Source organism: Nocardia sp. GP40, assembly GCF_050434125.1.
Taxonomy (GTDB): domain Bacteria; phylum Actinomycetota; class Actinomycetes; order Mycobacteriales; family Mycobacteriaceae; genus Nocardia; species Nocardia albiluteola.
In genome coordinates this window covers 1-55,393 of the sequence record NZ_JBNPVW010000007.1, presented here as the reverse complement: position 1 = coordinate 55,393, position 55,393 = coordinate 1, and the positions used below count along the sequence as shown (strand labels likewise).

Annotated in this window: 65 protein-coding genes and 2 pseudogenes (1 of these 67 cut by a window edge); 32 read left to right on the top strand and 35 right to left on the bottom strand. The window is 65.9% G+C overall.

Annotation, left to right across the window (positions count from 1 at the left end):
• From ABH933_RS21970 to ABH933_RS21910, 13 genes are all read left to right on the top strand, one after another.
• Positions 1–1,091 carry the 3' portion of a cytochrome P450 gene (locus tag ABH933_RS21970; protein ID WP_429428478.1) on the top strand. It extends 157 nt beyond the left edge of the window, so the window shows 1,091 of its 1,248 coding nt (coding positions 158–1,248); its start codon lies off the left edge, out of view; it ends in the stop codon at positions 1,089–1,091.
• A gap of 30 nt (positions 1,092–1,121) precedes the next feature.
• The gene (locus ABH933_RS21965) at positions 1,122–1,619 is read left to right on the top strand and encodes a hypothetical protein (protein ID WP_429428480.1); all 498 of its coding nucleotides are present in this window, start codon (positions 1,122–1,124) and stop codon (positions 1,617–1,619) included.
• Between the two features lie 452 nt (positions 1,620–2,071).
• Positions 2,072–3,886, top strand: a complete 1,815-nt coding sequence (locus tag ABH933_RS21960; protein WP_429428482.1) for an acyl-CoA dehydrogenase family protein — start codon at positions 2,072–2,074, stop codon at positions 3,884–3,886.
• A 706-nt stretch (positions 3,887–4,592) separates the two neighbouring features.
• Complete coding sequence (folP, locus tag ABH933_RS21955; RefSeq protein WP_429428484.1) at positions 4,593–5,432, top strand: dihydropteroate synthase; 840 nt, start codon at positions 4,593–4,595, stop codon at positions 5,430–5,432.
• A gap of 18 nt (positions 5,433–5,450) precedes the next feature.
• Complete coding sequence (locus tag ABH933_RS21950) at positions 5,451–6,413, top strand: NAD-dependent epimerase/dehydratase family protein (RefSeq protein ID WP_429428486.1); 963 nt, start codon at positions 5,451–5,453, stop codon at positions 6,411–6,413.
• A gap of 12 nt (positions 6,414–6,425) precedes the next feature.
• Complete coding sequence (locus tag ABH933_RS21945; RefSeq protein ID WP_429428488.1) at positions 6,426–7,214, top strand: hypothetical protein; 789 nt, start codon at positions 6,426–6,428, stop codon at positions 7,212–7,214.
• Entirely contained in the window at positions 7,211–8,347 is a 1,137-nt protein-coding gene (locus ABH933_RS21940) for a MazG nucleotide pyrophosphohydrolase domain-containing protein (protein ID WP_429428490.1), read from the top strand. The genes ABH933_RS21945 and ABH933_RS21940 overlap by 4 nt, the downstream gene beginning before the upstream one ends.
• Entirely contained in the window at positions 8,347–8,994 is a 648-nt protein-coding gene (gene hisG, locus ABH933_RS21935; RefSeq protein WP_429428492.1) for an ATP phosphoribosyltransferase, read from the top strand. Before ABH933_RS21940 ends, hisG begins: the two co-directional genes overlap by 1 nt.
• The gene (locus tag ABH933_RS21930; RefSeq protein ID WP_429428494.1) at positions 8,991–10,226 is read left to right on the top strand and encodes a fructose-bisphosphatase class II; all 1,236 of its coding nucleotides are present in this window, start codon (positions 8,991–8,993) and stop codon (positions 10,224–10,226) included. The genes hisG and ABH933_RS21930 overlap by 4 nt, the downstream gene beginning before the upstream one ends.
• Positions 10,223–11,425, top strand: coding sequence for a hypothetical protein (locus tag ABH933_RS21925; protein WP_429428496.1), 1,203 nt, complete (start codon positions 10,223–10,225; stop codon positions 11,423–11,425). The genes ABH933_RS21930 and ABH933_RS21925 overlap by 4 nt, the downstream gene beginning before the upstream one ends.
• On the top strand, positions 11,415–12,269 hold the full coding sequence (locus ABH933_RS21920) for a class II fructose-bisphosphate aldolase (protein WP_429428498.1): 855 nt from the start codon (positions 11,415–11,417) through the stop codon (positions 12,267–12,269). The genes ABH933_RS21925 and ABH933_RS21920 overlap by 11 nt, the downstream gene beginning before the upstream one ends.
• A 6-nt stretch (positions 12,270–12,275) precedes the next feature.
• The gene (locus ABH933_RS21915) at positions 12,276–12,881 is read left to right on the top strand and encodes a thioredoxin family protein (protein ID WP_429428500.1); all 606 of its coding nucleotides are present in this window, start codon (positions 12,276–12,278) and stop codon (positions 12,879–12,881) included.
• A 71-nt stretch (positions 12,882–12,952) separates the two neighbouring features.
• Positions 12,953–13,987, top strand: coding sequence for a hypothetical protein (locus tag ABH933_RS21910; RefSeq protein WP_429428502.1), 1,035 nt, complete (start codon positions 12,953–12,955; stop codon positions 13,985–13,987).
• A gap of 25 nt (positions 13,988–14,012) precedes the next feature.
• Here the strand turns inward: ABH933_RS21910 and purN are convergent, their stop codons facing one another.
• Both purN and ABH933_RS21900 read right to left on the bottom strand, forming a co-directional pair.
• A complete protein-coding gene (purN, locus tag ABH933_RS21905) occupies positions 14,013–14,627 on the bottom strand; it encodes a phosphoribosylglycinamide formyltransferase (protein ID WP_429428504.1) in 615 nt (204 codons plus the stop codon).
• Positions 14,628–14,682: 55 nt separating this feature from the next.
• Positions 14,683–15,726 (bottom strand): carbohydrate kinase family protein, encoded by a 1,044-nt coding sequence (locus ABH933_RS21900; protein WP_429428506.1) that lies wholly within the window; start codon positions 15,724–15,726, stop codon positions 14,683–14,685.
• Between the two features lie 412 nt (positions 15,727–16,138).
• Between ABH933_RS21900 and ABH933_RS21895 the strand changes: the two genes are divergently transcribed.
• Positions 16,139–16,723, top strand: a complete 585-nt coding sequence (locus tag ABH933_RS21895; RefSeq protein WP_429428508.1) for an NUDIX hydrolase — start codon at positions 16,139–16,141, stop codon at positions 16,721–16,723.
• 663 nt (positions 16,724–17,386) lie between these two features.
• Here ABH933_RS21895 and ABH933_RS21890 read toward each other — a convergent pair.
• Positions 17,387–17,740: a hypothetical protein gene (locus ABH933_RS21890; protein WP_429428510.1), complete on the bottom strand. Its 354-nt coding sequence runs from the start codon at positions 17,738–17,740 to the stop codon at positions 17,387–17,389.
• On the opposite strand from ABH933_RS21890, the gene ABH933_RS21885 reads away from it, so the two are divergent.
• Entirely contained in the window at positions 17,730–18,032 is a 303-nt protein-coding gene (locus ABH933_RS21885) for a glycosyltransferase (protein ID WP_429428512.1), read from the top strand. The genes ABH933_RS21890 and ABH933_RS21885 overlap by 11 nt on opposite strands.
• Before the next feature lie 193 nt (positions 18,033–18,225).
• On the opposite strand, the gene ABH933_RS21880 is transcribed toward ABH933_RS21885, so the two are convergent.
• Both ABH933_RS21880 and ABH933_RS21875 read right to left on the bottom strand, forming a co-directional pair.
• Complete coding sequence (locus ABH933_RS21880) at positions 18,226–18,573, bottom strand: class I SAM-dependent methyltransferase (RefSeq protein ID WP_429455091.1); 348 nt, start codon at positions 18,571–18,573, stop codon at positions 18,226–18,228.
• A gap of 117 nt (positions 18,574–18,690) precedes the next feature.
• Positions 18,691–19,650, bottom strand: a complete 960-nt coding sequence (locus ABH933_RS21875) for a phosphotransferase family protein (RefSeq protein ID WP_429428514.1) — start codon at positions 19,648–19,650, stop codon at positions 18,691–18,693.
• A 443-nt stretch (positions 19,651–20,093) separates the two neighbouring features.
• Here ABH933_RS21875 and ABH933_RS21870 point away from each other — a divergent pair, with 443 nt between their 5' ends.
• The 4 genes from ABH933_RS21870 (at position 20,094) to ABH933_RS21855 (ending at position 23,537) form a co-directional block, all read left to right on the top strand.
• Positions 20,094–20,696 (top strand): AAA family ATPase, encoded by a 603-nt coding sequence (locus ABH933_RS21870; protein WP_429428516.1) that lies wholly within the window; start codon positions 20,094–20,096, stop codon positions 20,694–20,696.
• Positions 20,697–20,783: 87 nt separating this feature from the next.
• Positions 20,784–21,551 (top strand): D-alanine--D-alanine ligase family protein, encoded by a 768-nt coding sequence (locus ABH933_RS21865; RefSeq protein ID WP_429428518.1) that lies wholly within the window; start codon positions 20,784–20,786, stop codon positions 21,549–21,551.
• A 60-nt stretch (positions 21,552–21,611) separates the two neighbouring features.
• Positions 21,612–22,139 (top strand): C39 family peptidase, encoded by a 528-nt coding sequence (locus ABH933_RS21860; protein WP_429428520.1) that lies wholly within the window; start codon positions 21,612–21,614, stop codon positions 22,137–22,139.
• A 123-nt stretch (positions 22,140–22,262) separates the two neighbouring features.
• Positions 22,263–23,537 (top strand): UDP-N-acetylmuramoyl-tripeptide--D-alanyl-D-alanine ligase, encoded by a 1,275-nt coding sequence (locus tag ABH933_RS21855; RefSeq protein ID WP_429428522.1) that lies wholly within the window; start codon positions 22,263–22,265, stop codon positions 23,535–23,537.
• 64 nt (positions 23,538–23,601) lie between these two features.
• Here the strand turns inward: ABH933_RS21855 and ABH933_RS21850 are convergent.
• The 3 genes and pseudogenes from ABH933_RS21850 to ABH933_RS21840 all read right to left on the bottom strand — a co-directional run.
• Positions 23,602–23,938: pseudogene (locus tag ABH933_RS21850) on the bottom strand (transposase); the annotation flags it as partial.
• Positions 23,939–23,968: 30 nt separating this feature from the next.
• Positions 23,969–24,796 (bottom strand): AAA family ATPase, encoded by an 828-nt coding sequence (locus ABH933_RS21845; protein ID WP_429428524.1) that lies wholly within the window; start codon positions 24,794–24,796, stop codon positions 23,969–23,971.
• Positions 24,783–25,205, bottom strand: a complete 423-nt coding sequence (locus ABH933_RS21840; protein WP_429428526.1) for a hypothetical protein — start codon at positions 25,203–25,205, stop codon at positions 24,783–24,785. Before ABH933_RS21840 ends, ABH933_RS21845 begins: the two co-directional genes overlap by 14 nt.
• A gap of 468 nt (positions 25,206–25,673) precedes the next feature.
• Here ABH933_RS21840 and ABH933_RS21835 point away from each other — a divergent pair, with 468 nt between their 5' ends.
• Complete coding sequence (locus tag ABH933_RS21835) at positions 25,674–25,886, top strand: hypothetical protein (protein ID WP_429428528.1); 213 nt, start codon at positions 25,674–25,676, stop codon at positions 25,884–25,886.
• A 41-nt stretch (positions 25,887–25,927) separates the two neighbouring features.
• Here ABH933_RS21835 and ABH933_RS21830 read toward each other — a convergent pair whose 3' ends face one another.
• Both ABH933_RS21830 and ABH933_RS21825 read right to left on the bottom strand, forming a co-directional pair.
• Positions 25,928–26,410: a UDP binding domain-containing protein gene (locus tag ABH933_RS21830; protein ID WP_429428530.1), complete on the bottom strand. Its 483-nt coding sequence runs from the start codon at positions 26,408–26,410 to the stop codon at positions 25,928–25,930.
• Between the two features lie 9 nt (positions 26,411–26,419).
• Positions 26,420–26,500, bottom strand: a pseudogene (locus ABH933_RS21825) (hypothetical protein); the annotation flags it as partial.
• On the opposite strand from ABH933_RS21825, the gene ABH933_RS21820 reads away from it, so the two are divergent.
• Positions 26,489–26,890, top strand: a complete 402-nt coding sequence (locus ABH933_RS21820) for a hypothetical protein (RefSeq protein ID WP_429428532.1) — start codon at positions 26,489–26,491, stop codon at positions 26,888–26,890. The pseudogene ABH933_RS21825 and the gene ABH933_RS21820 overlap by 12 nt on opposite strands.
• A 290-nt stretch (positions 26,891–27,180) precedes the next feature.
• On the opposite strand, the gene aspS is transcribed toward ABH933_RS21820, so the two are convergent.
• The 4 genes from aspS to ABH933_RS21800 all read right to left on the bottom strand — a co-directional run bounded on the left by aspS (position 27,181) and on the right by ABH933_RS21800 (position 30,585).
• Positions 27,181–28,470, bottom strand: a complete 1,290-nt coding sequence (gene aspS / locus ABH933_RS21815) for an aspartate--tRNA(Asn) ligase (protein ID WP_429428534.1) — start codon at positions 28,468–28,470, stop codon at positions 27,181–27,183.
• A gap of 316 nt (positions 28,471–28,786) precedes the next feature.
• The gene (locus ABH933_RS21810) at positions 28,787–29,164 is read right to left on the bottom strand and encodes a GFA family protein (RefSeq protein ID WP_429455090.1); all 378 of its coding nucleotides are present in this window, start codon (positions 29,162–29,164) and stop codon (positions 28,787–28,789) included.
• Between the two features lie 94 nt (positions 29,165–29,258).
• Positions 29,259–29,759, bottom strand: a complete 501-nt coding sequence (locus ABH933_RS21805; protein ID WP_429428538.1) for a hypothetical protein — start codon at positions 29,757–29,759, stop codon at positions 29,259–29,261.
• Positions 29,760–30,039: 280 nt separating this feature from the next.
• Positions 30,040–30,585 carry a hypothetical protein gene (locus ABH933_RS21800; protein WP_429428540.1) on the bottom strand — a complete coding sequence of 182 codons (546 nt, stop codon included), beginning with the start codon at positions 30,583–30,585 and terminating at the stop codon, positions 30,040–30,042.
• A 569-nt stretch (positions 30,586–31,154) separates the two neighbouring features.
• Here ABH933_RS21800 and ABH933_RS21795 point away from each other — a divergent pair.
• A complete protein-coding gene (locus tag ABH933_RS21795) occupies positions 31,155–31,469 on the top strand; it encodes a hypothetical protein (protein ID WP_429428542.1) in 315 nt (104 codons plus the stop codon).
• A 645-nt stretch (positions 31,470–32,114) separates the two neighbouring features.
• Positions 32,115–32,795 carry a cysteine hydrolase family protein gene (locus tag ABH933_RS21790; RefSeq protein ID WP_429428543.1) on the top strand — a complete coding sequence of 227 codons (681 nt, stop codon included), beginning with the start codon at positions 32,115–32,117 and terminating at the stop codon, positions 32,793–32,795.
• Between the two features lie 244 nt (positions 32,796–33,039).
• Here the strand turns inward: ABH933_RS21790 and ABH933_RS21785 are convergent, their stop codons facing one another.
• Together ABH933_RS21785 and ABH933_RS21780 are read right to left on the bottom strand one after the other, a co-directional pair.
• A complete protein-coding gene (locus tag ABH933_RS21785; RefSeq protein WP_429428545.1) occupies positions 33,040–34,122 on the bottom strand; it encodes a phosphotransferase enzyme family protein in 1,083 nt (360 codons plus the stop codon).
• 57 nt (positions 34,123–34,179) lie between these two features.
• Complete coding sequence (locus ABH933_RS21780; RefSeq protein WP_429428547.1) at positions 34,180–35,073, bottom strand: IS982 family transposase; 894 nt, start codon at positions 35,071–35,073, stop codon at positions 34,180–34,182.
• Positions 35,074–35,466: 393 nt separating this feature from the next.
• On the opposite strand from ABH933_RS21780, the gene ABH933_RS21775 reads away from it, so the two are divergent.
• Complete coding sequence (locus tag ABH933_RS21775) at positions 35,467–35,715, top strand: hypothetical protein (RefSeq protein WP_429428549.1); 249 nt, start codon at positions 35,467–35,469, stop codon at positions 35,713–35,715.
• Positions 35,716–35,760: 45 nt separating this feature from the next.
• Entirely contained in the window at positions 35,761–36,426 is a 666-nt protein-coding gene (locus ABH933_RS21770) for a GNAT family N-acetyltransferase (protein ID WP_429428551.1), read from the top strand.
• 297 nt (positions 36,427–36,723) lie between these two features.
• Here ABH933_RS21770 and ABH933_RS21765 read toward each other — a convergent pair whose 3' ends face one another.
• Entirely contained in the window at positions 36,724–36,915 is a 192-nt protein-coding gene (locus ABH933_RS21765; protein WP_429428553.1) for a hypothetical protein, read from the bottom strand.
• 317 nt (positions 36,916–37,232) lie between these two features.
• Here ABH933_RS21765 and ABH933_RS21760 point away from each other — a divergent pair, with 317 nt between their 5' ends.
• Entirely contained in the window at positions 37,233–37,775 is a 543-nt protein-coding gene (locus ABH933_RS21760) for an NUDIX domain-containing protein (RefSeq protein ID WP_429428555.1), read from the top strand.
• 239 nt (positions 37,776–38,014) lie between these two features.
• On the opposite strand, the gene ABH933_RS21755 is transcribed toward ABH933_RS21760, so the two are convergent.
• Complete coding sequence (locus ABH933_RS21755) at positions 38,015–38,863, bottom strand: hypothetical protein (RefSeq protein ID WP_429428557.1); 849 nt, start codon at positions 38,861–38,863, stop codon at positions 38,015–38,017.
• Positions 38,864–39,210: 347 nt separating this feature from the next.
• Entirely contained in the window at positions 39,211–40,050 is an 840-nt protein-coding gene (locus tag ABH933_RS21750) for an alpha/beta fold hydrolase (protein ID WP_429428559.1), read from the bottom strand.
• A 156-nt stretch (positions 40,051–40,206) separates the two neighbouring features.
• On the opposite strand from ABH933_RS21750, the gene ABH933_RS21745 reads away from it, so the two are divergent.
• On the top strand, positions 40,207–40,899 hold the full coding sequence (locus ABH933_RS21745; RefSeq protein WP_429428561.1) for a class I SAM-dependent methyltransferase: 693 nt from the start codon (positions 40,207–40,209) through the stop codon (positions 40,897–40,899).
• 116 nt (positions 40,900–41,015) lie between these two features.
• On the opposite strand, the gene ABH933_RS21740 is transcribed toward ABH933_RS21745, so the two are convergent.
• Positions 41,016–41,273 (bottom strand): hypothetical protein, encoded by a 258-nt coding sequence (locus tag ABH933_RS21740; RefSeq protein ID WP_429428563.1) that lies wholly within the window; start codon positions 41,271–41,273, stop codon positions 41,016–41,018.
• An 89-nt stretch (positions 41,274–41,362) separates the two neighbouring features.
• Between ABH933_RS21740 and ABH933_RS21735 the strand changes: the two genes are divergently transcribed.
• The gene (locus tag ABH933_RS21735) at positions 41,363–41,548 is read left to right on the top strand and encodes a hypothetical protein (RefSeq protein ID WP_429428565.1); all 186 of its coding nucleotides are present in this window, start codon (positions 41,363–41,365) and stop codon (positions 41,546–41,548) included.
• A gap of 169 nt (positions 41,549–41,717) precedes the next feature.
• Here ABH933_RS21735 and ABH933_RS21730 read toward each other — a convergent pair whose 3' ends face one another.
• The 3 genes from ABH933_RS21730 to ABH933_RS21720 form a co-directional block, all read right to left on the bottom strand.
• Positions 41,718–41,936 (bottom strand): hypothetical protein, encoded by a 219-nt coding sequence (locus ABH933_RS21730; RefSeq protein WP_429428567.1) that lies wholly within the window; start codon positions 41,934–41,936, stop codon positions 41,718–41,720.
• A 1,210-nt stretch (positions 41,937–43,146) separates the two neighbouring features.
• The gene (locus tag ABH933_RS21725) at positions 43,147–43,350 is read right to left on the bottom strand and encodes a GNAT family N-acetyltransferase (RefSeq protein ID WP_429428569.1); all 204 of its coding nucleotides are present in this window, start codon (positions 43,348–43,350) and stop codon (positions 43,147–43,149) included.
• Positions 43,351–43,371: 21 nt separating this feature from the next.
• Complete coding sequence (locus tag ABH933_RS21720) at positions 43,372–43,833, bottom strand: GNAT family N-acetyltransferase (protein WP_429428571.1); 462 nt, start codon at positions 43,831–43,833, stop codon at positions 43,372–43,374.
• 156 nt (positions 43,834–43,989) lie between these two features.
• Here ABH933_RS21720 and ABH933_RS21715 point away from each other — a divergent pair, with 156 nt between their 5' ends.
• A complete protein-coding gene (locus ABH933_RS21715; protein ID WP_429428573.1) occupies positions 43,990–44,415 on the top strand; it encodes an actin-binding ADF family protein in 426 nt (141 codons plus the stop codon).
• Between the two features lie 191 nt (positions 44,416–44,606).
• Here the strand turns inward: ABH933_RS21715 and ABH933_RS21710 are convergent, their stop codons facing one another.
• Positions 44,607–45,113, bottom strand: coding sequence for a hypothetical protein (locus tag ABH933_RS21710; protein ID WP_429428575.1), 507 nt, complete (start codon positions 45,111–45,113; stop codon positions 44,607–44,609).
• A gap of 393 nt (positions 45,114–45,506) precedes the next feature.
• Here ABH933_RS21710 and ABH933_RS21705 point away from each other — a divergent pair, with 393 nt between their 5' ends.
• Positions 45,507–45,824: an NUDIX hydrolase gene (locus ABH933_RS21705; protein WP_429455075.1), complete on the top strand. Its 318-nt coding sequence runs from the start codon at positions 45,507–45,509 to the stop codon at positions 45,822–45,824.
• Between the two features lie 206 nt (positions 45,825–46,030).
• Here the strand turns inward: ABH933_RS21705 and ABH933_RS21700 are convergent, their stop codons facing one another.
• On the bottom strand, positions 46,031–47,137 hold the full coding sequence (locus ABH933_RS21700; protein ID WP_429428579.1) for a phosphotransferase family protein: 1,107 nt from the start codon (positions 47,135–47,137) through the stop codon (positions 46,031–46,033).
• A gap of 231 nt (positions 47,138–47,368) precedes the next feature.
• On the opposite strand from ABH933_RS21700, the gene ABH933_RS21695 reads away from it, so the two are divergent.
• Entirely contained in the window at positions 47,369–47,701 is a 333-nt protein-coding gene (locus ABH933_RS21695; RefSeq protein ID WP_429428581.1) for a hypothetical protein, read from the top strand.
• 310 nt (positions 47,702–48,011) lie between these two features.
• On the opposite strand, the gene ABH933_RS21690 is transcribed toward ABH933_RS21695, so the two are convergent.
• The 10 genes from ABH933_RS21690 to ABH933_RS21645 form a co-directional block, all read right to left on the bottom strand.
• A complete protein-coding gene (locus ABH933_RS21690) occupies positions 48,012–48,572 on the bottom strand; it encodes a GNAT family N-acetyltransferase (RefSeq protein ID WP_429428583.1) in 561 nt (186 codons plus the stop codon).
• Between the two features lie 224 nt (positions 48,573–48,796).
• Entirely contained in the window at positions 48,797–49,522 is a 726-nt protein-coding gene (locus tag ABH933_RS21685; protein ID WP_429455089.1) for a phosphotransferase, read from the bottom strand.
• A 425-nt stretch (positions 49,523–49,947) separates the two neighbouring features.
• Positions 49,948–50,259, bottom strand: a complete 312-nt coding sequence (locus ABH933_RS21680) for a hypothetical protein (protein ID WP_429428587.1) — start codon at positions 50,257–50,259, stop codon at positions 49,948–49,950.
• 82 nt (positions 50,260–50,341) lie between these two features.
• On the bottom strand, positions 50,342–50,794 hold the full coding sequence (locus tag ABH933_RS21675; protein WP_429428589.1) for a YbaB/EbfC family nucleoid-associated protein: 453 nt from the start codon (positions 50,792–50,794) through the stop codon (positions 50,342–50,344).
• Positions 50,795–50,796: 2 nt separating this feature from the next.
• A complete protein-coding gene (locus ABH933_RS21670; RefSeq protein WP_429455074.1) occupies positions 50,797–51,279 on the bottom strand; it encodes an SMI1/KNR4 family protein in 483 nt (160 codons plus the stop codon).
• 31 nt (positions 51,280–51,310) lie between these two features.
• Positions 51,311–52,777 carry a deaminase domain-containing protein gene (locus tag ABH933_RS21665; RefSeq protein ID WP_429428593.1) on the bottom strand — a complete coding sequence of 489 codons (1,467 nt, stop codon included), beginning with the start codon at positions 52,775–52,777 and terminating at the stop codon, positions 51,311–51,313.
• Positions 52,774–53,067: a WXG100 family type VII secretion target gene (locus ABH933_RS21660; RefSeq protein ID WP_429428595.1), complete on the bottom strand. Its 294-nt coding sequence runs from the start codon at positions 53,065–53,067 to the stop codon at positions 52,774–52,776. Before ABH933_RS21660 ends, ABH933_RS21665 begins: the two co-directional genes overlap by 4 nt.
• Positions 53,064–53,405, bottom strand: a complete 342-nt coding sequence (locus tag ABH933_RS21655) for a WXG100 family type VII secretion target (RefSeq protein WP_429428597.1) — start codon at positions 53,403–53,405, stop codon at positions 53,064–53,066. The genes ABH933_RS21660 and ABH933_RS21655 overlap by 4 nt, the downstream gene beginning before the upstream one ends.
• A 164-nt stretch (positions 53,406–53,569) precedes the next feature.
• Positions 53,570–53,764 (bottom strand): hypothetical protein, encoded by a 195-nt coding sequence (locus tag ABH933_RS21650; protein WP_429428599.1) that lies wholly within the window; start codon positions 53,762–53,764, stop codon positions 53,570–53,572.
• 47 nt (positions 53,765–53,811) lie between these two features.
• Positions 53,812–53,979: a hypothetical protein gene (locus ABH933_RS21645; protein ID WP_429428600.1), complete on the bottom strand. Its 168-nt coding sequence runs from the start codon at positions 53,977–53,979 to the stop codon at positions 53,812–53,814.
• Between the two features lie 183 nt (positions 53,980–54,162).
• On the opposite strand from ABH933_RS21645, the gene ABH933_RS21640 reads away from it, so the two are divergent.
• A complete protein-coding gene (locus ABH933_RS21640; RefSeq protein ID WP_429429395.1) occupies positions 54,163–55,371 on the top strand; it encodes an IS5 family transposase in 1,209 nt (402 codons plus the stop codon).
• Positions 55,372–55,393 lie beyond the last annotated feature (22 nt).

Below are 55,393 nucleotides of genomic sequence, written 5' to 3'. Positions count from 1 at the left end.
TCGAACTCGCGCCGGGCGTGCCCGCGACGCTGGTGGTCAGATACCGTGCCGCGCTGCGCATCCTCAACGATCCTGAACGGTTTCCCGCCGACCCGCGTCGATGGCAACTCACCATGCCTTCCGGTTGCCCGATCGCGCCGATGGTCCAGTGGCGGCCGAACGCATTGCGCAGCGCCGGAGTCGCCCATGACCGGTATCGACGCGCCAACCTCGACAGCCTCGACGGCATCGATCTGCACCGCCTGCGCGAAACGGTGATCGACGCTGCCGAAGCGCGTCTGGATGCACTGTGCCGCCGACGAGACATCCAGGACGCCAACCGAATAGACGTCATCAGCGACTACGCGCGCCCCCTCGTATTCGGGGTACTCAACCAGCTACTGGGCTGCACCGACGAAGTCGGCGACGAGGTCGCCTGGGCTCTGGCCCGCATGTTCGAGTCGACCGAGCACACCGAACAGGTCAACATGGTGCTGGGCCGATCACTGGGCGGGCACATCGCCGCCAAGGAGGCCGTCCCCGGAAACGATGTCACCTCGCGCCTGATCGCACACGACACCGGCTTGGACGATGAGGAGCTGGTAAACCAGCTGGTGACCTTGTTCGGAGCCGGACTCGAACCGACAACCAATCTGCTCGCCAACACCCTGCTGCTGATATTCACCGACCCCCGATTCATGGCAAACGGGGACGGTTTCGGTGTGCCGATCCGCGAGGCGGTCACCGAGATCGAGATCACCGACCCGCCGATGGCGAACTACTGCCTGTCCTATCCACCGGCCGGGGTCGATGTCGACGGGATTTGGCTGCCCGCCCACCAGCCGGTGGTGATCAGCATGGCCTCCTGCAACAACGACCCCGCCATCGCCGGTGTTGACGGCAAATACCTCCAAGCCGGCTGGGGACTGGGCTATTCCGCCGGGCCGCACCAGTGCCCGAAAACAGCGCAGGCCGTCGCCCGCCTGATCGCGACCGAAGGGAACACGCGGTTCATCGACAGGCTGCCCGACGCCCGCCCGCTTGGGCGACCGGTCTGGCGGCCGGGACCGTTCCACCGGGCCCTGTCCAGATTCCCCGTCAGCCTGCACTGATCCGCGCCCGCTCACACGAGGACACCACCGATGACCACCGATTCCGCCCCCGTCGCGTTGGACTACAACGGTTCACCCGTCCCGCACACCTTCCTGGACACCTACCATCGCGAGTTCATCAACTACCACCGCTCCAACGGGCACCTGAGCTCCCAGCAGCTTGACGCGCTCGACCGGGACCCTCACTACTACCTCGAGTTCTTCGACCAGCAGTTGGCTGCCGCGCGCCAGGCCCTGACCCTCGAGCAGGCCCTGACCCTGGCCGACGAAATCAGCACGCCGACAGGCCAGTTCGATGACCGATGGTGGCCGCACCCGGGCCGCACTATGGCCGCGGCACTGCGAGCCGGCGCCAGCGTGCCGTTCCACAACGAGCGATGGCGCGCGGACTGGCCGGAACTGGCCACGGTGTGTGAAACATGGACACCCCCACAAGCGTTCGCCGTCCTCGGCGCGCTCACCCGCAGCCGCCACATCCGGTCGGACTGGGTCGGCATCCTTCAAGCCTCGGGCCTCTGGCTCGGCTGACCCTTCATCCGAATCGATACCGCGCGGACTCGGCGACACAGAAAGTGTCCGGCCCGCAGAGAACGACATGACACATCCCAATCTCGTTGTGTCGCACCGTGAGTCACCTCTGCAAGACCGGCTTCCAGTAACCAGAACCCATGAAGGAGGTGGTGCCGCGCCAGTATCGGCTTCGGTCCGAGAACGGCGAATGATCGAACTCTTGATCCAGCGCTGTATTGGTTACAGCGAGATAGGCACAGCAGTGCCCCGCAGGGAAAACGCAGGTCCACTCAGTGACGCCAGGATCTGTCGTGCACCTCTGCGGGGCCGGTACACCGGCACGCACGCTGCTATCCATCACAGCTCAACCTCGGCATGCCATCACGAAAGTGCGTGCAGCTCAAGTTATTCGGTGATCAAACCCGGCCAAATTCACCGGGCGCAACACCGGCACTCCCGAAGGGACAGTCATGACACTCCATGGCACGCTGGACAGTCCGCTCAACACCGATCTCGTCGACGCCCTGCACACGGTGCTGGTCGGCTCGGACGGCCCGATGCGCGCACGGGCCCGTGAAGCGGTGCTCGCCGTGCGGGACGTGCCGACGTCCGGGCTGACGTACGCCGAGCAGCACTCGCGCACACCGGATCTGCTGCGAGCACTCATCCGCGAAATGGGCGGCTCCGCACGCGATATCGCCGGTGACCCCCGCCTGCGCGGGGTCCTGTTCGAAGAGGCGGCCGTCGCCGCGCCCTCGGTGCTGACCCTGATGAGCGGGCACCTCAACCTGGCGCTGGGCGCCATCCTGTCCTCCGGCATCGAGACCGAGTACGTGCGACGCTGCGCCACCGACCTCGACACCGGCGCCGCGGTGGGGGTGCTGATGCTGACCGAATTGGCCGGAACGAACGGCCCCCACTGCCGCACGACCGCCACCTGGGATCCGGCGGTCGGAGGGGTCCGGCTCGCGACCCCGGCCATCGACGCGGCGAAGTTCATGGCGAACCTGGCAGGCTATGCGACCGGGAAGATTGCCGTGGTTACCGCGCGCCTGCAATTCGACGGCCGCGATGAAGGGGTGCTGCCGTTTCTGCTGCCCGTGCGCGACGCCGACGGGCAACTCGCTCCCGGGGTGCGGGTGACGGCGCTCGCGGAGAAGATCGGGTCGGCCTCGGCGATGGACCACGGGCTGATCGAGTTCGATCCGGCCGAGTGCGTGCTTCCCCGCGAGGCGCTGCTGGGCGGGGACTGGGCACGCATCACCGGCAGCGGCGAATTCGAGTGCACTGTCCCGTGGGAGCAGCGGTTCGCCCGCACGAGCGAACCGCTGGGTGGTGGTCGAGTGGATCTGCCGTGTGGTGCGATCGCCACCGCTCGCGCCGCGCTGGCGGGCCTGGTCGGTTACGCGGGGCAGCGCTGCCCTGGCCGGACGGTCATGATCGACCGCGGACCGGTGCAGCGCGACATCGTGACCGCGCTGGCGGCGGTCTGGGCCACCAGCATCCTCGGCCGTCGGATACGCGAACTCCGTGCGGCCGATGCATCACCGTGGTCGACGCTGGGGCCCATGGTGGCCAAGCCGCTACTATCGGGCACCGCCTACGACGTGCTGGCGATGTGCCGCCGCCGCGCCGGCGCGCAAGGCATTCTGCGCTCGAACTACATCCCGGACTGGATCGCCAATGCCGACGGCATCTCCACCGCCGAGGGCGACGACCAGATCATGCAGGTCGCGGCCGGACGACGCTACAACGACCTGCTCGAGCTGCACCTACCGGAAACCCCCAGCACTCTGCCGCCGTACCTCGATCTGCTGATCGAGCGCGAACACGCAATCGCGGGCGGGATGCACCGCGGCAATTACGGTGCGGCAGGCCCAGTTTGGGGTTCAGACACCGCGGCCGCAGAGCTGACCGCCGCGACCGGGGAACGCCTGGCCGCGACCGCACTGCACACCGCGGCGGCCACCGCACCCCATCCAGCCGCCGAACGCCTCTTGCACTCGGCGGCTGCCGCCTACGCGCTGGGCCGCATCTACGACCACGGCGGCTGGTACGCAGTTCACGGCCTGATAAACGGCGAGCAGGCCACCGGGATCCACACCGAACTGCTCAAGCACCGCGGCACGCTCGCCGACTCCATGGCCGAACTCGTGGCCGCCTTCGACATCCCCGCCCTGCTCGGTGCACCGCTGTTCGCGGCGGACTACCTCGACCCCTATCGGACACTGACCGGCTCAAATACCGACATGCTCCCTGTGGTCTCGGTCCGCCGGGCCAGCTGAGCGCCATCCCGCGATGTATCTCCCAATGCCGCACGCCCGTAGCCACATTCCCACATACAGGACTCAAATACATTCCACACCACAAGATTTCCGTTTGCACAGATCAGCGCGCCGGCCGGTGCGGATCACACGAGCGTTGGTGTCGCGCGCTACCGCAACGACTGCGATATCCCCCGATCTCGAACCAGGAGAGCAACAATGCCCCGGACCCCGCAAATCGGCCTCGACCACAACGCCGAAACCCCTGAGCCGCAGCGCTCGGCGCCGGTCCTGTCCTTCCCCTCATCGCCGGAGGACTACTACCACAATATTCCGTTCGTCGAGCCCGGGACGGTAACCCTGATGATGTGCGGGCCCAGGACCCCGACGGCTGGTCTCACCTGGACGTCTCGAACGGGAAGAAGCTACGAGATCAACCCGTCAAGGGATTCGACGCGATGCTCGCGGCGCTCAACCCTCATCGGCAAGGATAGCCGCGAATCTGCCAGGGCAAGAGCTCATTTCGCTGAGTCTGGCAGGTTCGGTCGAACGCGCCAGTCCGGCCCACACGCACCGTCGATGAACGACTCGCCACCGAAAAGATGATGCGCATCGAATAGGAAGCATTGCACGACCACATATTTCAATCATCCAGACTTCCGAGCGACCTCGAAGGACGGTAGATGTGAGTACATCAGATGCTGAAAAATTTTGCGGCCGTTGGCCATTGGCGCTTTCCGGTGAGGACGTCAAGATCGTAGGGGTCATCAATACCTCGCCGGATTCGTATTTCGCCGACTCGATCACTACAGACGTCGACACGGCATTATCGGCTGCGCGGACACATATCCAGCAGGGTGCGCACTACGTGGAAGTGGGCGGGCTCTCGGGAGGTTCGGCGGCGCGGCGGGTCGACGAGCAGGAGGAGATGGCGCGGACCCTGCCGGTGGTGGAGGCGATCGTGGCGGAATTCCCGCAGGTCGCGGTGACGGTCGACACGTTCCGGTCTGCAATCGCGAAGGCCGCCTTGGCTGCCGGCGCGTGCGCGATCAACGACGTCACCGCGATGACTTTCGACGACGCGATGATCGGTGTCGCGATCGAGCACGGTGCGCAGGTGTTCCTGATGCACCTGGAAGGCCCCGGCGGGCACAAGGGACGCAAGCTGAACCGCCCGTATTTCACCGATGTTGTCGGCCAGGTCAAGGAGTTCTTCGTCGAGCGGATTCAGACGTTGACCGAGGCCGGGATGAGTCGCGACAAGATTGTCATTGATGTCGGGCTGGGGGCAGGCAAGCGACCGTGGCACGACTATGCGCTGCTGGCTCGGTTGGGTGAGTTCAGCGAGCTGGGTGTGGCACAGATGTCGGCGTGCTCACGCAAGCAGTTCGTCGAGGCGGTCAGCCCGGTGCCGCCGAAGGACCGGCTGGGCGGGAGCATCGCGGGGTCGCTGTGGTCGGTGATGGCTGGTGGGTGCACGTATCTGCGTGTTCACGAGGTCCGCCCGTATGCGCAGATGCTTGATGTGTGGGCCGGGATCGAGTCCTACCGGTCCGCTGGTGCCTGAGTACGGGCGAGGCTGATCATGGGACTAGTTCTGATCACCGGCGCCGGAGGCTATCTGGGCGGGCTGCTCGCGCACGCCTACGCCCGAGAGCGGGGCGCCGATCAGGTGCGGTGTGTGGTGCGTCAGCGTCCGCACGCGGACCGGCTGGCCGCCGCGGGGTTCGAGGTCGTGTCCGGCGACCTGATGGAGGCAGCCGTACGGGCCCGCGCGACCGAGGGCACGAAGTTGGTGATCCATGCCGCAGCACGGCTCGGCACCGGGCTGCCCGCGGAGTTCAGCGAGGTCAACGCTGGGATGACCCGGTGGCTGAGCGAGGCTGCCCTCGCTGAGCGGGCGCGCATGGTCTATATCAGCACGATCGAAGCCTACGGCTGTTTCGCCGGGCGCACCCTGCGCGAGGACCAGCCCCATCTGCCCAATGGGCACCCGTACTCGGAGTCGAAATACGCTGGTGAGCAAGGAGTGTCGCGGACCTATCGGCTCGCTGGGTGCGCGGACTACTGCATTGTGCGGCCGGGGATGATCTACGGTCCGGCCTCGCCGTATTGGACGCAGCGCTATCTGCGGATGGCGGCGCAGGGCGGCATCGGCGTACTCGGGGACGGCGGACGCGTGTTTCCGGTGTTCGACGCTGATGTTGTGCGCGCGGTGATGACAGCCGCGACGGCCGACGCCGCCCGTGGGCAGATCTACAACCTCGTACACGACGAGGCCCTGTCGTGGTGGGACTGGGCCCACGCCCACCATCAGCTCGTCGGCCGCGGCGCACCACACCGCGAATCGGTGGCGATGCTGCGCGTGCGGTCTGCGGTGCGCCGGGCCTGGGGGTGGCCGACTTTTGACCGGCGCCTCGAGGTCGAGCTGCGCGAGGCGAGGATCCCGCACAAGAAGGCCCGCGTCGAACTCGGCTGGCATCCCGTGCGGTTCCGCGCGGGGATGGTGCGTTGCGCTCCCGCGCTCACAAGAGACGAAACACAGTGAAAGGCAGAAGCTTTGACTATCACCTCTCCGCTACTACGGGTGCTGACGCGCGGTCGTCGCGCGCCTGACGCCGGCCAGCGCACCACGCAGTTAGCTCGAAAGGTCCGCCCGGATCTGCGGCTGCCGTGGACGATGATCGAACCCAGCCGCACGCAGCGCGCGTTCGCGACGGGGTCGGTGGGCTGGTTCTCGCCCACGCACCAGTGGGCCGACCGGGTATCGGCCGTTGTGATCGACCACGCCCCGGAGCTGGAGGCGGCGGAGTTCCTCGACCGGCTCATCGACGAGTTCGCCACCGCGGCTGGTGAGGATCTGGACCTGTGCCCGGCGGTGGGGATCGCGATGCTTCTGGCGTTGTGGGACAGCGAGTTCCGAGCCAGCGGTCTGTATGGCGGGAACATCTATCTGGCCTCGGCCGGTTCGGTGGCCGCGCTGGGAGATGTCGCGGGCTGGAGTGCCCCGCTCCTGGTCGATGCCGGCGTCCTCGAGCGGGTGTTGCTTTCGATGGCCTCGGCAGAGTTGCTGTATCAGTTCCCCGTGGCGGCCAAGTTCCGCGGTGAATTCGGGCCCGACCGTCAGCTGCGGTTGAACTGCTGGGGCCGCCAGCTCGCCGAGCGGGTGATCCGCGGCGGCGCCGCCACGACCCGCATCACCGCAGCACGCGAGCGCATCCGCCACCATCTCGAAAACTATGACGGCCAATACCGCCGCCACATGGAGGTGCTCGCACACCTCGAGGACTACCAGCCCGGTCACGCGTGGGCCTGCGCGCGGTCCCTGCCCGTGGGAGTGCTCGTATGACCGGCGCGGACCGAGCCCCCGGCGCACAGGCACGAGTAACGGTGGTGTGGCAGCCGGACCCCGGTGCCAGTGCCGAAGACATCGCTGATGTCCGGGCCTTGCCCGACCGGAAGGTCCTGGATGTCGTTGTGGCTCTGAAGGTCTCGTCACAGTCACCAGCGCAGCCCTCGGACTCCGGGGCTGTGCGGATCTGCCAACGCTCGGCGTGCGAGTTCGCGGTGCATGTGCGTGGGCAGGACTGGGCCACCGCGCGCAAACAGTGTGCGGATATTGTGCTGGCGCTGATCGCGCATCTGCGCGGCATGGCGTACCTGCGCTGCACTGTCGCCTCCGCCGCGGTCGCGTGCACGAAATCGGTGCTGCTGGCCGAAGCTCCGACCGGTCCCGGCACCGGCCCGCTGCGGCTGCGGGGCTCACATGTGCTGGTCGACGCGAGTTCGAGCACCACGGTGACCGCGCATATCGTGGCCGCCGGAACCCTGCTGCGCGAAGCCACGGTCACGGTCGAGGCCGTACCGGTGGGGGCGGTCGTGCTCGTGCGCGCCGATCCCGACTCCTACATGAGTCCCAAGGCGATCCTGCCGCACCTACACGCGCGCCGGGGCACACCGACAGCCCAGCTCGACGCCGCGACGACCGGACCCGGCGGAGCCCGGCTGTGCGCGCTACTCGATTCCGCCACCGAAGCCCACCTGCGCAGTCTGTCGGTGGCGATCCTGTCGGCCTGCGTCGACGCGGCGCGACTGTTCGACTGGGCCCACAGCGGCAAGCTGATCGCGCTGATCGGACCCGCACCGGCGCAGTATCCGCCGGCGGCGCTGGCGCAGGTGCAGGTCATGCAGCACCTCGCCGCGCAGGTGTACGGGCGCCTGGACCCCGAGCACGCGATCGCGTGGACTACCGAGGAGCTCGGTGAAGCGGCACAGGCGATCCGGCGGCGCGAGAGCCCGGCACGGATCGCCGAAGAACTCGGCCAGCTGCATAACTGGGTCTTGTGCCTGGCGAACATCGCCGGCGTCGATCTGGCCGCCTGCACCGACAGCGCACTGCAGCACGAAGCACGCCGCCAGCTCAGCAAGCACGGCGGACTGCGCCCATACCGGTCCGCACCGCCGTTCCGGACAGTGTCGTGATGCGCTTGGCGGTGCCGGGCGGACGGTTGTGGGACCGGAGCCGGGCCCTTTTGGCCGACCTCGATGTCACCACCGCCGATGCTCGGACCCGGCGACGGTACGTGTTCGACCGTCCGGCCGGGGATCTGCAGTGCCTGGTGTTGAAGATCCCCGACATCGCCGCGGCAGTGGGTGACGGGCTGGTGGATCTGGCCGTGGCATCGGACGAATGGCTCCTCGAGCGCGACATCCGCTATACGAGCCTGATTCCGTTGTGCTGGTATCACATTCGGGTCGCCCTGCTGGTGCCCGAGCATTCGGTTCCCGGGGCCGGGCCATGGAGCGTGGCGACCCCGTACCCGCGGTTGGCCGCGGACATGCTGGACCCGGACCGGTTCCGGATTCGCGAGGTGGTCGGCGCGGTGGAGGCGTATCCCGGTCAGCTAACCGATCTGGCGATCGATTGCGTCGAAACCGGGACCACCGCCGCCAGCAACGGGCTCACCATCGCGCGGGAATTGCTGCGCGCGGACGTGCGGTTGGTCGCTGGCCCGAACACCGATATCACCACTGCTGTTGCGCGCGAGGTCCTTTCGGTCGCCGCACGGCATGCGGTGCGGGCGCAGTGCTCGTTCGCCGATGACGGTCAGGCGGTGAGCGTGCGATGAACAACACGCACGCCGCGCTCGCGGCGACCGCGGCGGCGACCGCTGTCGCGGCGACCTATCCGTTCGTCGGACTGGGCCCGCAGGTCAAGAACCTCCTGGATAGTGCGGCGGCCGAGGCCATCACGATCACCCTGGGCACCGCCACGCTTGCAGGCGGAAGCCGGATCCGGGTGGCCGGATGTGAAGGTGCCCGCGACGCATCGCCCACGGTCGAATTGCCTTCCGCCACAGGACCAGCCGAGCTGGACCTGTATTGCGACCCGGTCGACGGCACCCTGAACGCGGCGCGCGGCGGCCCCCGCGCGGTCAGCGTGGTGGGCTTCGGCCGTCCCGGCACCGCCACGCCCCTGTTCGACGACCAGGCGATCTTCGCCGTCGGCAGCCACAGCCAGGATGTGAGCGCGGTCTTCAATTACGGCGCAGACCTTTTCGGGCTGATCGCCGAGCATCTGCACCGCCCGGAGCTGATGACCGCGACCCTCAACCGCGAAGACAACCTGGGCTTGCTGGGCGAGCTGGCCGGACAGTACGCAGCCGGGCGGGTGATCGGCAGTCGTAGCGGATACCGGCCCACGATCGCCGGGCCGGGCTGGAGCGCGGTCGGGGACACCACCATCCCCTTGCCGTTCGAGTGCGATCTCGAATTCGGCCGGATCGGGTTGGTGGAAGCGCAGATTCAATCCGCGCTCTATCCGAGCTGGTCCGGGCTGGTGGTCTCCCGCGACCGGATCCGCACCCACCCAGGCGGGCTGCGCGGCTACCTCCAGGACTACCTGCATGCCCGCACCCGCACCGACCGCGCAACGCTGCGATCCCTGTTCACCGCAAGGGAACTCGCCCGGTTCGACCGACAACAGATGCCGATCGAGGATCTCACCGCGCCGCTGCGCCCGGACCGCTTCGGCGCCGGTGCCGAAGCGGTGATCGCGATCGCCGCGGTGACCGGCCTGCACGACCCCGTAACCGGGCACCCCGCCGATGTCCTGCACGCTCCGGTCTGGCACAGCGGGCCCGGCCGCCTCGAGGTCGACACCCTCACCACAAGCGGCGGCGCCATCACTCGCCGTGCGGTCACCATCACTCCCGCCGACACCCCAGGATTGCAACCCCAGGCCCGCGCCTGGTATCGCACGCTGCACTGGTCCGACGTCCCCGGCGCCGAGGATCTATCCGCCTGCGCAGAAGGACGAAACCCGAATGCACACAACCTGATCGAAGCGAGGCAACGATGATCGACGCCCGCTCACAATGGTCGCACACCCAGCTCACCAGCGAGTTCCTCGCCGAGTCGTGCTGCTTCGCCGATATGACCGGAGACGGCCGCGAGGATCTCGTGGCCGGAGATCGCTGGTGGACCCTGGACCCACCGCACACTGCCACGGTGTTCCGCACGGTCGCCGATGCGTGGTTGCCGCCCTGGGGCGGCGGCAATCGCCCGGACCCGCATGCGCACCTACGCGAATCCAGCAGCTTGCCGCCGCAGTACAAGGCCGCCACCTACGACTGGCCGATCGGCTCACACGGCGGAGTGCCCGATGCGCTGCTGTCGGTGGGCATGCATCGCGACCCCGTACGGTGGTTCGCCCACCGTTCGGGGGCGCAGGCCTGGGACATCCGGCCGGTCACCTCGGGGGGAACTTACGAGTCGGCCGTCTACGCCGACCTCGACACTGCCGGAACGCGCGGGCTGGTGACCGTCCCGTATCGCCCCAGCATCGCCTGGTACGAACCCGGCGATGACCCGCATGCCCCCTGGATCGAGCACGCCGTAGGGCCCCGGGGAGGGAACTGGCACGGGCTGGGCGTGGGCGTCGTGGACGACGACCGGCCACACATCCTGACCCCCACCGGAATCTACGCCCCGCGCGAGGATATCCGGGCTCCGTGGCGGTGGAGCCCGCTGCGCCAGATCGACGAGCACGGCACACTCAGCGACGGGTTGGGCGATGTGCACCTGATCCACACACGCCGGCTCGGCCATGGCTCGGCGAGCTTGTTCGCCGCCAGCCCGCACGGGCGCGGGCTGTGGCGGTGGGATCCGGTCGAGACCACCACGACCGGCCGGGTCTACCAGCGCAGCACCCTCGAGGCGGCCACGTCCCAACTGCACGCGGTGGCCGTGCTGCCCGCCGCCGCCGGCGAGCCGGTGGATGCGTGGGTGATCACCGGAAAACGCTGGCACGCCCACGGCCCCGACCACGACATCGACCCGAACGGCACACCGGTGCTGTTCCGCATCGGCGTCCACGTCGACCCGCACGAACCCGTTCAGGCGGAGTTGATCTGCGACCACAGCGGGGTCGGGATGAACTTCGCCGCCCGCCGACTCGGCGACGGCCGGATGCAGATCGCCACTGCCAACAAACGCGGCGTGCACCTGTTCACCCAAACCCGTACACCCGAGATGAAGGAGACCCCGCATGGGAAATAAGCCCCGCACCATCACCGAACTGCTCGACGACCTCGGCGAACGACATGCGCTGTGCGCGGTCAACGTCGAGAGCTTCGACACCCTGCACCCGGCGCTGCGCGCAGCCGCGGACACCGGCTGTCCGATCGCGATCGCCTACTCGGTGCCCGCCGCGCGATACCTCGGCTTCGCCGAAACCGCCGCGCTGGTGGAGACCGTCGCCGGCTGGTACCCGAGCGTGGAATACGCACTGCACCTGGACCATTGCGAAGACCCCGCCGACCTGCGCGCCGCGATCGACGCCGGATTCAGCAGCGGCAACTTCCTCAACGAAGGCCAGCTGTCCGAGCACGCCTACCTGGCCGCAGCCGTGGGATTGCAGCACGACCTGGGCGGACGCGCCTCACTGGAATTCGTCCTGGGCCAGCTCGGGCACGTCGAACACGAGCACAACACCGTGCCGATCCAAGCCCTCACTGTGGACGCCGTGGCCCGCTTCGCCGCCGCCTGCGCACCCGACATCCTCGGATTCGACTGCGGCTCCAAACACGGCATGCGCACCCGCACCCAGCCGATCGCCACCGACCTGATCGCCGGAGTCGCCCGAGCCACCGGACTGCCGATCGTGCTGCACGGATCCTCCGGCGTCACCCCGGACCAACTGCGCGCCGGAATCGACGCGGGAATCCGCAAAGTCAACATCGAAACCGCCCTGCGCACCACCTACATGAACACCGTGCGCGTCACCCTCGCCGGTGCTGGTCCCGGTGCTCGCAAGCCCCGCTACCTGACCCGGGCCACCGACGAAACGATGCACGCGGTCTACACCACCCTGCTCACCGACTACACCCTGCGGAAGGCGTGAAACCCCATGGTGAAAACCATCTCCCGACCCGGCGACCTCGGCGCGCGGATGCCCGCGTTCACCCTGCCCTGCGCGCACGGCCACACCCACACCAGCACCGACCTGCTCGGCGCCAACGGCACCCTGGTCATGATCATCTGTAACCACTGCCCCTACGTCCAGCACATCGCCGACAGCCTGGCCGAGCTGACCGGCGACCTGGCCGAAATCGGTATCAGCACCATCGCGATCAACCCCAACGACCCCGCCCAAGCCCCCGAGGACAGCCCCGAAGGCATGCGTGCCGCGACCATCCGCTACCGGTACCAGTTCCCCTACCTGATCGACGAAACCCAGGACATCGCACGCGCATTCGGCGCGGTCTGCACCCCGGACATCTTCCTGTTCGACCGCGGCCAGCGGCTGTACTACCGCGGGCAGCTCGACGACAGCCGCCCCGGGAACTACCTGACCGTCACCGGCGACAGCCTCAAATCCGCGGTGGCCGACATGCTTTCCGGCAAACCCGCCCCCACCGATCAGAAACCCTCGCTGGGATGCAGCATCAAATGGCGCACCGATGCTCCGAACGAGGATGGGGCACAGCCACTTCCGTCGACAACCAAACTGTAAACCCTGGTGCGGCCCGCCCGCTCGCAGCGGGCCGCACCGGCGCCAGTCCCTTCTTCGACCGGAAGACCACCATGACCTCGGTACTCGAATCCGATCATCAAATCCTCACCGATCTGCGTGCACTGCTGGCCTGCGACGCGCCCCAGCAGTTCGTCCCGCACACCCTGACAACCCCGGTCCGCGATATCTGCGCCAGGCTCGACCTTCCTGCGCCGCAACTCATTTCGGGTAACCTCGTCGTCGGCGATCTCGACGCCGCCGAATATGTGCTCTCGGCTCACCTGGACGAAGCCTCGTTCAGCGTCACCACCGTCGGCGACGGCGGTGACGGCTCGCAGATCACCTTGGCTGCATGCCACCGCCTCGCACCCGGATTCGACCACGCCGAGATCACCCTGCTCGGCATCCGCGACACCGCCTCGGCCACCCTCGGCCACAGCCTGGTCCGTTCGGCTGCGGACACCGTCCTGGTCGCGGAGACCGACGCGGATATCCGGCTGGGTGACCGCGCGGTGTATCGGCGGCCGGTCACTCTCGAGGGAAATCTGTTGACCGCCAAGGCGGTCGACGATCGCGTCGGTGCCGCGATCGCCCTGCACGCTGCGCACCGGCTCACCCGTGCCGGGCTCGCGGTGGCGGTGGCACTGTCCGACGGCGAGCAGAACCGGCCCGACAGTTACTTCTCCAGGACCTTCCCCCACCTGCTGCGCCGCATTCGCCCCGAGGCGTGCATCGTGTTCGTCGACGGGATGTTCGATCAAGGGTTGGCCCGCGACGGCATCCACCGCCCCCACCCCGGCGCGCTGGTGGTGCCTCACTCCGGGGACGGCGCCGGCTACACCGTGGCCCCGGACATGTTCGCGCTGTTGCGGGACACGCTCATCCCCGACGCCGCACAGGCCGGCATCGACGTCCGAGTCAGCGGCGCGTACCACTCCCGCGGCGACGACTGGGGCATGGTCACCAACCCCTGCGGAACCCAGCACCAAGCGTTCTTCGTCAGCTTCGGCGGCCAAGGCCCAACCCCGGCCGCGCGCACCATCGATCTGACCAGCCTGCGCGAATGCATCAGGTTCATCGACTTCGCCGCACAACGCCTGTCCTGACCCGCCCCTGATGGGCGGGCCGCCGTCAGGGCCTGATGTGCATGTAGAGGCGTTGCCCGGTCGCGATCTGGCGCACCGTCGCCGGCAGGAGCGTGTGCTCGGCGGCGAGCACACGCGCGCCCAGCGTCTCCACCGTGTCATCGGGCAGGACCGGCACCTCGAGCTGCGCGATCGTCTCGCCGGTGTCGTAGTCGGCATCCACCGCGTGAATGGTTGGGCCGCTCACCGTATCTCCGGACGCGAGTACCGCTTCGTGGACGTGCTGGCCGTACATGCCCTGCCCGCCGAACTTGGGCAACAAGGCTGGGTGAACGTTGATGATCCTGCCCGTGAACTCCTTGCGCACCCGGGGCCCGAGCTTGCGCATATAGCCGGCGGTCACGATCCAGTCGATCTCGTGCTCGACCAGTACGGTCCGCATCGCCTCGTCCAGCTCGTCTGGATCCGGATGCGTCCGGCCCGACAGGTGCGCCGACGCGATCTGCTGCTCCTTCGCGAACGCGATCGCTCCGGAGCCGCTGTTGTTGCTCACGATCAGGCCGATCGAGAAACCGGCCCCCTCATCCTGGGAGGCGGCGTGCAGGGCGCGAAGGTTGGTTCCGTTGTGCGAGGCGAAGACGGCGATCCGCAGGTCGGGCATGCCCGATAGTCTTCCACACCCGGGCTCGGCACTATCGGCCCGACCTCGGCAAACATCACCCTCCGTCCGGTGTGGGCGGGGCTGGGCGCGAGCCGCAGATTCCGCAGCCACCAGCGTCCGATTCCGCCGCTGGCAGCATCGACACCACGCCGGGCAGATGCCCGCGCGGGCCGACCGCTCCCAGCGCCACCGGCAGAGCGGCCACGGCGTGGGTGCACCAGTGACGCACGGTGTCGGGATCGGCGCGGATCGGGCCATGGCGGTGCCCGGATCCGAGCATGGCCGCGATAAGCCCGCCCAGGAACGCATCACCGGCACCGACCGGATCCAGCACCTCGCAGTCGGGCGCGGGAATCTCGAACCGGACGGTGTGCTCGTCGCGGCCGTCGAGGGCGCGCAATCCTCGCGCGCCGTCGGAGATCACGACCAGACCGCGGCCCAGCGCGGCCATCCCCGCGGCGTCGAACCCGCGCCGCCGGGCCAGGAATCGGGCGACGGTCGCCTGCATCACGATCACGTCGAAGCAATCCAGTTGCGAGCCAAGCACTTCCGCAGATCGGGGATACAGGTATCCCGGGTAGCCGATGTCGATGACGGTGGTCCATCCCCTCGCGCGCAGCCAGCGCGCCCAGCGCACCGTGGTCACCGTGAGCTTGTCGACCACCAGCACCGCAGCGGGCAAACCGAATTGTTCCGGCCCGCTGAGGATTTCGCGATTGGCTTCCAACGGCGCGGTCGCGGGCACACCACCGCAGGCGGGGCACCGGGGCCGGGTGAGGTATTCCCACCCGTTCCCGTTCCCGTTCTCGGCCGGGATGGGGTAGTTGTGCATGGTCACCGTGGCCGTTGCCGCGACCCGGTGGATCCTGGTCATGTCGATGCCCAGCGCGGTGTTGTCCGCGATCGCGACATCGGCGCGGGCATCATCGCCCGCCACCCCGATCCCCCCGGTCGGATACCGGTATTCGGCGCTGATGGTGGCCAGCGCATTCCACACCGACCCGCCCCCGCGTGATCCGGCATACGCCAGACCACGCGGGGGCTGCGCGGTGAAGTGCGCGTCGTGGACCACACGGCCCAATCCCCACACCGCGGGCATGCTTGTCCCAGGGACGCCGCGGAGGGGCGGGCAGGCTCGTGCGGTCCGGATATCGGGCTGCCGGGCAGACTGCGCCCGAGGCGATACGGCCGAACTGTGGGTGCGCCGAATACGTTCAGAATCGGGATTACAGCCTGGTCGGGTTAGTTTCTGACAATACTGGAAATGAGTTGTATCGGTCATAATGATTCCTTTCGGTCGTTACCCATCAATCACCCCCGGCCGCGTTCCAAACCCCGGGCACGCGGATCTCGCGCCCGCTCCATCCTCCGAAACTTCTCAGCATGCTCAGCAGCTTCAATCTCCTGCGCCCGCGTCATTTCTGCGGCGGGCGACTTCTCAGGCGGTTCGGACCCAGCCGGTAGAGTACGGCCGTTCCCGCTCGCCACACGCTTTCGACGGAGGACAACTTATGGCGATCAGCGACTCCGATATCCTGGGCACGCTCGCCGCCTACGTGGAGCGCCACCCGGACGAGGCCGCGCACCTGTCCGAGCCGATGCGGTTGCTGCGCCACGGACAGGATTTCGCTTCCCGACGGACCTTCCCCATGCACGTGACCGTCGGTGCTCTGTTGGTCCGCCATCATGTCGAGGTTCTCTTGGTGCGTCACAGGGCTTACGGAGAAATTCTCCTGCAACCAGGAGGCCACGTCGAGCAAATCGACGCCACACTGATCGATGCGGCCGTGCGCGAGCTGGCGGAGGAGACCGGGCTCGACCCCGGCGCCGTTGTCCCAGCATCACCGAACCCCGTCTACATCGAGTACGGCCAGGTTCCAGCTCGGCTGGCCAAGGATGAGCCAACGCACCATCACCTCGATATCGGGTACTGCTTCACCACGGTGCACGCTGACATCGGGCACATTCAGCTGTCCGAGGTGACCGCCGCCGCGTGGTATCCCCTCGCTGAGGCCGAACGCCTTGTCGGGCCTCGTATAGCACGAGCACGCACTGCCCTGGGACGGTTGACCAGTCCAGTGGCCCAACAAGATTGACGATGTTTTGCTTGCACTGCGCCTTGTTGGGCTGCGGAGCCGCACCACTACCTGAGTGACATACCCGCCTGTTGGCAGCGAATTCTCTGGTCGCAGGACCGCACCCGGATCCGGCGGGATCAGGTGCGGTCCTGGTTTACCAGCTACCGTTCGGACTCGTTGCGGTCGGCAGCATCCTCTGCACGGTCAGCGAAACCGCTGGTCGCGGTGTCGCTCTCTGGATCTCGGTCGGCAGCCTCGGAAATCCGGTCGGCAGCCTCACGATCCATCGGGGTCCCACTGCTGCTGGCTGATTTGCCCATGATCATTGCTCCTTCTCGGACGCTGGCGGCCGGGCACCAACCCGGCGGCCGGAAACCGGCCGCCATCAATGGATGTGGTGGATTGTCACCGGCCACGTGGGCATAGCCTCACGTTCCGGCTCCCAGCGCCGGCACAACCGGACGCGAGCCTGGAGCAGTCGCCGCTCGTTCTGCTGTGGCCGACCACAGGAAGGCCATCTCATAGAGAGGAAATGCTAGCCAGCGTCCGGCCGCGACTACGCCATCGCCAGCTCCCAGCACATGTTGCGCAACACCCTCATAGTCTCACAGTCACGGCGATCACGGGGCAACAATCGGGACCGCACCCGCTTACCCCCCACTTCAAGGCACAACTGCGCGGTCACTGAAATACGGTCGCGGGGTGGGATTCTCGAGCGATCACTGCGCTCCGGAAGGCGTTCCACTCTTCCTGATCGAAGATGAATTCCGTTCCTTCCAAAGCGATTACGTGCCAGAGCTGGTTGTCGGTAGAGACCTTGACGCAGCCGTTGGCATTGGTGAAGCGGTCGGTGGCGACTTCGTGTTGCCACAGATTCCATTGGTCGGTCGTGAAGAGGATTGCGGGGCTGTCGGTGATCTCGATGTGCTGAATGCCAGTGGCGTTCTCGATGTCCCTGCCGGAGCGCGTGATGCAGTGTGGGCGGCCACCGATATCGCCACCCAACCCAGCACCGTCGAAGGGCTTGGCGTGCATCGACGCGATGCACGCCAGCGTCCCGGTCGTTGCCTTCGACACCCATGGGCTGCGTGAACTGGTCACCCCCGGCACCGGCCTGCTGGCCGATACCGCCGATCCGGCCACCTACGCGCGAGCATTGGACGCGCTGGCCGATGCCCCAGCGCTTCGGCGCACTCTGGGCCAGGGTGCCCGCGCCACGTTCGGGCTCGACCGTGCTGTGAGCGGCACCTTGGCCGCCTACACCGAGGCCATCGCCCTCCACGGCCGCGGATCGGCTCATCCCAGTCCCGCGGGGAGGGTGTCGTGACCAGTCATGGAGGCTCGCAGACCTTGGGGGTTTTCGGCCCGCTCCCGCCGCAGCCCAGCGGAGTCGCTACCTAAATCGCCGACTCGGTGCCGCATCTGCGCGAGCGTTTCGATCCGGTGTGCGTCAACGGCGAATCGCGCTTACCCCATGACTTTTCGCTCGTGCTGTATCACCTGGGCAACAACGCCATGCATCATGGCGCGCCCTGCACGCCCGCCCCGGACCGATCACCAAAGCCCCGCCCTGTCAGTACTTTGCGCCAGGCGCGTAGTGCGGACTCGTCGTCGGCGGATGTGGGTAGGGTGCCGAAGCTGGTCCAGAGGTTCACGATCGCATCGAAGGGGCCCGCTGGTGGGGTGCGCATATCGGCGCGGTGGAACCGGACCTGCGGCCACCGGTCGCGGGCACGCCGGATCTGGTGCTCCGAGAGGTCGACACCATCGACGCGGTAGCCCAGCGCGTGCAAGCGACCAGCGTGGCGGCCCCATCCGCAGGGCACGTCGAGGATCCGCGCGCCTGCGGGGAGGGGCACGAAGGTCAGGAGGTTGTCGATGTCTTGGTCGGTGGTGTCGTATTTGCCCAGGCGACGGAATGTTTCTTCGAATCCGTCGTCGAAGAAGCCGGCGACTCAGTCGGGTGTGTCTATGAGGGCGAGCTCCTATGAGGCGGGGTTCCAATACGGTTCGCAGGCCAGGATTCCCGCTGCCCATTGGTAGTGGCCGGTGTCGGAGATCGGCCGGTCGGGCTCGGGGTACAGGTCGCACGTGGTCACCGCGGCGATCAGGAGGTAGTCCAGCAGTCGGCGGCGCTCGTCGGCGGTGAGTCCGGTGGCCGCGGCGGCGAGCAACCGGTCCCGGGCCGCGTGGTGATCGGGTTCGTACATGCGCCAGAACCCGCAGGCGGCGGCGAGATCGTAGAGCGGGTCACCGATCAGGGTGAAGGTGCCGAAATCGATGACACCGGTGACGGTCTCGTGGTCGGTCATGAGGATGTTGCCCGGGTACAGGTCGCCGTGCACGACCGCTTCGGGGCCGTCGTAGCGGCCGGTGAACCGGTCCAGCAGTTGCGTGAGCCGGGTGTCGATGTCGGGGACATCCTGGCGCAGGATCGGCGCGACGGCAGGCCATTTCGCTGTGATGAGGGCGGTGACGAAGGCGTTCCAGTCTCCGGTATCGGCGGGGTCTGCTGGTGCAGGGAACAGGCGGCGCCGCCCCAGCGGCGGGTCCAGCCTCACGGTCGCGAGCTGGCGCACGGTGTGCAGGTAGAGCTGTTCGAGCTGAGGATCCTCGGCATCGCGCGCGTGGGTGTCCATCGTGGTGCCGGGGATGCGGTCTTCGACCGTGGCCAGTAACTCGTCGTGGCGGGTGACCGAGCGGATGCGGGGCACCGCCCACGACACCGCGGAGGTGTCCAGGCGCTGGTAGAACTCCGCCAGGATCTCGAGGTGGGCTTGCTGGTCGGGGTTGGGATATACCTTGAGGACCCGGTCGGTGCCCAGCGCCCAGACGCGGGCCTGGGTGCCCTCGGCTAGAGGCGTGGCACCGGCGAGCCCGTAGTCGGTGAGGAGCTGTTGCTCGGCGGCGGTGCCGAGGGCGGATGTGTCGCGGTGAATGATCATCGGTGTCCTCCAGTCTTCAATCCGTTGCGCCGACGGCAGTGTTCATGTGATCGCGCGACCCGCAATCAAGATTGCCCCATACCGCAGCGGGATGACTGGAAGGCACTTGGTGGGACGCGATTACCTCGCTCTCGACCGCTGTCGAGGCCGACGTGGACGTGGTGCCCGAGAACGCCCGGATCGTCTGCGACCAGTGCCGTCGATCGTGGGCGGACCTGTGCCACAACATGTGCTGAGCCACCGCTGCATCCCTATCGAGCACCCGAACCCCCGTAGGGAACTCCTCCTAGCAACTCGGGCATTGCTGGTCACGGGCACTTGGGGGCGGCAATACTGGAGTTGCCGTCCGCTGCGGTTGTCGATGGTTCGAGATGCCGAATCCCTGGGGCAGGGTGTGGAACCCGAAATGGTTCGCCCATCGCTGTGACCTGCGACAATGCCGCATGCCCACTTCCGCGCAGAACCCGGTGATCGCCGTCGTGAGCGGCCCTCCCGGATCGGGTAAATCCACCCTCGCCCACGCCCTGGCCGAGCGCATCGGCATTCCGGCGATCATCCGCGACGAGATCAAACAGGGCATGGTCGCCGCCACCGCGCCCACGAGCGACGGCGACTACGACGACCTCAACATTCCCGTCCTACACACGTTCTTCGATGTGCTGACCGTGCTGGCCCGCAGCGGTGTCAGCGCGGTCGCCGAAGCCGCTTTCCAGGACCGGCTCTGGCGCCCGAACCTGCTGCGGGTGGCTGAGTTCGCCGAGATCCGCATCATCCACTGCACCGCCCCGCAACAGGTGCTCCACGATCGGATCGCCCATCGCGCCGAGCACGACGCCCACCGGCGCGCCCACAACGACGCGGGCCTGCTCGCCGAAATCGCCGCCGGAACACGCACCGCCGAGTCCTTCGTGCCCGTGAGCATGGCCGTCGCGCAGATGACCGTGGACACCACCGACGGGTACGAGCCGGATCTCGACGCCATCGCACAGTTCGTCACCACGCCCGGCGAGGCCAGCCCCCGGCCGGCGGGTGAAACGATCCGGTGATCGGCGGCGCGCCCACAAGCGGGTTCGGTTAGAGTCTGCCGCTATGGGTTCCCGGACTCGCAAGACCACGGACGCCTGCAGGGGGTGATGGACTGGATCCGGAAACCGTTGTGCGGCAGCCCGGTCGCGGCGTGCGCGATCGCCGCGGACAAGACGCTGTGCAAGCGGTTCATGACCGCGCTCGGAGTACCGACACCACCGGCGCGGGTGTGCCGGCCAGGCTCGACGGTGCCGTGGCACGGGCCGGTGATCGTGAAACCACCCGCGGGCGGGTCGAGCGTAGGAATGAGCCTGGTCCACGAACCCGCTGCTCTGCCAACAGCTTTGGACGCCGCGTGGAGCGTGGACCCGTCCCCGGCACTGGTGGAGGACTACATCCAGGGCGCCCCGGTCACCGTCGGCCTGCTGGAACTGCCGGACGGGCTACTGGTGCTCCCGCTCCCGCCCGTGGCCACCCTCGTCCGCAGCGGAGCCGAGTTCTACGACGCGGCAGTGAAACTCGATGCCGCCGCGCAAGCCCCGGTAACGCTCGAGCGCGCCGAGTTCCCAGCCCCGGTCCCCGAAACGCTGATGCTTCAGTCGCGGCGGCTGTGGGACGGGCTCGGATGCCACGGAGCGATCCGGGTGGATTTCATCGTCACCGAGGCTGGACAGGCGTATGCGCTGGAGGTGAACACCACCCCGGGCCTGTCCCGGGAATCGAATTTCCTGACCGCGGCCCGCTGGTGTGGGCTGGACCTCAAGCAGGTGGTACTGGCGATGATGCATGAAGCCCTGTCGCGGCCGGCGTACGATGTGCCCTTGCCTGTCCCGGCCTTGGCGGGGACAGCGGCACTGTACCCACCGGCTGCCTGATACCCGGCCCCCTTGTTGCGGAGGTTCGTCCTGCCTGTGTCCGTAGTCCACGATGTCCCGATGTGTCGGCAGCTGATCACCGAGACCGAATGGGCCCAGCACGACGGCCCCGCACTGGGGGACCGCATGGAATGGTCCAACCGCGCCTGCGGCATGGCGGCCCTACGCATGATCCTGCTCGCCCACGGCGGCCCCGCACCGACCGTGACTGAACTGTGCCACCTGGGCGTGGCCCGCGACGCACTCACCCCTCGCGGCTGGCTACACACCGGAATCGCTGACCTGGCAACCGAATTCGGCGTCCCCGGTCACGCAGAACCGGTCACCGTCGAAGAACTGCCCGCCACGATCACCCGCGGCCCATTGATCATCAGCGTGACCGAGCAGTTCCCCGTCGACGGCCGCCGTGGAGGCCATCTGGTCGTCGCCCACGGATTCGACGACGGCGCCGACCCGATGATCCTGTTCCGCGACCCGTCCGCGTGGGGGCAGAACCACCGGCGGGTCCCGCTCGCCCGGCTGGCCGTCTCCTACACCGGGCGCGCGATCACGTTCACCAACCCGCAGCCGGTGGAGGTGATGGCATGATCGCGCTCACGCTGGCCGATATCGCCGCGGCCGTCGGCGGTATACGACGCCCCCGACCCGCACGTTCAGGTCACCGCCCCCAGCTCCGCCGACTCGCGCACCATAGAGCCCGATGGGCTGTTCGTGGCAATCGCCGGCGCTCGCGTCGACGGCCACGACCACGGCCCCGAAGCCATCGCCTCCGGGGCCGTGGGCGTACTCGCCGCGAGACCGGTCGGCACCCCGGCAGTCGTGGTGCCCGATGTCGTGGCCGCCCTGGGGCGGCTCGCGCACTATGTGCTGGGACACCTCGATGTCCGAGTACTCGCGGTGACCGGATCCTCGGGCAAGACCACCACCAAAGACCTCCTCGCCCATGTCCTGGCCCGGCACGGTGAAACCGTCGCTACCCCAGGCAGTTTCAATACCGAGGTCGGATTGCCCTTGACCGTGCTGCGCGCGAAACCCACCACTCGCTTCCTGGTGCTCGAGATGGGCGCGCGCCACCTCGGCGATATCGCCTATCTGACCGGACTGACCCCGCCCAGCGTGGGAGTTGTCCTGAACGTCGGTACCGCCCACGTCGGCGTGTTCGGCAGCCGCGAAGCCATCGCGGACGCCAAAAGCGAACTCGTGCACGCACTTCCCCCCGCCGACCAGGGCGGCCAGGCCATTCTGAACGCCGATGACGACCTCGTCGCCGCGATGGCCACCCGCACCACCGCGGCCGTACTCACCTACGGCACCACACCCACGGCGGACGTGCGCGCCACCGACATCAGGGTCCACGCCGGCCGCCCGGCGTTCACCCTGCACACCCCCGACGGAACTACCGCGCCAGCGACACTGCAACTGCTCGGCGCGCACCAGGTACACAACGCCCTGGCCGTGGCAGCCGCGGCCTTCGGCGTCGGCATGAGCACCGACGCCATCGCACACGGACTATCCACCGCCGTCCCGACGTCCACCGGCAGGTTGGAGATCCTGGAGCACGAGAGCATCACGATCGTCAACGACGCGTTCAACGCCAACCCCGACTCGGTCCACGCCGCCCTCGACACCCTCGTGACCCTCGCCGACGGACAACGGCGCACGATCGCCGTCCTGGGCGACATGCGCGAACTCGGCGATACCAGCACCCAAGCTCACCACGACATCGGCGCCCGGGTCGGCGAACTCGGCATCAACATACTCATCACCTACGGCCACACCATCGACATGCACACCTTCGCCACCGCGGCACGTGGCACTGCACCCTCTATGCGCGTCATCGAGTGCGTCGACGACCTACAGGCGTTACACGAATTACTGATTGATCTGCTCGATCACGGCGACATCATATTGATCAAGGCATCCCGATCAGTCGGGCTCGAGCGCTTCGGAAACACCTTCCACGCAGCGGTGTCAGCAGGTACCTGAATCGCCCTGCGAGCTCCGGTACGCCCGTCTGGGCGGGGTGCAGTGGTGACCGGTCCGGCTGTTTGTTCTTGAGCATGGCGTAGAGGACGTCGCAGCGGCGGCGGGCTAGGCAGATCAGGGCAGCGTTGTGCCTTTTTGCCCTCGCCGCGTTTGCTGGTGTAGTAGGTGCGGCTGGCGGGGTCGCTGAGTGAGGCGAACGCCGAAAGGAACAGTGCGCGTTTGAGTTTGCGGTTTCCTGAGCGTGAGAGGTGTTCGCCGGTGATGGAGGTGCCGGAGCGGCGGGTGACCGGCGCGATGCTGGCGTAGGCGGCCAAATGTCCTGGTGAGGCGAATGCGGAGACGTCGCCGATCTCGAGCAGGATGCGGGCGCCGGTCCTGACTCCGACGCCGGGCATCGAGGTGCTGGTGGAGTTCGCTGACACGCGAGGGTGTCAGTTGGCGATGACGAGGTCCACGACCGAGCAGGCGAGCTCGCGCAGCCCGCTGTCGAGTACCCCGGTCCGATAGGCATCCCAGTCCGTGAGTTTGCCGGCGTCGCGGGCGAACCCCCGTTCACGCATCCGTGCACGGATTTCGGCCTGGGTGGAGTCGATCCATACGGTGGTCACCGGTACCGGCTCGTCGAGGTTCGCGATCGTGCAGAGGTGTTCGCGCAAACTTGTCCCGTGATCCGCGGCCTGCTGGATGGTGCCCAGGAATGGGGCGTCCATCACCACCGGGTACTTGGCTGCGACCCTCAGCCCTGTGCGGATCAGCCCGGAGTAAAGATGTGGCGCTACAACGGATTTGTACACGTCGCTGTCACGATCATTCGGCTGGGTCAGCACGGACATCACCGACACCTCGAGGTCGTGCGCGTACTGGTCCTTGTCCAGCACGACCGCGTCGGTCAGTGAGGCCAGGAACCGTGCGGTGGTTGATTTTCCGGATGCAGGGAACCCGCAGCACACGATCGCGCCAGTGCCGTTCAGATATTTTGCGCACTGACGCAGCGCAGCCTGGGTCATGGGGCCGAGCTCGATAGACATGATCACGTCTGTGCCGCAAGATAATCGCTTGTGCCACAGACGGTCAGCGGATTCCGCGTCCTGCGGGCGCTGACAGCGCCCGCGCCGCTCCTGGTATTGGATCGCGCCAGCAGCTTGCGGGGCGAGAGGGCCTTGCGTCGAGTCGCTGGCAGTGCTGTCATGAGCACAGTTCCCTGTCAAGTGCATCTGTTCAGCGGTACGACAGGGCACGTGCTCCTCATCGGCCGACATGCCAGCATTCATAGTTGCGTAGCGACGCCATGAGCTGACGCCATTCCGGGACAGGGTGGGGTGCGCTGGCGATCGGGTCACGGGGAGCGTGGGCGCCAGCGACGACGACGCTTTCGAATGCGTGCCAGCATTCCTGGTGCCCGCAATGGGCGCAGACGTTCGGATTGAAACTGCGCCCGCGCTCGCGGCGCTGCCCCAGTAGCGTGGCGGCGTCGGGTCGGCCAGCCGCGGTCAGTACGCTGCGGGCGATGTGTACCGGCAGTTCCTGGTCGGTGGCGATCGCTTCGACGGTGCCGTCGCGGCCAAGTGCACGCGCTTCGACCGCCCACACCCACTGTTGGCGAGTTCCGCACCGGGCACAGACGTGCGGGTACCCCATGACGTCGACGAGCAGTGTTGATTTCCCCATGTATCGAGACTGCCATGCCGACAGTGACAACTCACCGTGATTCGCTTGCACTGCACCCTCTTTCGCAGGACTCGCGGGTGCATGTGGCTACCGCCGATCCGCTACGCCGGGTCCGCCGGTATCGACACGACACCATCTCGGCGGGTCGCGGGTGCCATGTCGACCCCCGTGTGGCCCAGGTCGGGTTCCCCACCAACACACCGTCTCCCACCATCGTGTGAACCACAGTAATGTCGGCGTGGTGGCGGGGCCGATCGATGAGACAGCGCGGTGGGCGAGATCACTGAGCGACTGGCTGCATCGGGACAGCATCGCGGGGCTGCGGAGCGTGGACGCGACTGCGCAGATTACCGAGAGCACGATCCGCTGGGCACGTCGCCAGAGCCGGTGGAGACGTTGGACGGTGGTACGGGAAGCCGAAGCGCTCACAACGCACACTGCCGGGTCCGGTCGCGTGTACGGGGGCGGGTGGACCTGCTGTTCGAGCGTCCCGGCAGGCGGCCCGCGATCGCGGTTGAAATCGATCGCGGCAATAAGCAGTGGTCGGTGACGAAGCTGGCCGCCGAGGCCGATGCCGGCAACATTGCACTGTGGGTTCGATGGAAAGGCGACACGATCATCCCGGTGCCCGCCAGCATCGGATTGGTCGATATTCGCGCGACCGGCATCACCGCCGAGTGACCTGATCGGGTCAGGCGGGGGTAGTTGTCGGCCGTCACTATTTACGTGCGGAGTCCGGGTGCATGGTATGTCCATTCGGCTGCTCGCCACGGTGCGGGATCGAGGCTGTTTCGCCCGTCGATGATGGATCGGTGGCGCACGATCCCGGTGAGGTCGTCGGGGTGCAGCATCCGGAACTGGTCCCATTCCGTCAGTAGCACAACAACATCGGCGTCATTGCAGGCGTCGGTGATGGTGGTGGCGTAGGTGAGGGCGGGGTATGCGCGTTGGGCGTTGTCGAGCGCTTGCGGGTCGTAGACGGTGATGTTGGCGCCGCGCTGCTGGATCGCGGCTGCGACCGCCAGGGCGGGTGAGTCGCGTACATCGTCGGAGCCGGGTTTGAACGCTGCCCCGAGGATGGCGATGTCGGCGTCGAGCAGCTCGTCGCCACAGGCGTGGGCGACCAGATCGACCAGTGCGTCGCGGCGGTGCAGGTTGATCCGGTCGATCTCGCGCAGCAGGGTTGCGGCATACGCCGCGCTCACGGTGGCGGCCTGTGTGGTGAGCGTACGCAGGTCCTTGGGCAGGCAGCCGCCGCCGTATCCGATTCCGGCGTCGAGTCCGTGACGGCCGATGCGCTGATCATGGCCGAGAACCTCGGCGACAGTATGCGCACCCCACCAGCAGGCCCCTTCGACGCGATCGTGAACCTCTGGACCAGCTTCGGAACCCTGCCCACCTCCGCGGACGACGAGTCCGCACTACGCGCCTGGCGCCAAGTCCTGACCCCGGGCGGGGCGTTGGTGATGGAACTGACCACCTTCGAAAACGCGCACGCCACCAACAACGCCGGCGATCCGGCCACCGGGACGAAAACCGTTGTCGTCAACGGAGTTCGCGAAGATGCCGTCTTCGACTGGGAACACGCGATATCGACCAACACCTACACTCGCGGCGATTGGTCACGCACCTGCGTCACCCACCTTTACACCCGCGGCCAGCTACACGACATGTCTGGTGGCTGAGGAGCGCCGTCCGCCGACTCCGCGGAACCCTGCAGCGACAGAGATGAAACCACGCTTCGCCACATCGCCGGGGGGGCGCCCCGGCGGCCCCCCCGCGCGGGGGGGGGGGCGGGGGGGGGGGGCGGCCGGTGGGGGGGGGGCGGGCACCACCCGGCGCGCGCGCGGGGTGGGGTGGCGGCGCCGCCGCCCCCCCCGCCGCCCACCCCCGCCACCCAAACTCAAAACCCCCCCCTCCCCCCCCCGGGGGGGGGGCCGCGGGGGCGCCCCCCCGGCGATGTGGCGAAGGCGGGTCAGGGGCTCAGACGGTTGAGGTCGCGCGGAAACAGCGCGGCGCGCCGGATGTTGTCGGTGCCGGTGAGCCGCGCTACCCATCGCTCGAGACCGATGGCGAACCCGCCGTGCGGAGGCATCCCGTGCCGGAACGCCTGCACGTACGGCTCGTAGTCCGTTGCCGATTCGCCGCGTTGGGCCAGGGCGTGTTCGTAGGCGTCGGCGGTGTGCAGGCGTTGGCCGCCGGTGCACAGTTCGAGCCCTCTGAACAACAGGTCGAACGAGTTGGTCCATCGTGGGTCGCCGGGTTCGGGCTGGGTGTAGAACGGCCGCTTCACCGCGGGGTACCCCTCCACCGCGAGGAACTCCGAACCGTGCTCGCGCCGGGCCCACTCGCCGAGCCGGCGTTCGTGGTCCGGGGCGAGGTCCGGTTCGTCGGGGCCCGCGCCGACCAACGCGAGCGCGTCACGGAAGTGGATCACCGGAATCTCCTCGGGCACGCTCGGCAGGTGTATGCCGCTCGATGCCGTTGTCTGAACGGTCTCGGTGACTTCGGTGAGCATCGTCTGCAGGACATCGCGCAGCACGGCGAGCACGTCGCGGTGGTCGTGGATGAATCCGAACTCGACATCGAGGGATACGTATTCGGCGAGGTGGCGGGCGGTGTCGTGCGGTTCGGCACGAAACACCGGCCCGGTCTCGTAGACCCGCTCGAAAACGCCCACCATCATCTGCTTGTACAGCTGCGGGGACTGTGCCAAGTAGGCCGCGCGTCCGAAGTAGTCCAGTTCGAACACGTTCGCACCGGACTCTGTAGCCGAGCCCACAATTTTCGGCGTCTGGATCTCGACGAACCCGCGCCGGTCCAACAGAGCACGGAATCCGCGCAGCGACGCGGCAGCGATCCTCCACATCATGCTCTGTGCCGGGTGACGCCACAGGACCGGCGCATGATCGAGCAATACCGGCAGACTCACCTCCGAGGGGGGCCGCCACAGTTCCACCGGTGGTGGCAGCGCGGGCGGGCTGAGTGTGGTGATCACCGGCTCGATGAGCTCGACGCCGCCAGGGGCCTTCCCGTTGGCAGCGATACTCCCTTCTACCGTGACCACGGTCTCTTCCGGCACGTCGGCGAACAGGCGGCCGGCAGCGTCTCCGGCGACCACGGCTTGTGCGAGCCCGGTGCGGTCGCGCACGACCAGGAACGCGATGCCGCCCAGTCGGCGGCGTCGATGGACCCAGCCCTGGACAGCGACTCGTTCTCCGATGGGGATCGTCGGCAGGGCATGAGCCAGTGTGCGTTGCATCATGAATGGGCACCTCCTCGATGGAATTCCCGAGGGGTGTGGGCGATCGGGGTGCTCGCGGTGCCACCACACCTTCGCCGACCGGATCAGTCGGCCTCCGTGTCGGTCCCACTGCTGACGGCTGACCGGTACCGGAGCAGCTCGGAGTTCGTCAGGCTCGTCACCGCCACTCACAACAGAGGCTACAGGCGCAGGTGAGGGTTCGTCGCGACCTTTTCACCGCGTCCTGCCGGATCGTCGCCAGCACAGGTCCGTCGCCGTTGCCCGAGGAGCCGCACTCGCGTTCCTCGGGCAGCGACCAGCCGGCCTGCGGTATGAATCAGTCCTGCGCGCCCACAATCGGCAGCCACGGAACAGCGTTGGGGCGGAAGCTCTGGCGCTCAGGAACCAGATCACTGTGGTCGTCCAGACTCATCATCGTGACTCCGACCAGTTCCGCGTCCCCGTCGTCCTGGGCCGAGACCGAGCTTCCGCAGATGCCGCAGAAGCCGCGCTGGGAGTCCGGGAATGTATTGAACCAGGTCGGTTCTCCACCTGGACCGGTCCATTCGAAACCCTCGCGGGGGAAATCGACCCACGACATCACCGGGCTGCCGGACAAAGTTTGACAGTGGACACAAGAACATAAATGTGGGAATTGCACCTTCCCGGATGCTTGATACCTGATGTTGCCGCACAAGCAGCCGCCGGAACGCATAGTTGATATGTCCTTTCGTGTGAATTTGCTGAATAGATCGGGCTGTGGGAACGTATTCATGCGCCGGATCAAAGTCCTTCTGTCGGCGTCCTGTTCACCACTTCGAGCTATTGTCGTTCTTGGATGCGTTGTCTCCCTTCATTCGCCGAGATCCGGACATGGGTCGCAGTGTCAGCACCGTGCCGGGTGTCGGGCGTGAAGGTGAGATGCCCTCGTCCTGAAGTTGGAGGACTCGGTCCGCCCGGCGCCCCACATCGACAGGCAACAGGAGGACACCGACCCAGCGGAACAGGCGCGTGAATGCTGCGGCCTCCCGGTCCCACTTCGCACCGCTGATCCGATGCTGGTTCTTCGGTGAGTCGCAACGGAATTCGCGATACGCCCTCATGTCAGACCGGGTCGCGTGCCGCCACGGAACACCGCGCCGCCACAGCCACGACAATAGCACTCGGATATCGGTCGCATAGTTTCGGCGCGTCTCACGTTCGAGACCGTGAAACTCTTCTGAGAGAACGAATTTCAGAAGATCGGTGTCGACAACGAAATCGGGCCGCACGAATACCGGATCGCCCGGAAAGAGCCCGACCCGGTCCACAGCGGCGGGAAGATCCTGAATGCCCAGTACTCCGTCGGGTGGGAGCTGTCCCCACCGGTCGGCGTCGGGAACGAAAACGAGCGACCACTCGTCCACCCTGCTCCTTTGCGTGAGTCCCTTGAACTCACTCAATCATCAGGGAAGCACAGGTGAGGGAAATCTATATTGCCAGATGCCTGGTACCTGATGTTGCCGCACAAGCAGCCGCCGGAGTGAATGGTGGACATGTCCTTTCACTCGTTCGTTTGCTGGGAAGGTCGAGCACCCGAAGGCAACTTCATCAACCGGATCTATGCTGGCCTGTACCTGGTTGACGGCCTTTGGTATTCGCTCGTTGAGACCGGTGTCGATCATAGATGCGATCTCGCTTCATCGTGGTCCACGCAGATGAATTGTCGCCGTGGTCAAGGAAAGTGCCGCTGGCTGGAGGCAGCAGTGATAGTAGCGTTCCGGGTTGTTGCGTGGTCGCTGGGTTGGCGTCCTTCTGAAGCTGAAGGACCGCCGTAGCGAGCACGATCTGCTCGGCGCGGCGGCGGGATTCTTCTTCGGCTGCTCGTGACTGGCGAAGGGCTTCCTTCAGCCGGGCGACTTCGCACCGGAGGCGTTGTTCTGCGGCCGGAGTCTGGTGAGTTTCGGCTCGGACGCGTGTGTGGAACTCCTCCTTCAGGTCAGCGTGTCGCTTGTGCAGGGCCATCCGGTGGACCTCGGCCTCGATAGCCAGGGAGATGACGGTGAAGCTGCCATCCGAACGCTCGGGTCGGCCGGCAAGCAGCCGTTCGATGGCGGCGCGGATCCGGGCTCGCTCGCTGTCGTGCCGGTGATTCATGCGACAACCTCGTCGGCGTTGCGCGCCTGGGCGTCGTGTGCGCCCGCAAGGCCGCGCAGGCGTATTGCGTTCAGGCGCAGTCATTTACCTGCTGGCTCGGGCAGGTGTGCTGCCTGAAGGTCCATCATGTCAGCGTGCGCTCGTGCAGCGCGAGCGTGGCTGTCGGTGCGGACCGCGTTGCCGCAGCCGAGCTGGCATGCGAATTGGTTGGGGCTGTGGCGTCGGAGTCTGGATCACACAGCGCCATATCGCGTTTGAACGCGCAGATCGGGAAGCTGTCGGGGTTTTCGAACAGGACTTGCCCGTCTCTGCGGGGGTGTCATGACAGGGGAACTTGGCCGCGGCCTTCGGCGTGGTGAGGGTACCTTCGAGGCGGGGCAGCTGGGCGGCGGTGACCAGAGCCCGGCGCGCCGCCGGGCCTGAGATCTTTTTCCCGGCCGCAGTCGCATCGCGCAGGCGAACTGCCGTGTCCGCTGCGGCCAGAGCGGTTTCGACGTCGAGTTCACCGTGGAAGCCGCGTCGGGCTCGGTTTCCGTAGCCGCTGGCGGTGCGGCCGTCCAGGACGGTGCGTGGCCGTATTGGATGGCCAACGCGACCAGTCCACCCGGCCTGCGGGCTATATGCCAGGCGAGACTGCGCCTCAGCCTGCTCAGGCCGACACTCCCGAGCGGATCGGGCGGGACCTGCTGGTGCGGCAGGTTCTGCGCGACGGCCTCGGCGTTGATCCATTCGATCAGCTGTTCAACCCGTCGGTCCAGGCTTGCGCCTTCAAGGCGCCGTGGTGCGTGCGTTGGGACACGACGTCGTGGTGTGTGGAGCTGAACAGCAGCTCATCGTTGGGACCATTTGCTCGAGGACGCGGATCGCTTTCACGACTGGGGTGATCGCTACCCATGGAACGTCACGTTCCGCGCCAGCGGAAATGTGGTAGCCGTTGATGTCACGAACGTTCTTGTAGTTGTGGGCCCGGATCAAGTGCGGGCTAGTGGATCCGGGCTCAGGATCGGGGCAGCACCCCGAGCGGAGCGTCTAAGCCTACTGCGGCCGCATGCCCGTCAGGTACATGATTACGATGGCTGCGGCGGTAGCCGGGTGACGGACCAAGGTCGGTGCTTCCTCGAAGTCCAGGTATTGGCGCCATGGCCGACCGTCGATCATGCCTGCCACCGGCAGCCGCATCGGACACGGGCCTGGCCGCAGCGCTGTGTGAACCGTCGGCAGGTCGAGTCGCCTTGACAGGTACTGGATCTGGGCGTAGGGAGCACCGGCGGCCGCGGCGACGTAGAGCCGGTTAAGCGTGGTTCCGCGCCCGCGATCAAGGCGTATGCGACCGCGAACGGTGTGCACCCGGAGCAGATCGAACTTGAGCGGCTGTTCGACAATCCCTTCGACGACTGACCAGGCAGCGTGAGATGAACATTCGGGGTCGGAGTGCGCCGGTCGATCACGTAGGCCATTTGGCCTCAAGATGATTCGACACTAGAGATCATGGATGAGGGATGGTTTGTCGATGGGAGGAGACGGGCCCGATGCGGGATCTTGCGGTGCTGATGATCGATATGCAGAACGGGTACCTCGCCGAGGACGGCCTGCGTGATGCTCTGGGGTGGCCGCCGATCTGGCGCCTGGACGACGTGGTCGCCGCATGCGAATCGCTGCTGGATGCGGCCCGCGCGGCCGATGTGCCGATCGTGTATTCGCGGCAGGTGACCAGCTCGGCCGGGATGCTGGCCGCCAACCCTCGCGCGGTGCGGCATCTTCGATCCCGCCAGCACCGCCTACCAAGCCTGTCGCCCGAGCAGCGGCGGTGGCGTGGTGAGTTGATGGCCGCGATCGCCCCGCAGTCCGGCGATCTGGTGCTGGACAAGACCCGGCACAGCTTTTTCGCCTACACCGAGCTGGACCCTGTACTGCGGAGCCTGGGCGCGCAGCGGCTGCTGGTGGCCGGACTGCAGACCAACGTGTGCGTCGAAGCGACGGTGCGTGCAGGGCTCGAACGCAACTACGAGGTTGCCGTAGCGCAGGACGCGGTATCCACCGACGGCCCTGACCTACACCACGCAGCGCTCAACTCCATGCGTGTGCTGTACGTAGAATGCGCCCCGTGGCGAGAGCTGCTCGCCGACAACGCGACCTGGGACCGCGCCTACACCACCCCAAACTACGGCCGAAACCCCGAGTATTGGAGTGAGTCGACCGAAACACCCTGATACAGAAAAGAATACGGTTCGTTTCCGATCGACGCCGCGCTTGCCGAGACCGACCTGACGGACGACGAAAAGATCGTGACGGGTTCGCCTGTGAGCGTGGTGGTTTCGACGGTGATGTGCAGTGGCCGGGATATCAGGTCGCGCACCTCGAAAAACTACGTGACCGGCACCACTGGCCTCCTACGCGTGAGTTCACTCACACGCGCGACATCGTGGCGCACCGGCAGGTTCTGATAATTGCTCTTCAAGCAAGTGCTCCTGGGTACTGTCGGCCACCGAGGTATGCCTCCATGTTGATGATGATTCTGGCGATTCGTCCTGGTCCCCACTCCGCTACGGCCGTATTCGACATTGCGGTGCTGACGAAGTTCAGGACGAAGACATCGCGAAGGAGGAGGTACGGCTCGAGCAGCACGTCGAAACCTTGCGGCAGTCCGACGACGTTGGTGTAGCCGTTGAGGAACGCCTGGGCGAAACGGGCATAGGCGCCGGGCTCGGTGTGGGCAATCCGGTGGATCGAGGACAGTACGGTCGCGATATCGAGGATTGGGCTTCCCCAGCCGCAGTCGTCGAAGTCGATGATGCCGACGCCGCCGGTCGGCAGGGCGATCATGTTCTCGCGGTGCAGGTCTCCGTGGATTCGACTGTGCACGGCCGGATCGCACTCGGCGATCGCGGGCACGATCCGGTCGGCGACCTGACGCAACGTCATACGCCCGGCTTCACTGAGATGCTCACCGGCGTCGGGATCGGTCAGCGCAGCACCTTTGAGCATCATCTCGTAATCCCATGTGGGACGGTCGAACACGGCCAGTTCAGTAGTGGCTGCGTTGTGGTGCAGGTGTGCGGTGGCCGCGCCCATCTGCTCGGCGACACCGGGCTGCTGGTAGGGCGGCTCGGCTGTTCCGGGTACCCAGTGCAGCAGAGCCAGGGTCGCTGCCTGGTCCTGTCCGGGGACGGTGATGGGGACTACGCAGTCACCGTCGAGCGTGGTGAGCGGGCCGGGGACTGTGACTTTCCCTGCGGCGGCCAGGCTTTCCAGCCAAGCCATTTCGCTACGCTGCTGGTCGGCGGTTCGGCCGTCGTGGCTCGAGAGCCGCGCGACGAAGGACTGGTCGCTGTCGGGGGTCACCCGCCACACGGCGTTGTCTTCGTATCGCTGCAGTTCCAGTATCGCGGCGGTGCCGTCGATGCCGTAGTGGGTGGGCAGCGCGGCGCGGGTCAGTTGGTCGAGCACTCGGAGTTGTTCACTGTGGCTGAGATCGGAGAACGTGGTGGGTGGCACAGTTTCCTCACTGTTGATGTCGGTCATGTCAGGCCGGGGCACGGGGGAGATCACACCTAGACGAGTAAGTCCTAATGCTGGGTGGGCCACCCAGCATGGTCAATGGTCGTAGGCAATCAATGATCGAGTGATGGACGCGGTGGTGGCGCGGTTGTGCCAGATCGTGGCGGTCAAGGCGAGGATGCGCTGGCCGATGCGGGCGGTGACGCCGTCGATGCAGCGTCCACCGTGGAGCTCGAGATCGAGTTGCCCTTTGAGGGTGTCGTTGACTGATTCGATGAGCTGTCGGACTGGTTTGAGTAGATGTTCGTCCGGTCGTGGCGTGCGATTGCGATAGGACGGCCGCAGTAGTCGCACCTGCCGGTCGGCGAGGAAGGAGTCCAATTCCTTTGAGGCATAGCCTTTATCGGCGATGATCGTCAGCCCGGGGCGATCGAGGGTCAATGTCGGGTCGTGTTCGAGTATCGCCATGAGGACCTGCCGATCGTCGATCTTCGGGTCGGCCAACGCCCAGGTCACCGGCAGCCCCGACGGCGTGCACACCAGGTGCAGCCGCAGTCCCCAGAAAAACCGTGAGTGCGAGGCGCAATAGCCGTAGCCAGCCCATCCGGCCAGCTCGGAACGCTTGACCGTGGGCCGTGAGCGGGCACACTCGACCGGGGTCGAGTCGACCACCCACAGCGGATCGGTCCACAGATCGGTGTCACCGGCCAGCACCCGAATGAGTCGCTTGATCAACGGCACCGCGGCCCTCAGCCGCTTGTTGTAGCCGGACTGGCCCGGGAGATACCGGAACGCGCCAGGAACCACCCGAGGCACAAATCGCAGCCACCGGGCCTCCGATCGCACACCCAGCAGCACCTGGGCCACCGCCAGCGTCAACAGCTCGGCATCGGAAAGCCTTGGCGGACGGCCGATCCGGGCGGGTCGCCCCAGCCAGTCATCGATCGTGACGTACAGTGCGGTCAGAAGGGTATCGAGGTCTGTCTTCACAAACCGACGTCGATACCCTTCGCCGCGTCAGAACTCGAGCGCCCACGCCGAGCAGCCCAGTTCGGAATTACTCGTCTAGTGGCGCAGATCGTGGAGTACGGCCACGACACATTCGCTGGAGGCGAGGTGATCAGGATATGTAGCTGTTGACCTTGGGTACAGGCGTTTTCGCACCGTTGGCCTGCGCGATGACGGTCAGGACTGTTGGCTGTATCGGTCCCATTCCATTGCCAACGACTCGACGTTGACTTGGCGGGGGGCGGGGCGGGGAAATCGCTGACACCAGGCCGGCAGCCAGTACGACCAGCACCATGCACAGCCTAAGGCGAGGGTCAGCACCATCGCCCCCCATACGGCTACCACCGCAACACGCGGCGACTGAGAGTGAAATCTGTGCTGGAGAGCGAAGCTCCCGAGTGGGCGGTCCCGGGCATGCTGCTGTTGTGGATCGACTCGCTGTTCGCGGTAACCCGCCCACCGACACCGGCTTTCGTGCCCGCGACCGCCCCGGGAGTCAATGACAAGCAGATGTGGGCGCTGTGGATGATCCCTGCCCGCGCGAACAACGATCCTGACATGGCCCAGCAAGTGTTCCAGGAGGCGGTCTCCAGCGACTTCGATCAGCTGATCGAATCCTCATGACCTTGCTGACCGGAATCGCGCAGAAACTGCGTGGAGCCAACGCCCATGGGGCAGGGTACAACTGATGGCGGCTCTGTGCCCCGGTTCCAGCTCACACCTATTTCGTGCTTCTCGACCACTGCCGGCAACAAAATTCGATTGCCCGGCGCGGCGTTCGGGTGTGAGCTCGATATCGTGACTGCGTTGGCGATGCCCGTTCTAACCGGTGAGAACATACGGCTGCGGGCTTTCGCTGCGGCCGATGTCGGTGTGGTCGTGGAAGCAGGACGGGATCCGTTGATCCCGCTGATCACATCGGTACCCGACCAAGGCGACGAAGCCGCCGCACATGCCTTCATCCAGCGCCAGCACGACCGAGCAAGCACCGGAGCAGGGTGGTCGTTCGCCATTGTGGATCTGGATACCGACACTGCCATCGGACACGTCGGGCTATGGCGACGGGACATCGACCACGGCCGGGCATCGGTCGGATACTGGGTCGGCCAGCGGCATCGAAGCCGCGGTTACGCTGCACGCGCCTTGCGTGTGCTCACTTGTTGGGGTGTGACGCTGCAAGAAGTGTCACGGCTCGAACTCTATGTCGAGCCCTGGAACGAGGGGTCGTGGCGCGCCGCCGAGTCGGCCGGGTACCAGCGTGAGGGTCTGCTCCGTCGATGGCAGAAGATCGATGGCCGACCCCGCGACATGTACATGTACGCTTACCTCGCCTGAATCGAGCCAACTCCCCGGCTGTGGCTGACCGGAACCGGGCCTGGCCCGACCACCATCCGGCCCTCGGTCCTACCGTTCACTAGCGTTGACTATAGCCATCCTGTGAGATGGACCGCTCCTGCTCAGTGCAGACCGAGGGTCCTCCGATCGAGGCTTATCAACGAATTTTGGCCCAACGGAATAAATTCCCTTGCGCAGTGATCGTGACCGGCACCGATTCCGTGATTGTGGGAGATCCCGCTCGTGGCGCCGGCTATGGCCAGGGCTGGCATGGTGTGCGGGGGTGGCGCGATTTCGTCAGATGTCACCGAGACAAGAAATTTCGAGGTTAGTCCAGGCCGTTGCCGCCCCGGCGTCCAGCACTTGCAGTTTGTGGTCGGGCAGGTGGGGGGAGAGGTTGTGGATGGCCTGCTCGTACCGCAGCCGGCCCCACGGTGCGAGCTGACAATCGCGGAATCGGCTGAAATTCGAATCGAATTCGGAGACCACGCCGTGCCTTCCTGCAGGCTGCAACCTGGAACGGACCGCATCGATGATACCGCGTGGCGTGGTGGAGGTTTGGCGGTTGAGCAGTGAGAACGCGGTGCCCGCGAGCCGTGGTGAGGCCGCTGAGGAGCGGTGTTCGCATCCTCGAGGATTCCTGTGGTTGGGACGATTTCGCCGCCGTCGTCCCCGGGGCGGCGGTCTTGATTCCGGTCGCGGACCGTTGACCGATCGCGTCGTCGGGCACGCGGCCGGCTTCCGAAGTCGACTCAAACCCGACTCGATCGCCTGCTCGTCGGGACACAGAGCGCGAAACTGAAGGTATGTGCATCAAGACGTTGTCGTCCAGAGTGGTGTATGAGAATCCCTGGCTGTCACTGCGCGAGGACCGGATTGAGCAGACAGACGGTTCACGCGGCCTGTATTCGGTGATCGACAAGCCGGACTTCGCGCTCGTGATCCCCATGGAGAACCAAGGTTCGATCGCCGGTTTTCACCTGGTCGAGCAGTACAGGTACCCAGTGCAGGCCCGGTCGTGGGAGTTTCCGGCGGGGTCGTTTCCCTATGGGGTGACTGGCAGCCCGCAGGAGATGGCCGCGGCCGAACTGGCCGAGGAAACCGGGCTCACGGCGGGGAGGCTCGAGCGGCTCGGCTACCTGCACTGCGCGAATGGCATGTCCGGTCAGGGCGTCCACGTGTTCCTCGCTACTGACCTTGCGCAGGGTGAACCGAACCGGGAGCACACCGAGCAGGACATGCGCCAGCGATGGTTTCCTCGGTCGGAGGTGGAGGAGATGCTGCGTAGTGGTGTCATCACCGACGGCCCCTCGCTGGCTGCATACTTGCTGCTGACCCTGCGCAAGTAGCCCAGCACGGTGTCGGAGCGGTCACGACCGATTTTCAAATCTCAGGGTCGGCAAAAAGACACAGAACCCCAGCTCAACAATCGTGTCGATCCAGCGCTCTGTCCAGCTCGACCATCGAGGTGCCCCTCGGTGGCGGCGCGATGTGTTTCTCCGAGCGCATTCGCGTAACCGATCGCTTCGGCCCGCTTCGAAGTCGGCATCGCTGCCACCGCTGTGGGGTTGGCGGTTGGGGGGTTTGATCATTGGGCGAGCTGGTTCAGTACGAGTTGGAAGTCATCGGTGGGTTGTATACGCACGGTGGTGTTGTCGTGGGTGAGGTGAACGGCCAGCTCGATGCGGCCGTTGTGCCAGTGGTACAGGTGGGGGCTGACCGGCCAGGGATCATCCTCATAGCGCTGCACCGCGATTCGCGCCAGGACCCAGATCGCTTCGAGGACATCGAGATCCTCGACGGGCGCGGCGTACAGGTTCAAGTGGGTCGGAACAGCGAACACCGCGCCCGACCGGCCGAGGACCGGATAGTCGCACAGCCACAGGGCGTGCGCACTGGTGTAGTCCCCACCGCTGAGCAGGTACCAGGGTGGGACACCGTCGGGAAAGTCGGCCCGGACGAAATCGGCGGGTCCGTCGCGAAGCGTGTTCTCTTCCGCGAGTACAAACAGGTCCCGCTCGTCGATCGGCCAACCTGCGAGTTGCTCGTAAGTTACCGCGGACATGGTGTGCACGCTGTCGAGGACCGCCCGCTGCACGAGCCCGCAAGGCAGTGTTCTGTGCACGCATCTGATGTCGCCGCGGAATTGGTTCCCGTACAGCCGGGTCCGGACCAGCTTTTTGGCTTCGTCGAAGTCGATCGGTCCGAGTGGAACTTCGAGCTGAGCCAGTGCGGTGCCGAGATAATCCGCAGCCAACGCGGCCCAGTCGTGCGGCGGTGCGGCAGCTGCCTCGCGCAGCAGGTCGTCCACGAAGATCACCGTGGTCCCGGCGGGGCCGGTGACCGTCACCTCGTCCCCGGCCGTCACCACCGGCTTGTAACCGCGCAGCTCGGCCGCGGCGCACAGCAGTTCGACAACCGATTTGTCGTTGCTCATCCTCACCACCACGCCCCCGTCCTGCAGGCACCAGGATGGCCTGCGCGAAATAATCGGCCCGCCAAGGCTATCCGCAGGCGCCGACGTCTTGCCGGTCCCGTGTCCTGCCCCCGCCTGGCTTGTGCCGGCCAGTTGGTCGGCCGGACACAACTCCCCGGCGTCCCACAACCTGTCGGGGCTCGTATCCAATGCTCACGATCGGCCTACCCGAGAAACGGTAGACCTGTGAGAGCGCCTGATCGTCCAGTGCAGCAACGACCACAACGCTGGTCATTTCTCGTCATGGGCGTTGGTGGTGATCCGGCCTTATCGATGGACTGGTTGGTGGCGATTGTTCGTGCGCGGCTTCAGCGTCCGGGGTGATCGAGTCGGAGTGCTGGGCATGATCCGCCCGCATACCGTAATTGAGCGGCAGGAATGGTGACCGGCCGGTGGTTACGGAAGGATGCGATCACTGCACTGATGCAGGCCGCGACCAGTTCGGGCTGGTCGGCTGTGACATGATGGCCGGCCCAGTCTGCGACGATGAGCGTTGCGTTCAGCTTCCGTGCCAGTATCCGTTGCCCGTCCTGCCACTGCTGGTCGAGTTGCTCGGGTGTGAGCGGCGCGTACTCGGCTGCCTCGGCGGGCGTCAGGCGTGTCCATCGCCCGGGCGCGCTCGCCAGAACCGCGGCGGGAACAGGTGCCCACACCGCGGTGTCCAGCTCGGCGATCGATCCCGGGATATCCAGCATCGACGATCCCGGATCGTCGTCGCCTCTTTCGTATACCGGCCAGCGGGAGTTCGCCAGATGCTGCATGGTGGTGCAATCCACCAGCACCAGCCCAGCGGCATGTGCACTGTGCCGGGCGGCGTACATCATGGCGATCAACGCGCCGATCGAATGTCCGACGACCACGTGTGGTGATTCGATCGCCAGCGCCTCGAGCATGCAGCGCAGTTCATCGGCCAACGCCCCGAAAGTGCGCGGTTGATCGACCAAGTGTGGTGGCAGTGGATCACTGCCGCCGATACCTGGGCGGTCGTAGGTGACCGTGGTGTGCAGGAACAACCTGGGCAGGACGAGGTCCCACTGGTCTCGGGGCGTGCCGAGAGCGTTCACATACACCACTGGCACCGGGGAGTCTCTCGATCTGATGCACGCGGTCAGCTCGTAGCCGACGTCGACCGTCTCGAATCGCAGCACCCCACTACAATTACCCTTCGCGGGCGGTTCCCAGGAGCGGTTGTCGACCACCGCGCACGGTGGTGATGTGACCCTATGCGCCGAAACCTGTTCGCTCCCCACTGATTATCGAAAATGGTTGGTGTTCCTAGAGTTTGGACAGGCAATCTATCTCGCATGAACTGGTATGAGGCGTTCGCGGATCGCTACGATGTCTGGACCGCTCATATGACCGATGATGTCGGCTTCTACACCAATCTCGCACGCCGGACCGACGGCGCGCTCGTGGAGTTGGCGGTCGGCAATGGTCGTGTCGCTATCACGGTCGCGCAGGCCACCGGCCGGAAGGTGACCGGTATCGACACCTCGCCCCGCATGCTCGAACAGGCCCGGCTCCGCGCCGCAGCAGCGGGAGTGCAACTGGATCTGCATGAGTGCGATATGCGGGAGTTGCGTGTCGATGAGCCGGCGGGATTGATCTACTGCCCGTTCCGGGCGTTGCTGCACGTGCCGACCTGGGCCGACCGGCGGCTGGTCTTCGAGCGCGTGGCCGCAGCACTGCGGCCGGGAGGGCGGTTCGCTTGGAACGCTTTTGCCTTCGACCACCGACTCGCCACCGCTATGGCTGGGGTGCGGGAGGATCTGCCGGCGCCGCATAGGCGTCGATACTCCGTGGGCGACAACAGGATCGACCTGGTCTGCGATGACGGCACCACCAGTTCCCTGTGGTGGGCCACGAAGAACGAATGGCTGGGACTCATCGACGTCGCCGGTCTCGAGCTCGAGGCGTTGCACGGTGGATTTACAGGTGAACCGTTCACCGACGACAGCCGCGAGTATGTGTTCGTGGCCCGTCGTCCACACGATTGATCCGGGTGACCAGCACCGATTCCGGGGCCTTGCGCGCTATCCACACAGTCACCGAGGCATGATCCGATGCAGCGCGGCTTCCTCACCCTGATGGGCGCCGCGATCACCGCACCCGCTCACTCGCCGCGCCCACAGGCGATCTCACCCACGCCGCCGGAACCTGCATCGGACTGGGCACGGCCGAGGAGATCGAAGCCATGTTGACTTGCCAGCCTGCGCCGCATGGATGACTCATGGACGACCAGCTCCGTGGCGGTACCCTGCTGACAATGGTCCGCGCGCACCTTCGCCACGTCCTGTACCTGCTCCGCAACGCCAGCGACGACGGTACCGTGGGCCGGCGCCTGCGTGCCTGTGCCGTCAAGCTTCTCCACTGGAGTTACTGGCTCGACCAGACTCACGCCACGGCCAAGCCGGATACCCGTACCTGCGCCTCGACGAGTACAGCGCTGCTCGCCGACACATGCGGGCCGCCCTGCGCGACGGGGAGCGCAACGATTCCCGTGAAGGCGCGCTGCGCTACACCCTGCTGGCCACTACCTATGTGCGGCAAGACGATCCGGACCTCGACCACGCAGTCTATCTCGCCGATCACGTCAGCTGCTTGCTCACCGAGCAGGTCGCCGCCACCCGCTGCACGGCCACCTGACCGACCTCATCGGCGACCTCACCCCTACCGGCACCAGCCTGCCGCCCGCGAACTCACCGACCGCGTGCGCTTCCTGCATTCAGCGACCAGCACCAGCAGCAGCTGACAACGCGTTGAAACCGCAACCACGACCCGCCCCTCATCCGGCCGCCGATCGACCGGGTCACAGTTACAGCAGTTCGGCGTACATGCGGGCGTCGAGCACACCGAACTCGATCCGACACGGGAACATCGACGGGCTGCCCGTATGGCGGTGATGCTGATGCACTGCGATGAGTGTCATCGCCCACTCCGTGAGCGGGCCGGGCAGCCAGTACCTGGTGCCGTCGGTGAGCCGCACATACGGGCGGCCGGTCGTGGCGGGGCGGTCGATGCCGATCGCGGCCACGCCCAGGACCAGCCCGTGTTCTGCGTGGAATCGACCGCGGGCACATCGAGTTCGATGTCCATACTTGAAAGGTAACCCAGCCTCTGCACGGTTCGGCCCACCCTAGCGCCCCGTGTCGGCCACCGGAGGGACGACCGGCGAACACGTCGGTTGTTGTCGGTGGAGGCATCTACCCTGGCGTGAGAGTGAGGTTGAGCGGTCAAGGCGGGAGGGCGCGAGGGTGGACAGCGACGACGGCAATCCGTGGCTGAACAGCGGGGCGCGGTGGACCGTGTACCACTACCGGGAAATCATCGACGGCCTACGGGCCGGGCTGGGGTGGCGGCAGACCGCCCGTGACATCGGCCGCAGCGAGGACGCGACTCGACGCCGGGCGGACATGTTGATCGAATGCCGACGCCGAAGAAGCCCGCAGCAAGGTGGAGAGCCGCTTCCACCGCAAGGGGCTCCGGACCCGGATCGTGCGGCGAGTCACCGGCCGCCTTTTCGGCAGTGACCTCGATGACGACGCCCACGATCACCACGCCCACCGCGCAAGTGAGCGCACCGACTCCGCATGTGCGCGGCTGCCGGACCTGGACGAACCGATCCCGGACCTCCCCGACCCAGCCGAACCACCGCAGCCGGAACACGATTCGGAACCCACCGCAGAGGATCCATGAGCCGCGCATCCCCGGCCTGCGCGCCCCGAATTCCGACGCAAGTTCAACAGCCGAGTCCCTCCACAACCCCCGAACTCGGCCAGACGCCCACGCACCGGCACCGAACCACCCGAACCACTGGGTGAGGTCACCGACGCCGACCGGAACGAGTGAGCTTCACGTTCGGATCCCAGCGCTGACAACGGCGCGAATCTTCCACCAGTCGTATGGGATTGCTTGCAGCGGCCGATTATTCGGTCGTCCGCACGGCGGTATGGCACGGTTTTCGGGAGCGCAGCCCTGGAAGGGGAGCTCGTGTAAACAGTTCGTAGCCGGGCTGCTCTGCACCCACCGGCGTTACCTGGTTCGCCGATAGTCGCTGGTGGTAGAGGTCGGCAGTGTGAGTGGCCACTCCCAGGTCGTGGCTGCCCATGCCTACCCCGAGGTCGACTGCTCGGAGTTGATCGTCCAATCTGTTGTAGTTCCAGAGGAATTCGACATCGCAGCGACATTCATCGCGCAATGCCGATGCTGGCATATTCCGGTCCCAGGTCAGATGGCCGAGTGGATCACATGCTACTGCCGGCCGGATGCGGAAAGCGGAGAAACCGGCCCGTTGTCTGCAGTGGCCATTGCCGGTAGAACGAGGCCACCGAGTCGTCGGCCACGAGGCCGACATGGGCGATGCCACTCGAGGCCGCCCACTGGCTGATTCGGTTCATCATCGCCACCCCGATCCCGTGGTGCCGGAACTCGGATGCGACCTGGCGCACGGTAGTTATTCGTTTGCTGCGCTATTCCTCCAGCAGGTCTTGTGCGGTGTCATGGCTGTCCGCTGAGCGCGGCACGGATGGTGGCAGCCGGACCATGGTGGCTGCGTCCACGCATTCGAATCCGAACCTCTCGTAGAGCCCGTGCGCGTCGCGGGTGAACAAGATCCAGCCGAACCCGTTGCCGGGACCGCGACGGATCATATAGTCGACGATCCGATGCCCGAGCCCCCGGCCACGATGCGCCGGTACGACGAATACATCCGCGAGTAGGGCATTGCTCACGCCATCGGACATCGCCCTGGCGAACCCGACCAGCGCACCGGTGACAGCATCGTGCGCGGTGACCACGCGCCAGGCCGCAGCGAACTCGTCTTCGACCTCATCGCGGGTCCGTGACCCGCCCCAGTAGGTCCCGGTCGACAGGTGCGCCCACACAGTCTCGATATCGAGCAGAGTGCGGTCGGTACCGAGCCGATAGGGCATACCGCGGATGCTATCGGGGACTTGCGAGAGTTGGCTCATTTCCGGCCGCAGCGGACAGCGGGGCGTGAAATGATGTCTACGACAATGTATCCCGGTAGCTGCGTCGATCCGTCCGACAGTCGGGTTGGTGCGATGCCGCCTCGAAAGGATGGCCTCGTGGCATCAGGTGTCGCAGTGCACGATGACGTCGTCACCCAGTTCAACGACTTCAAGCTGAAGCGCCCTCCGTGCAACTACCGCTACTTCATCTACAAGATCGAGAACGACTCGCAGATCGTGATCGAGTCCACCGCACCGAACGAGGCAGGCTACGAACAGTTCTACGAGACGCTCTCCGCGATCAACGACGAATGCCGGTACGCGTTGATCGACCTGGAAGTCCTCACGAGCGACGGCCGGCCGGCCTCGAAGCTCGTGTTCATCAGCTGGTCTCCGGATACAGCCAAGATGAAAAGCAAGATGCTGTACGCCTCCAGCAAGGAGGCGATCAAACGGGTCCTCGTCGGTGTGGGTATCCATCTCAACGCTACGGACCCGAGCGAGCTGGAGAAGAACTACATCATGGACAGCATCGAGAAATAGCTCTGACGAGGAAAGTCCCGGCATCATCGAAAGCTCCAATCGAGCGACCTAGATGTATCGAGCCCTGGCCGGTGCCGGCCAGGGCTCGATCGGAGTGCGTCAGGTCGGCAAAGCGTGCACTTCCCCGCGCAGGGCCCGTCGACTTCTATGTCAACGGAACCGGCTAGCCGATGGAGCCGAGTTCTCTTCTCTCACAGCCAATTTCGCCCGTTCACGACAACATCGACCACCATCGCATAAAGGCCATCGCCGACCACCCGCGCCATGCCTACGGCAGCGTCGTCGACCTCGGCCACCACGCTGTACAGCGATGCCGGCAAAGCGGTTTCGCATTTTCTCGCTGCCGGTGTTTTCCAGCCCACCGATGCACGCAACAGCTGATACTCGGTCACCGTCGGTATACGCTCGACGATCCGCACACGCCTGATGGGGTCACTGATTTCATGATCGAGGTCGGCGGGCTGATCGGCTTGTGTGTGGATGTGGGTGTCGTTGCGGTGCAGCCATTTTCTGTCCATGACAGCTTGGATGTCGGTGCCACGGTGGTGTGCCAGTAGCAACGCGTGGCAGATGAGGTCGATGATCTCCTCGTCGACCGCATCCTCCAGTTCGGCAGCAGACTTGCCGCGTGGGCGCCCCTGCCCGGTTGCAGCGAGGAACCATTGAACCAATTCCCCGGACTCCTCGGCGATCTTCAAGGCACAGCCACTCGGGGGTGCGGTCGAAACCGTGGCGCCGCGCGTATCGGTACGACACCGCATCCAACGCTGCACTCAGCTCAACCCAGTCCATACTGTCTGACCTTTCCTCATGATCTGCGGTCCCGCTGCCGACCAAGTCCTGCATCTGCATCGAGGTATTGGTGATCGAATCCCGTTGGTGCACAGAATAGTCCGGCAAAATCACCCGTTGAGTGCACTTGACTTCGGTGCGCATCCTGCCGTCATCATCCAGCGGTGACGGTCTCGCCATCGTCGTAGATTTGCTCGGCAAAGACACCCGCTCTGGAGGGGGGCGGTCTGCGCTCGGTGTCCGAGTTCATTCGTTGTGGTCAGGTAGTTTCGATCATTCTGGAGGAGGGAATGCGCCTGATGTCCGATAAGGTCGTGAAGCAGAAGGTGATCGTCTACGTCGTACGTGACGGGAAGCTGCTGGTGTTCCGGCACATCGACTTCTCCTGGGAACAAGTCGGGATCCAGGTGCCCGCCGGTAGCATCCGTCCTGGAGAGGCACCTGAGGCTGCGGCGTTGCGCGAGGCACGCGAAGAGACCGGTTTGTCGGACTTCACGATCGTACGCAAGCTCGGGGAAGCCGAGTACGACATCAGTCCCTACCGGTTCGAGATCCAGCACCGGCACTTCTTTCAGCTGGAGTTGCGCCAGGACGCGCCGGACCGGTGGCCGAGCTAGGGAGACCACGATGGCGAGGGGGAGCCGACGCGGTTCGAATGCTTCTGGATTCCGCTGGGCGCCGCCCATGTTCTGCAATCGGGACAGGGGGCTCTACTCGGCCACCTCAGCGACTGACCCGGGTCCGGTAAACGATTCCACCGCAACGGGTTACATGATTGCGCGAGTCGTTCTGGCTACGGTTGCGGGGTGGGGCAGGGCTGGATTCAGTATGGTCCGCGCAGGGCGGCTTCGACTCGCGATGCCTCGACCGTGCTGTTCAGGTCCCAGAGTGGGGCTGCTACTTCGAGTTTGGTGACCAGCTTGGTCACCAGCAGGTGTTGCTCTGCGGGAGTGCTGTCGTCTTCGCTGATGATCTTGGCGTAGCGGACGGCCTCGAGAACGGCGGATTTGATCTGCTCGTGGACGAGGTACAGGCGCAGGTCGTGTTCCCAGCATCCGGTGGCCGCTTGTGGTTCGGCAGCAGTCCACGAGGTGAGGAACCGGTGCTGTTCACCGGGGAGGTAGGTCATCTTGTGCAGGTGGATCGCGACCTCGCACAGCGGATCGCCGAAGAGGGCCAGTTCCCAGTCCAAGAACACGGTCTCCCCGTTGCGGATGATCATGTTCTTTCGGTGCAGATCGGCGTGTATGAGCCGAAATGGTTTGGGCTGGAGAGTTTTCCAGGCACCGGCCAGGGGTTCGAACGGATCGTCGGGTACTCGCAGCTCCCGATACAGGCGCGCGAACGGGCCACGCAGGTCGCGGTACACGCGGCGTGTGGCGTCCCACAGTCGATGGGCGAACCGGTGTGGGTCGTCATCGAGCCCGTCCGGCGCCGGGGGGAGCGCGGCGCGCGGAATTGCGGCCAGTTGCGCGCACAGGTGCGCGACATCGGTTGGCACGTGCTCGGGGACCGTGACCCCGCGCGGGGCGAGCTGGTCGAGCAGGTCGCCATCGATGAACTCGTGGATCTGGTAGGCCGGTTGCGGCGATGCCCAGTACAGGCGCGGGGCGGCGCTGATGTATGGGGCGATCGTCTGCAGTACCGCCGCCTCGGGCCATTGGCGCAGGTCCATTACGTCCGCGCCAGCGATCGGTATGCGGACGTTGAGACACTGCCCGGAGGGAGTCAGCACGCGGATATTGCGGTTGTAGGACCCTGCCGCGGCCTGGGACTGGGCGTTCGCTTCACGATAGTAGGCATCGGGATCACCGCCGAAAGCCTGCAGGCACGTGGAACCAGCTGCCGGGGTGGATGTTCGAAGCGGTGAACCCGATTCGCCTGGTACCGGAGGGAATGCCTCGGTGCGTTCGGTCGGTCCGAGATCCACCCCGCCCGACCTCCCTGCTGTCGCTGATCGCAGGCTCGCGCTTACCATGAGCGGCGCCGACATTCGTACGATACCCGGCCGACTGGGGCTGCCCGCGTGATCGGGATGGCTGGGTATGGCGTGGTGGCCAGTGCTTCACAACCACTGGTCGTGCATCCCATTCGGTACCCGCCTGGCGGAGTTGCGGGGTCCATGCCCACGGGATTGGGCTTGTCCTGCACGATGGTGGTCGTGACCATCGTGATTCTGCGGCGCGAGGATCCGCTGGCTTTCGTCGCCGACGCCTGTGCCGCCCTGGCCGAGGAGAACAACCGGATTCGGGCCGTCGGTCAGGACGACACCCGCCAGCTGGTGCAGACCTACGCCGAGCTGGTGATCAGCTACGCGCACCTGGCGCGCCCGACGCTCACCTCTGCTCGCGCCGACATCATCGACCACCTGGTCGATCGTGTCAGCCAGGCGCAGACCGGTGACATCGGCATCCCACTACTGGACATTGTCGACCGCCTCCACGGCGAACTCACCCACCAGCCCACACCACCTGGGCCGCAGCCTGACCGGTAACGAAGTCCACCCAGCAGGTGACCCTTCGGGAATCCACCGGCCGGCATCACCGCCCGGTACGTGTACAGCCCGATGTCGCGATCGTCGCAGCACGCAACAGGGGCGGGAACACCCGCATCTGCATCAACCGGCCCCCGCCAACCGACGCAGCCGAGTGGCTCTGTCTACGGTGCAGCGACCACGTCTGCGGCAACCCGGCTGATCCCGCAACGCCTGCAGGCAGGCTGAGGGCCACTCGGCCACAGAGCATTTGGCATCTTCTACAGCGCCGACACGATCCTGGTTCGGGACTGGGCCCGCCCGGGATACCCTACTCGGGGCAGGTGATCCAGTAACGGCGGTGGAGTGTCCCGTTGGGTGAGGGTTCTACCGACTCGAGGACTCCGCCGCAGGACTCGATGATGCGGCGGCTGCCTTCGTTGTCCTTGCCGCAGGTGACCAGGATGTCGCGGATGCCGATCTCGCGCGCGATGCGAAGGGATTGGCGCAGGATCTCGGTCCCGTACCCGCGCCGCCGATACTGGCGCACCACGCCGTAGCCGATGTGGCCACCGCGGCGCAGGAGGTTGTCGTTGAGGGCGTGGCGGATCGACGAGCGCCCCACGATGACGTCGTCGACAGTCGCGACAAGGAATGTTTCCGGCACGATCCCGTCCGGGAGATTGACCCCGCGCCGGTAATCATCGTGCAGTGCGAGGTATTGCGCCCAGGACATCGCCGGGGTGAGCTCGCGCGCGAAATCGAATCCCTCATCGCGGGATATCGACTGGTGAGCGGCGCGAATCACGGCCTCGTCGGATGTTTGCAGGGACCGTAACCGCAGGGCCATGCTTTCTGTGTTCCGGCTGACCGCTTCGGGAGTGTGTGACATTCGTGGACGATAGGCAGCGAGGCCGTTCGGTGTCGATGGATTATCGGCCGGCATGCTGACTCTTTCCTGGTGTCGCAGATGAACATTCCCGCAGTGCGGTCGGTAACCACGAAGGCGCGATATATGTAGCGCCGCAAGTGTTTCCGGCTGAGCCATCCTGACCGGCGGAGTGCCGATGTTTCAGACTTCGGTGGGTGGGGCTGTGCGATCGCCCCGGTAAGGGCTTATCCCCAACCGATCCGATTGCGCAGCCACTCTCGCGTCACGCGGGCCGTGCGAGCTTGATATCGGCGCAGGTTCGGTGATCGTGGCGGTGGTGGTTCCCGGCTGTTGCGGGTCCAGTATCCCAGCAGTGCGCAGATGAACGCGCTGATGGCTGCCGGTTCGGTGCCTCGGGTGGCGGGGTGTTCGGCCAGGATCGGATCGGGATTCACACCGCACACGGCGATCGACGGCGCCATCGAGGCAAGCTCGACCCAGCTGGCACCCACGCATGGCCACGCCCAGTCGACCACCACGACAGTGCCGACGTCGGTCAGGAGCAGGTTGTCGGGGCGAATGTCGGTGTGGAGCAGGGTATGACCGGCCGCTGGCTCGCACCACTGGGACTCGAGCTGGGCTAGTCGGTCCAGATGCTCCATGCACCACCTGTCCAGATCCGGTGGTGGACCATGTTCAGCGAACTTCCGCCAGCACATGAACTCGGATCCGTAGGCATCCGCGATAGTCGGAACATTCTCCAGCGGGCTCGGGGTCAATACCTGAGCCATCCGCTCAAGCGCCGACAAGGTAGCAGCGAGTTCGGTTGGCTGGTCCAAACGCGGATGCCGTCCCGCGATGTTCTCGAAGGCCGCGACGAACCAGCCACCGACCTGCGCAGTGAACCGGAGCCGAGGAGCTGGGACCGTGGGTGGCAGGCGCGCGGATGTCTCGGCTTCGGTTCGATACATCGGCGCGAGGACGTCATCGCTCGGTAGCGCTTTGACGAATAGTGTTGTGCTGTCGACAAACTCCAGTCGAGCTGCCATACCGTGGCTGAAACCACCTCGTTGATTCTCCGCAGACCGCACTGCCGCACCGACTCGCTGCTCGATCGCCGTCTGTACCGGCAGCGGTAAGTGATCCCATTCAATTCGGGTCGCGGTGTGCTCGTCGTCAGCCACGGCCCTTATCGTGCCGCCATGCTTATCGGTTCCGCCACCACATTTCCGGGCTGGCACATACCGCAATGACCTGCCGAGCTGGCCACCCCTCGGGCGAAGCTCACCAAGGTCACGGCATCGGACTGCTGTGCGGGGTGGATCGTGTGTTGCCGGTAGGGCGGGAACCCTTTGCGCCCTGCAAGGTTTCATGCTGATGCCGCGGACGGCTCGGTTCAGGGACCGTCTAGCTGATCTCCGGGCGGTGGGTTCATGTCTGTGATCTCGGCGGTCCACCAGTCGGGCTTGGCTGTGGTCTCCCAGTGCACCTGGAACTTCCAGCCATGCGCGAGCTCAGCCCGTCGATGTAGCTCCGCCTGCGCTTCTTCGACAGCGGCCGTAGCCAGGGTGTCCGGGAGGAATCCGTCCATGACGCTGGCAGGGTCGCGGAGATGGACGGCGTACCGCCACCGCTCAGGAGTCCGGTACAGCACGAACGAGGCCGGCGTACCCCAGCGCGACCGACCTGACGGTTGACCATCGGTCATGACCGCGACCCTTCAGCCGGCGACGGCTCCTCGCAGGCCATCGACCACAGATCAGGCTGCACGCACCCCCGGCGCATAACATTCACTGGTTCGTCCATCCGCGGTTCAGTCGTTCGAAGTAGGCGTCATCGGCAGTTTGGATTTCTTCCTCGGTCATCGCCTGCCGCGCCGGCGACTTGCCCGATGTCTGTGTGGTGGTCATCCGTCTGGCTTCCTGGATGGTGTCGGCGATACGTGGGTCGCCGGTCAGCGGGCGAGCCGCTTCGGCGGCCTGCTGCCGTGCGTCTTTCTCGGCGCGCCGGATCGTCTCGAGCAACACCTGCGCCAACCGGTTCTCGCCCAGGCGCAATGCTTGCGCGGTGAGATGGATGTCCCGTACGTGGCCCTGCGCATTGACGGTGACGCCGAGTTCCCCGTTGCGGGAGGACGCACGAACTTTGATGCGGCGCAGGGCCGATCGCACGGCATCGACCTTCTGCTGAACCTCGGCCAGCGCGGCGCGTTGTGTGGCTTCCCAGCCGTCGAGGTCGGCCATCGTTACAGCTTGCCTTCCGCTCGCATCTGAGCCCGCTTTTTCGCTGTTTCAGCGCGAAGTCGTTCGCTGTCGGCTCGAATCGCCTGGCTTCTCCGAAAGGTTTCCCACAGCCATTGTGTGAAGGTCTCGGCTAGTCTGAGGACTTCAGGGTGACCTTCGGCGTATCCGAATACCGCGTCCGAGCCCTGTTCGAAGAAATAGACCGTATAGCCTTGGTGATCGCCGAAAAAGAACCGGTTCTCCAGTGTCAACGTTTCTTCCGGGTCTGACGCGATATCCTCCGCGGACTCCCGAGACTCCAACGGCGCCGGGTAGCAAATGTTCGAACCACGGAATAATGTGCCGCTGCCGCGTCCGAACAACTGCAGATACGCTATGTACTCATCGGGTAGCTGTATCGGCGAGGCGGCATCCACGACCTGCTGGATCTCTTCGGTGCTGCATCCTGCGAACGTGTCCGGTGTGGTGTACTCAGTGTGGAGCATTTCCTGCCGGAGTCGCTCAAGCTCCTGCAGGCTACTGGGGCGCGGGGTTGGTGTAGGTGACATTGACCCTGACTCCTGGATACTTGGTCTCGAATTGATCAATTATGCTAGTGCATGAGTCACATGGCTCGTTTTCGGTGTAGAGCTCGATGACGCCTGTGGAGTCCGGCTTCAATCGTGAAGCCACCTTCTCCAGAATCTTGTATTCAGCGTCGGTATCGCGCGCGATACTGCCTGGCTCCGGCTGCGTCGGCTTGAATTGCGGAGACGTCGGACTCTCCACGCTGCCTGGTGGCGGGTTCTTACCGCTCACGGATTCGAGTTCCCGCGAGGGGATGAACTGACCATCCACCTGTGCCTCGGCGACCGCGACATTCCTGCCGTCCTTGACTGTCCGCCCCGAGTTGGCCCAGCCTGCACGCGCATCCTGCGTCGCCTGTTCGCCGTCGAATCCGCTCGCCTCGTCCTTATCCGGTCGCCACGACTTCGTCGGTCGCTGCGGTCCATATCCACCAGGTCGGGTGTTGCTGTAGAACGTGTTCGGCTGTGCATCCAGCAACGGCTGGACACTCTTGATGATCACCGGTGCCGCACCGACGGCGACCAGGCGTGCGACCGGCATGGCCGCGGCGACGAACGCAGAGAGCTCATCGACGATCGTGATGACCCGTGCTGCGGTGGCTGCGCCGCGGGCGCCGGTGATCACGGTGCCGCCCGCGCCGCCGAGCGGGCCGCCGGCGAGCCAGCCGACGCCCTCGACCGCGGCCGCGATGACGATGAACTCGCCGAGCTCCTGGAAGATCTTCGCGTGCGCTTCGTCGATGGCTTGGGCGAAGTCGACTGTGGCGAGGCTGAGTTCGTCACATTGGCCGATCACGTTGTCGATCGCGGTATCGACGATATCGACCTGAGTGAGGATTTGGGCGACCTCGCCACTGACCTGCTCGTCGACGATCCGCCGGGCCGCGGCCACGGCGGTCTTGATGCCGTTCATGCCGTCCTTGGCGGCGGTCCAGGCCGAGGAGACCGTCCGCAGTTTGTCGGGAGATCCATTCGGCCACGTGCGGCCTTGAAGCCAGCGGCTGATCAGCCCCCACCCGAACGGTGCGTTGGTGTCCCCGCCGTAGGCACCCTGGAATTTGGGGGCGTCGAAATGCGCGGTCGGCGGCGGAGGCTGCAGCTGGTTGGCGGGGTTCGGGGTGTGGTGCGAAGCGTTGTCGGCATTCGCGTGGTTGACACTGTTCACGTGCAGCAGGTCGTTCAGCTTGCCCAGCGCATTGACCGCCGCCGTGGCCGTGGCTATCGCGTTGAACGCCGCGGGATCGTATTTGTCGCACCACTTGTGCCCGGAGTCGTCGGTGCCGCCGCAACCCCACTGCGAGTCCAGCACCTTCGCCAGCGACGTCACCACCGACACCGCCGCATCATGGTTCTGCCCGTACAGTGTGCCCGCAGCAGCAAACGCGGCCGGTAGCACGCTGATCGCGGAACCCGTCACGGCCACATCCGTATATTGACATCGACTGCGCCGGAATAGTTTCCGTGTGCACGAGTCAACGCGGCCTGTAATGCGGTCAGCGCCTCGCGCATGGCCGCGGTGTCCGCAGTCCAGCGTTCCACGAATCGCTGGTGGCTCGCGGCAGCAGCGCCAGTCCACTGCACATGAAGCTGCTCGAGCTGGCGGCCGATTGCCTCCACCCGCGCCTCGATGTGGCTGTCGAGGCGTTTCGCGTCATCGATCAGGCCCTGTAGCTCGGTCAGGTTGACGCGAAAAGGGTTCTCGTTCACGGGATCTCCGGTAGGTCGAGGCTGCTGGTCTGATGGCGCACGGCATTGGACCACGTGGTGTCGGTCTCAGTGAACCAGCTGACGGCTTCGCGCAACGCTGCCGCATCACCCTTCAAGGCTTCCACCACATCGGTGGCGGCAGTGTGCCATTCGACCCACGGTTGATCGTGGGAATCGGCGGCCTTGCCGGACCAGTCGCCGCCGATCACCGCGCGCACACGTTGGTAGAAGGCGCGGATATCCTCGTCGAACTCTGTGGCCGAGTCCTCGATCCACTGCGCCGCGGCCAGGACATCCTGCACCGGAATTGAAGCCCCCTGCTCACTACCACTACCCACCCGGCCGAGAGTACAGCCGCACACAGGCCCTGGCGTATCCCGACGGCGATGCCTCGGAATACTGCGGCGGATCTCCGGTGTCCCCTTCTGTCTCCCGGCCGGGGGTGTGAGCAGGCTCGGGCGTTCTGAACGCTGGGGCGCCGCAATGAGCCCGGACAGGTGGTTCAGTCGTATGGGCGGCGGGCCACGAAGACGTACTCGCTGCTGTCATCGGTCAGGGCTTCACCGGCGAATCCTCCGTACAGGGCTACGAGTTCGAGGTCAGCCATATCGATGATCCCCAGCCACTCGTTTTTGGTCGCCCACCACAGCGAGGTGGTGCTGCGCTCGCTCACGAGATCGATCCTGTTGTCGCTCATCGCATATCGGCGAGTGTGTGGTGCGGGCATATCTCTTTGGACTCCGGTCATTGCGACCGCGACCCGGTGGTCGAAGGCGAATGCGTTCCAGCGAACCGCCCGTCGGGCCGCAGCGCGGTGGCCACGGGCTCGAACACGCGGCGCCGGTCGGTCCAGGTGGGTAGGTGCAGCAGCGCCCGGAACGGGCAATCGATCAGTCCCGTGGGCTCGGTCACGTCCAGATCCCCGTGTAGAAGTCGATATCGGCTATCTCGTCCGAGGTCCACTGGTCGTATCGATCCGCGAAGACGTCGTACCAGTTCATGATTCATAGCGTGCTCTCTCAGAGCCTGGTGACAAAGGGTTTGGTCGGTGATCCATGCTCGGCGTGATGCCTTGAGCGGGAACAGGTTCAGAGAATTCGGGCGATCAGCCCCCGGACGAGGCGGGCTCCTGGTAATCGAGGTGTTGTCTACGCACCACAGCAACCAGGAGCCCGCCTGTCTGTCTACACTCTTGCGTGCGGGAGCGCCAGTGGTTGTGCTTCACCGGGCTGCCGATGCCACGACCGTGCCCGGTCGTATCCCTCGGACCTCACCGACACCGAGTGGGGGGTCCTGGAGAAAGAGGCGCGGGCGGTGATGGCTGAACTCGTCACCGTCTCGGGCCGGCCGATGGTCCACGACCTGCGGGCGACGCTCGACGCGATCGGCTATGTGGCCCGTTACGGCGTCGAGTGGCGGGCTCTACCGGTCGATTTCCCGCCGCATGCGGCGGTGTATGCGTTCTTCACCCGCTGGTCGGCGCGTGGCCTGCCCGAACGCCGGGCCGGACGGCTCCGCGGACGGATACGCGCCGCCGCCGGCCGCGGTGAGTTGCCCACCGCCGGGAGTATCGATTCTCAGTCGGTGAAAGCCGCCGAGACGGTGGCGGCCAGGGCGTGTGGGTACGACGCGGGCAAGAAGATCAAGGGCCAGAAACGGCATATCGCGGTCGACACTCTCGGGTTGCTGCTGGCTGTGGTCGTCACCGCCGCCTCGGTGCAGGATCGTGACGGTGCCTACTGGCTGCTGGCCCGGCTGCGGGAGAAGTTCTCCACCATCTCGCTGGTGTGGGCCGACGGCGTTTACGGCGGCCGTCTGGTCGTGTGGGCGAATTCGGTTCTGGCGCTGACGGTGTCGATAGTGAAGCGCCGCGACGACACCAGTGGGTTCGTGGTGCTGCCGCGCCGGTGGGTGGCCGAGCGGTCCTTCGCGTGGCTGACCCGCTACCGGCGGCTGGTGCGGGTCTACGAGCGTGACCCCGCTCATCACGAGGCGATGATCTGGTGGGCCACAGTGCATCACATGACCCGGCGGCTGACTCGCGAGCTGGCCGGACAGCCGCCGGCCCGCCGGTGGGGCGACCCGCCCCCGCTGCCGGAACTGACCAGTCCCGACGCACGCGGGAAGGTGGTCGAGCTGATCGGCGCGCAGCCATGGCGGGCATGGAAAGGCGGCGAGCTGGCCACGGTTCTCGGGATCGACAACGTCAACAGTTTCCGGGTCCGGCTGTCGCAGTGGTCGCATCAGGGCTACATCAGAAAGATCGGACCTGCCCTCTACGGGCCGGTCCTGGCCAGCGCTTAACCCTTTGTCACCAGGCTCTCAG

Coding starts and splice junctions, on each gene's coding strand:
- ABH933_RS21860 (WP_429428520.1), top strand. CDS start 21,612: ATGTGTCGGCAGCTGATCACCGAGACCGAATGGGCCCAGCACGACGGC.
- ABH933_RS21930 (WP_429428494.1), top strand. CDS start 8,991: ATGAACAACACGCACGCCGCGCTCGCGGCGACCGCGGCGGCGACCGCT.
- ABH933_RS21920 (WP_429428498.1), top strand. CDS start 11,415: ATGGGAAATAAGCCCCGCACCATCACCGAACTGCTCGACGACCTCGGC.
- ABH933_RS21755 (WP_429428557.1), bottom strand. CDS start 38,863: ATGAGCAACGACAAATCGGTTGTCGAACTGCTGTGCGCCGCGGCCGAG.
- ABH933_RS21690 (WP_429428583.1), bottom strand. CDS start 48,572: ATGTCACACACTCCCGAAGCGGTCAGCCGGAACACAGAAAGCATGGCC.
- ABH933_RS21925 (WP_429428496.1), top strand. CDS start 10,223: ATGATCGACGCCCGCTCACAATGGTCGCACACCCAGCTCACCAGCGAG.
- ABH933_RS21915 (WP_429428500.1), top strand. CDS start 12,276: ATGGTGAAAACCATCTCCCGACCCGGCGACCTCGGCGCGCGGATGCCC.
- ABH933_RS21720 (WP_429428571.1), bottom strand. CDS start 43,833: ATGCCCTATCGGCTCGGTACCGACCGCACTCTGCTCGATATCGAGACT.
- purN (WP_429428504.1), bottom strand. CDS start 14,627: ATGCCCGACCTGCGGATCGCCGTCTTCGCCTCGCACAACGGAACCAAC.
- ABH933_RS21895 (WP_429428508.1), top strand. CDS start 16,139: ATGGCGATCAGCGACTCCGATATCCTGGGCACGCTCGCCGCCTACGTG.
- ABH933_RS21890 (WP_429428510.1), bottom strand. CDS start 17,740: ATGCACGCCAAGCCCTTCGACGGTGCTGGGTTGGGTGGCGATATCGGT.
- ABH933_RS21745 (WP_429428561.1), top strand. CDS start 40,207: ATGAACTGGTATGAGGCGTTCGCGGATCGCTACGATGTCTGGACCGCT.
- ABH933_RS21865 (WP_429428518.1), top strand. CDS start 20,784: ATGGACTGGATCCGGAAACCGTTGTGCGGCAGCCCGGTCGCGGCGTGC.
- ABH933_RS21670 (WP_429455074.1), bottom strand. CDS start 51,279: ATGCTCCACACTGAGTACACCACACCGGACACGTTCGCAGGATGCAGC.
- ABH933_RS21960 (WP_429428482.1), top strand. CDS start 2,072: ATGACACTCCATGGCACGCTGGACAGTCCGCTCAACACCGATCTCGTC.
- ABH933_RS21965 (WP_429428480.1), top strand. CDS start 1,122: ATGACCACCGATTCCGCCCCCGTCGCGTTGGACTACAACGGTTCACCC.
- ABH933_RS21790 (WP_429428543.1), top strand. CDS start 32,115: ATGCGGGATCTTGCGGTGCTGATGATCGATATGCAGAACGGGTACCTC.
- ABH933_RS21870 (WP_429428516.1), top strand. CDS start 20,094: ATGCCCACTTCCGCGCAGAACCCGGTGATCGCCGTCGTGAGCGGCCCT.
- ABH933_RS21675 (WP_429428589.1), bottom strand. CDS start 50,794: ATGGCCGACCTCGACGGCTGGGAAGCCACACAACGCGCCGCGCTGGCC.
- aspS (WP_429428534.1), bottom strand. CDS start 28,470: ATGATGCAACGCACACTGGCTCATGCCCTGCCGACGATCCCCATCGGA.
- ABH933_RS21760 (WP_429428555.1), top strand. CDS start 37,233: ATGTGCATCAAGACGTTGTCGTCCAGAGTGGTGTATGAGAATCCCTGG.
- ABH933_RS21845 (WP_429428524.1), bottom strand. CDS start 24,796: ATGTCGGCCGATGAGGAGCACGTGCCCTGTCGTACCGCTGAACAGATG.
- ABH933_RS21840 (WP_429428526.1), bottom strand. CDS start 25,205: ATGGGGAAATCAACACTGCTCGTCGACGTCATGGGGTACCCGCACGTC.
- ABH933_RS21770 (WP_429428551.1), top strand. CDS start 35,761: ATGGGGCAGGGTACAACTGATGGCGGCTCTGTGCCCCGGTTCCAGCTC.
- ABH933_RS21940 (WP_429428490.1), top strand. CDS start 7,211: ATGACCGGCGCGGACCGAGCCCCCGGCGCACAGGCACGAGTAACGGTG.
- ABH933_RS21735 (WP_429428565.1), top strand. CDS start 41,363: ATGCGGGCCGCCCTGCGCGACGGGGAGCGCAACGATTCCCGTGAAGGC.
- ABH933_RS21900 (WP_429428506.1), bottom strand. CDS start 15,726: ATGCCCGCGGTGTGGGGATTGGGCCGTGTGGTCCACGACGCGCACTTC.
- ABH933_RS21810 (WP_429455090.1), bottom strand. CDS start 29,164: ATGCGTTCCGGCGGCTGCTTGTGCGGCAACATCAGGTATCAAGCATCC.
- ABH933_RS21685 (WP_429455089.1), bottom strand. CDS start 49,522: ATGTATCGAACCGAAGCCGAGACATCCGCGCGCCTGCCACCCACGGTC.
- ABH933_RS21875 (WP_429428514.1), bottom strand. CDS start 19,650: ATGATCATTCACCGCGACACATCCGCCCTCGGCACCGCCGCCGAGCAA.
- ABH933_RS21705 (WP_429455075.1), top strand. CDS start 45,507: ATGTCCGATAAGGTCGTGAAGCAGAAGGTGATCGTCTACGTCGTACGT.
- ABH933_RS21800 (WP_429428540.1), bottom strand. CDS start 30,585: ATGAATCACCGGCACGACAGCGAGCGAGCCCGGATCCGCGCCGCCATC.
- ABH933_RS21950 (WP_429428486.1), top strand. CDS start 5,451: ATGGGACTAGTTCTGATCACCGGCGCCGGAGGCTATCTGGGCGGGCTG.
- ABH933_RS21680 (WP_429428587.1), bottom strand. CDS start 50,259: ATGACCGATGGTCAACCGTCAGGTCGGTCGCGCTGGGGTACGCCGGCC.
- hisG (WP_429428492.1), top strand. CDS start 8,347: ATGCGCTTGGCGGTGCCGGGCGGACGGTTGTGGGACCGGAGCCGGGCC.
- ABH933_RS21910 (WP_429428502.1), top strand. CDS start 12,953: ATGACCTCGGTACTCGAATCCGATCATCAAATCCTCACCGATCTGCGT.
- ABH933_RS21650 (WP_429428599.1), bottom strand. CDS start 53,764: ATGAGCGACAACAGGATCGATCTCGTGAGCGAGCGCAGCACCACCTCG.